This window comes from Novosphingobium oxfordense (assembly GCF_044029435.1).
Taxonomy (GTDB): domain Bacteria; phylum Pseudomonadota; class Alphaproteobacteria; order Sphingomonadales; family Sphingomonadaceae; genus Novosphingobium.
The window spans coordinates 1,659,524-1,716,157 of record NZ_CP147005.1 but is presented as its reverse complement, the minus strand read 5'-3'; the positions used below and the strand labels follow the sequence as shown (position 1 = coordinate 1,716,157).

52 protein-coding genes (2 of these 52 only partly in view) are annotated in these 56,634 nt (G+C 64.3%); 28 read left to right on the top strand and 24 right to left on the bottom strand.

The genetic code is table 11. The annotated features are described in order from the left end of the window. The 6 genes from WBP07_RS07915 to rpsF form a co-directional block, all read right to left on the bottom strand. Positions 1-2,664 carry the 5' portion of a TonB-dependent receptor gene (locus WBP07_RS07915; protein WP_395395343.1) on the bottom strand. Its footprint begins 153 nt before the window's first position, so 2,664 of the gene's 2,817 nt are visible here — the first part of the coding sequence; its start codon is at positions 2,662-2,664; its stop codon lies off the left edge, out of view. 519 nt (positions 2,665-3,183) lie between these two features. Beyond that, on the bottom strand, positions 3,184-4,614 hold the full coding sequence (locus WBP07_RS07910) for an AMP nucleosidase (protein WP_395395341.1): 1,431 nt from the start codon (positions 4,612-4,614) through the stop codon (positions 3,184-3,186). Between the two features lie 37 nt (positions 4,615-4,651). Then, on the bottom strand, positions 4,652-5,158 hold the full coding sequence (locus WBP07_RS07905) for a GNAT family N-acetyltransferase (protein WP_395395339.1): 507 nt from the start codon (positions 5,156-5,158) through the stop codon (positions 4,652-4,654). Positions 5,159-5,244: 86 nt separating this feature from the next. Continuing rightward, the gene (gene rplI / locus WBP07_RS07900; protein ID WP_395395337.1) at positions 5,245-5,841 is read right to left on the bottom strand and encodes a 50S ribosomal protein L9; all 597 of its coding nucleotides are present in this window, start codon (positions 5,839-5,841) and stop codon (positions 5,245-5,247) included. Positions 5,842-5,855: 14 nt separating this feature from the next. Continuing rightward, positions 5,856-6,080: a 30S ribosomal protein S18 gene (rpsR, locus tag WBP07_RS07895; RefSeq protein ID WP_021232952.1), complete on the bottom strand. Its 225-nt coding sequence runs from the start codon at positions 6,078-6,080 to the stop codon at positions 5,856-5,858. A 5-nt stretch (positions 6,081-6,085) separates the two neighbouring features. After that, the gene (gene rpsF, locus WBP07_RS07890; RefSeq protein ID WP_395333951.1) at positions 6,086-6,448 is read right to left on the bottom strand and encodes a 30S ribosomal protein S6; all 363 of its coding nucleotides are present in this window, start codon (positions 6,446-6,448) and stop codon (positions 6,086-6,088) included. Between the two features lie 549 nt (positions 6,449-6,997). Here rpsF and WBP07_RS07885 point away from each other — a divergent pair. Continuing rightward, on the top strand, positions 6,998-7,936 hold the full coding sequence (locus WBP07_RS07885; RefSeq protein ID WP_395395335.1) for a cupin-like domain-containing protein: 939 nt from the start codon (positions 6,998-7,000) through the stop codon (positions 7,934-7,936). A gap of 142 nt (positions 7,937-8,078) precedes the next feature. After that, on the top strand, positions 8,079-9,047 hold the full coding sequence (locus WBP07_RS07880) for a transferrin-binding protein-like solute binding protein (RefSeq protein ID WP_395395333.1): 969 nt from the start codon (positions 8,079-8,081) through the stop codon (positions 9,045-9,047). 15 nt (positions 9,048-9,062) lie between these two features. Here the strand turns inward: WBP07_RS07880 and WBP07_RS07875 are convergent, their stop codons facing one another. Continuing rightward, positions 9,063-10,298 (bottom strand): polyhydroxyalkanoate depolymerase, encoded by a 1,236-nt coding sequence (locus tag WBP07_RS07875; protein ID WP_395395331.1) that lies wholly within the window; start codon positions 10,296-10,298, stop codon positions 9,063-9,065. 122 nt (positions 10,299-10,420) lie between these two features. Between WBP07_RS07875 and WBP07_RS07870 the strand changes: the two genes are divergently transcribed. Continuing rightward, the gene (locus WBP07_RS07870; RefSeq protein ID WP_395395329.1) at positions 10,421-11,110 is read left to right on the top strand and encodes a glutathione S-transferase; all 690 of its coding nucleotides are present in this window, start codon (positions 10,421-10,423) and stop codon (positions 11,108-11,110) included. A gap of 139 nt (positions 11,111-11,249) precedes the next feature. Here WBP07_RS07870 and WBP07_RS07865 read toward each other — a convergent pair whose 3' ends face one another. Further along, positions 11,250-12,074: a flagellin gene (locus tag WBP07_RS07865; RefSeq protein ID WP_395395327.1), complete on the bottom strand. Its 825-nt coding sequence runs from the start codon at positions 12,072-12,074 to the stop codon at positions 11,250-11,252. Positions 12,075-12,324: 250 nt separating this feature from the next. Between WBP07_RS07865 and WBP07_RS07860 the strand changes: the two genes are divergently transcribed. After that, on the top strand, positions 12,325-13,281 hold the full coding sequence (locus WBP07_RS07860; protein ID WP_395395325.1) for a DUF808 domain-containing protein: 957 nt from the start codon (positions 12,325-12,327) through the stop codon (positions 13,279-13,281). Positions 13,282-13,300: 19 nt separating this feature from the next. Here WBP07_RS07860 and WBP07_RS07855 read toward each other — a convergent pair whose 3' ends face one another. Continuing rightward, entirely contained in the window at positions 13,301-14,716 is a 1,416-nt protein-coding gene (locus WBP07_RS07855; protein ID WP_395395323.1) for a glutamate ligase domain-containing protein, read from the bottom strand. A gap of 53 nt (positions 14,717-14,769) precedes the next feature. On the opposite strand from WBP07_RS07855, the gene WBP07_RS07850 reads away from it, so the two are divergent. The 4 genes from WBP07_RS07850 (at position 14,770) to WBP07_RS07835 (ending at position 17,963) form a co-directional block, all read left to right on the top strand. Beyond that, the gene (locus tag WBP07_RS07850; RefSeq protein ID WP_395395321.1) at positions 14,770-15,588 is read left to right on the top strand and encodes an LD-carboxypeptidase; all 819 of its coding nucleotides are present in this window, start codon (positions 14,770-14,772) and stop codon (positions 15,586-15,588) included. 87 nt (positions 15,589-15,675) lie between these two features. After that, positions 15,676-16,611 carry an ACP S-malonyltransferase gene (gene fabD / locus WBP07_RS07845; RefSeq protein WP_395395319.1) on the top strand — a complete coding sequence of 312 codons (936 nt, stop codon included), beginning with the start codon at positions 15,676-15,678 and terminating at the stop codon, positions 16,609-16,611. A gap of 118 nt (positions 16,612-16,729) precedes the next feature. Beyond that, the gene (gene fabG, locus WBP07_RS07840) at positions 16,730-17,494 is read left to right on the top strand and encodes a 3-oxoacyl-[acyl-carrier-protein] reductase (protein ID WP_395395317.1); all 765 of its coding nucleotides are present in this window, start codon (positions 16,730-16,732) and stop codon (positions 17,492-17,494) included. Between the two features lie 25 nt (positions 17,495-17,519). Continuing rightward, positions 17,520-17,963, top strand: coding sequence for a GNAT family N-acetyltransferase (locus tag WBP07_RS07835; RefSeq protein WP_395395315.1), 444 nt, complete (start codon positions 17,520-17,522; stop codon positions 17,961-17,963). Here WBP07_RS07835 and WBP07_RS07830 read toward each other — a convergent pair. Continuing rightward, entirely contained in the window at positions 17,960-18,325 is a 366-nt protein-coding gene (locus WBP07_RS07830) for a hypothetical protein (RefSeq protein ID WP_395395313.1), read from the bottom strand. The two genes, WBP07_RS07835 and WBP07_RS07830, sit on opposite strands and share 4 nt — an antisense overlap. A 300-nt stretch (positions 18,326-18,625) precedes the next feature. On the opposite strand from WBP07_RS07830, the gene dnaN reads away from it, so the two are divergent. Then, complete coding sequence (gene dnaN / locus WBP07_RS07825) at positions 18,626-19,744, top strand: DNA polymerase III subunit beta (protein ID WP_395395311.1); 1,119 nt, start codon at positions 18,626-18,628, stop codon at positions 19,742-19,744. A gap of 332 nt (positions 19,745-20,076) precedes the next feature. Next, positions 20,077-20,847 carry a hypothetical protein gene (locus WBP07_RS07820; protein ID WP_395395309.1) on the top strand — a complete coding sequence of 257 codons (771 nt, stop codon included), beginning with the start codon at positions 20,077-20,079 and terminating at the stop codon, positions 20,845-20,847. Positions 20,848-20,991: 144 nt separating this feature from the next. On the opposite strand, the gene WBP07_RS07815 is transcribed toward WBP07_RS07820, so the two are convergent. From WBP07_RS07815 to WBP07_RS07805, 3 genes are all read right to left on the bottom strand, one after another. After that, complete coding sequence (locus WBP07_RS07815) at positions 20,992-23,055, bottom strand: putative bifunctional diguanylate cyclase/phosphodiesterase (RefSeq protein ID WP_395395307.1); 2,064 nt, start codon at positions 23,053-23,055, stop codon at positions 20,992-20,994. Positions 23,056-23,254: 199 nt separating this feature from the next. After that, entirely contained in the window at positions 23,255-23,806 is a 552-nt protein-coding gene (locus tag WBP07_RS07810) for a TlpA family protein disulfide reductase (RefSeq protein WP_395395305.1), read from the bottom strand. Positions 23,807-23,878: 72 nt separating this feature from the next. Then, positions 23,879-25,201, bottom strand: a complete 1,323-nt coding sequence (locus WBP07_RS07805) for an FAD-dependent oxidoreductase (protein ID WP_395395303.1) — start codon at positions 25,199-25,201, stop codon at positions 23,879-23,881. Between the two features lie 227 nt (positions 25,202-25,428). Between WBP07_RS07805 and WBP07_RS07800 the strand changes: the two genes are divergently transcribed. Beyond that, positions 25,429-28,203 carry an EAL domain-containing protein gene (locus WBP07_RS07800; protein WP_395395301.1) on the top strand — a complete coding sequence of 925 codons (2,775 nt, stop codon included), beginning with the start codon at positions 25,429-25,431 and terminating at the stop codon, positions 28,201-28,203. 65 nt (positions 28,204-28,268) lie between these two features. Then, on the top strand, positions 28,269-30,071 hold the full coding sequence (gene lepA, locus WBP07_RS07795) for a translation elongation factor 4 (protein ID WP_395333911.1): 1,803 nt from the start codon (positions 28,269-28,271) through the stop codon (positions 30,069-30,071). A 405-nt stretch (positions 30,072-30,476) separates the two neighbouring features. On the opposite strand, the gene WBP07_RS07790 is transcribed toward lepA, so the two are convergent. Beyond that, a complete protein-coding gene (locus WBP07_RS07790; RefSeq protein WP_395395299.1) occupies positions 30,477-33,377 on the bottom strand; it encodes a TonB-dependent receptor in 2,901 nt (966 codons plus the stop codon). 343 nt (positions 33,378-33,720) lie between these two features. Here WBP07_RS07790 and WBP07_RS07785 point away from each other — a divergent pair, with 343 nt between their 5' ends. From WBP07_RS07785 to WBP07_RS07750, 8 genes are all read left to right on the top strand, one after another. Further along, positions 33,721-34,275: a helix-turn-helix transcriptional regulator gene (locus WBP07_RS07785; RefSeq protein ID WP_395395297.1), complete on the top strand. Its 555-nt coding sequence runs from the start codon at positions 33,721-33,723 to the stop codon at positions 34,273-34,275. Between the two features lie 66 nt (positions 34,276-34,341). Next, a complete protein-coding gene (locus WBP07_RS07780) occupies positions 34,342-34,680 on the top strand; it encodes a hypothetical protein (RefSeq protein ID WP_395395295.1) in 339 nt (112 codons plus the stop codon). Positions 34,681-34,735: 55 nt separating this feature from the next. Continuing rightward, complete coding sequence (locus WBP07_RS07775; RefSeq protein ID WP_395395293.1) at positions 34,736-35,251, top strand: hypothetical protein; 516 nt, start codon at positions 34,736-34,738, stop codon at positions 35,249-35,251. Positions 35,252-35,328: 77 nt separating this feature from the next. Beyond that, complete coding sequence (locus WBP07_RS07770; protein WP_395395291.1) at positions 35,329-35,787, top strand: JAB domain-containing protein; 459 nt, start codon at positions 35,329-35,331, stop codon at positions 35,785-35,787. Between the two features lie 211 nt (positions 35,788-35,998). Continuing rightward, entirely contained in the window at positions 35,999-37,633 is a 1,635-nt protein-coding gene (locus tag WBP07_RS07765; RefSeq protein WP_395395289.1) for an alpha-D-glucose phosphate-specific phosphoglucomutase, read from the top strand. A 241-nt stretch (positions 37,634-37,874) separates the two neighbouring features. Continuing rightward, entirely contained in the window at positions 37,875-38,741 is an 867-nt protein-coding gene (locus WBP07_RS07760) for an alpha/beta fold hydrolase (protein ID WP_395395287.1), read from the top strand. A gap of 533 nt (positions 38,742-39,274) precedes the next feature. Beyond that, positions 39,275-40,117, top strand: coding sequence for an arylamine N-acetyltransferase (locus WBP07_RS07755; RefSeq protein WP_395395285.1), 843 nt, complete (start codon positions 39,275-39,277; stop codon positions 40,115-40,117). A 9-nt stretch (positions 40,118-40,126) separates the two neighbouring features. Next, positions 40,127-40,723: a hypothetical protein gene (locus tag WBP07_RS07750; RefSeq protein ID WP_395395282.1), complete on the top strand. Its 597-nt coding sequence runs from the start codon at positions 40,127-40,129 to the stop codon at positions 40,721-40,723. A gap of 9 nt (positions 40,724-40,732) precedes the next feature. Here WBP07_RS07750 and moaB read toward each other — a convergent pair whose 3' ends face one another. From moaB to WBP07_RS07735, 3 genes are all read right to left on the bottom strand, one after another. Next, positions 40,733-41,260 carry a molybdenum cofactor biosynthesis protein B gene (moaB, locus tag WBP07_RS07745; protein WP_395395280.1) on the bottom strand — a complete coding sequence of 176 codons (528 nt, stop codon included), beginning with the start codon at positions 41,258-41,260 and terminating at the stop codon, positions 40,733-40,735. Further along, positions 41,250-43,022 (bottom strand): transglycosylase SLT domain-containing protein, encoded by a 1,773-nt coding sequence (locus WBP07_RS07740; RefSeq protein WP_395395278.1) that lies wholly within the window; start codon positions 43,020-43,022, stop codon positions 41,250-41,252. The genes moaB and WBP07_RS07740 overlap by 11 nt, the downstream gene beginning before the upstream one ends. 77 nt (positions 43,023-43,099) lie before the next feature. After that, the gene (locus tag WBP07_RS07735) at positions 43,100-43,849 is read right to left on the bottom strand and encodes a uracil-DNA glycosylase family protein (protein ID WP_395395276.1); all 750 of its coding nucleotides are present in this window, start codon (positions 43,847-43,849) and stop codon (positions 43,100-43,102) included. Between the two features lie 138 nt (positions 43,850-43,987). Between WBP07_RS07735 and WBP07_RS07730 the strand changes: the two genes are divergently transcribed. The 5 genes from WBP07_RS07730 to ilvD all read left to right on the top strand — a co-directional run bounded on the left by WBP07_RS07730 (position 43,988) and on the right by ilvD (position 49,993). Beyond that, entirely contained in the window at positions 43,988-45,637 is a 1,650-nt protein-coding gene (locus tag WBP07_RS07730; RefSeq protein WP_395395274.1) for an electron transfer flavoprotein-ubiquinone oxidoreductase, read from the top strand. A gap of 180 nt (positions 45,638-45,817) precedes the next feature. Next, a complete protein-coding gene (locus WBP07_RS07725) occupies positions 45,818-46,642 on the top strand; it encodes a 4-(cytidine 5'-diphospho)-2-C-methyl-D-erythritol kinase (RefSeq protein ID WP_395395272.1) in 825 nt (274 codons plus the stop codon). After that, positions 46,639-47,379 (top strand): N-formylglutamate amidohydrolase, encoded by a 741-nt coding sequence (locus WBP07_RS07720; RefSeq protein ID WP_395395270.1) that lies wholly within the window; start codon positions 46,639-46,641, stop codon positions 47,377-47,379. Before WBP07_RS07725 ends, WBP07_RS07720 begins: the two co-directional genes overlap by 4 nt. A 54-nt stretch (positions 47,380-47,433) precedes the next feature. Further along, positions 47,434-48,000, top strand: coding sequence for a DUF805 domain-containing protein (locus tag WBP07_RS07715; RefSeq protein ID WP_395395268.1), 567 nt, complete (start codon positions 47,434-47,436; stop codon positions 47,998-48,000). Positions 48,001-48,136: 136 nt separating this feature from the next. Further along, positions 48,137-49,993 carry a dihydroxy-acid dehydratase gene (gene ilvD / locus WBP07_RS07710; RefSeq protein ID WP_395395266.1) on the top strand — a complete coding sequence of 619 codons (1,857 nt, stop codon included), beginning with the start codon at positions 48,137-48,139 and terminating at the stop codon, positions 49,991-49,993. Between the two features lie 162 nt (positions 49,994-50,155). Here the strand turns inward: ilvD and WBP07_RS07705 are convergent, their stop codons facing one another. Next, entirely contained in the window at positions 50,156-50,431 is a 276-nt protein-coding gene (locus WBP07_RS07705) for a hypothetical protein (protein WP_395395264.1), read from the bottom strand. Positions 50,432-50,634: 203 nt separating this feature from the next. Here WBP07_RS07705 and WBP07_RS07700 point away from each other — a divergent pair, with 203 nt between their 5' ends. The 3 genes from WBP07_RS07700 to WBP07_RS07690 are packed head-to-tail and all read left to right on the top strand — an operon-like array spanning position 50,635 to position 53,589. Then, positions 50,635-50,937 carry a hypothetical protein gene (locus WBP07_RS07700; RefSeq protein ID WP_395395262.1) on the top strand — a complete coding sequence of 101 codons (303 nt, stop codon included), beginning with the start codon at positions 50,635-50,637 and terminating at the stop codon, positions 50,935-50,937. Beyond that, positions 50,909-52,321, top strand: a complete 1,413-nt coding sequence (locus WBP07_RS07695; RefSeq protein ID WP_395395260.1) for a bifunctional ADP-dependent NAD(P)H-hydrate dehydratase/NAD(P)H-hydrate epimerase — start codon at positions 50,909-50,911, stop codon at positions 52,319-52,321. The genes WBP07_RS07700 and WBP07_RS07695 overlap by 29 nt, the downstream gene beginning before the upstream one ends. After that, complete coding sequence (locus tag WBP07_RS07690; RefSeq protein ID WP_395395258.1) at positions 52,318-53,589, top strand: class I SAM-dependent RNA methyltransferase; 1,272 nt, start codon at positions 52,318-52,320, stop codon at positions 53,587-53,589. Before WBP07_RS07695 ends, WBP07_RS07690 begins: the two co-directional genes overlap by 4 nt. A gap of 23 nt (positions 53,590-53,612) precedes the next feature. Here the strand turns inward: WBP07_RS07690 and WBP07_RS07685 are convergent, their stop codons facing one another. From WBP07_RS07685 to WBP07_RS07660, 6 genes are all read right to left on the bottom strand, one after another. Further along, on the bottom strand, positions 53,613-53,876 hold the full coding sequence (locus tag WBP07_RS07685; RefSeq protein ID WP_395395256.1) for a hypothetical protein: 264 nt from the start codon (positions 53,874-53,876) through the stop codon (positions 53,613-53,615). A gap of 32 nt (positions 53,877-53,908) precedes the next feature. After that, positions 53,909-54,145, bottom strand: coding sequence for a hypothetical protein (locus WBP07_RS07680; protein ID WP_395395254.1), 237 nt, complete (start codon positions 54,143-54,145; stop codon positions 53,909-53,911). Positions 54,146-54,206: 61 nt separating this feature from the next. After that, a complete protein-coding gene (locus WBP07_RS07675) occupies positions 54,207-54,629 on the bottom strand; it encodes an MAPEG family protein (protein ID WP_395395252.1) in 423 nt (140 codons plus the stop codon). Positions 54,630-54,691: 62 nt separating this feature from the next. After that, a complete protein-coding gene (locus WBP07_RS07670) occupies positions 54,692-55,669 on the bottom strand; it encodes a threonine/serine dehydratase (protein ID WP_395395250.1) in 978 nt (325 codons plus the stop codon). 64 nt (positions 55,670-55,733) lie between these two features. After that, a complete protein-coding gene (locus WBP07_RS07665; protein WP_395395754.1) occupies positions 55,734-56,339 on the bottom strand; it encodes a class I SAM-dependent methyltransferase in 606 nt (201 codons plus the stop codon). 41 nt (positions 56,340-56,380) lie between these two features. Then, positions 56,381-56,634, bottom strand: the final stretch of a protein-coding gene (locus WBP07_RS07660) for a DUF3419 family protein (protein ID WP_395395248.1). 970 nt of this gene lie beyond the right edge of the window; only the last 254 of its 1,224 coding nucleotides appear in the window; its start codon lies beyond the right edge, outside the window; its stop codon occupies positions 56,381-56,383.

Here is a 56,634-nt window from a genome sequence, read left to right as displayed (position 1 = left end):
GATGTCGAAGCTCGCGGTGGCGTCGAAATAATCGTAGGCCTTGATGCGTTCCACGGCATAGGGGGTCGAAGCATCGTCGTCCTTCACCGGGGAGAGGTGACGCCAGGCGAGGGAGAGGGTGACATCCTCGGTCGCCCAGGTGACGCGGCCGTTGATCCGCCACTTCGCATAGACGTTGCTGCACAGCAGGCCGAACTTGCCGGCGCAGTCCACCACGATGTCCGACAGGGCGGCGATCGGCTTGAACGTCCAGTTGATCAGGCGCGTGCCGCTTAGGCGCAAATTGAGCTTGCTGGAATCGTTCTGACCGAATGCCAGCGGGATCGTGTATTGCGCGTCGAAGTCGATACCGTCCGTCTTCACGCCGCCCGAATTGGAGAGGTTGTCGACGGCACCCGTGATCGCATAGCTGTTGCTGTCACGCGGCAGCAGCGAGCAATAGCTGGTGTCATACGGCGTGTAGCCATTGTCCTTGGTGCCATAGCATGCGGAAATGATGTTAGCGGTACCGGCGGCAGTGATGAAGTTGTCGATCTTGATGTGGTAGTAATCGACCGTGAGCGACAGGCCCGGAATCGCCTGCGGCTGGATGATCGCGCCGAAGGTATAGGTGTTGGCCGTCTCTTCGCGCAGCTTGGTGTTGCCACCGTTGGAGCTGTCGATCTGGCTGTCGCTGAAGTCGGACCCGATTGAAGACGCCGGAACACCGGCGGCGACGCAGCTTGCGATCAGGCTGGAGGTGGCGGTGACATCGGGGTCCGAACAGGGATCCGATGCGGCTTCGAAGTTCTGTGCGCTGCCGCTATAGAGATCGTTGACCGTAGGGGCACGCACCGCACGCGAGAACTGGGCGCGCAGGCTGATGTCCTTGATCGGCGCCCAGACGAGGCCGGCCGAGAACGTGCCCACCGACTTGGCCGCCGTCGAATAGTACGAATAACGGGCCGCGCCGTTGAATTCGAGGCGCTCGATGAACGGCTTGTCGGCGATCAGCGGCACGTCGAGTTCTGCGAACAGTTCCTTGACGTTGTAGCCGCCAGAGGTCGGCTCGGAAGCATTGAAGCCGATCACGTCACCCGACGCGAGCGCTTCGTCCGGGTTGAACGAGCCGTGTTCGCTACGGTATTCGCCGCCGATGGCCAGGCCCGCCGGGCCGGCGCCGAGGTCGAACAGGTTGTTGTTGGTGATGGCGCCGCTGACGACCTTTTCGGTGATGGTCGAGCGGTTGACGGTGTCGATGGAGATGAAGTCGGCGGCGGCCTGGCTGATGTTGCCCGCGCCGAAGATGTTCAGCGGGACGCAACCGTTGCTGGTGTCGGAGCAGACCAGGTTGCCGGAGCTGTCGTACGTGGTCAGCAGGGCCTGCTGCACGCGGCTGGCCGAAACGTTGCCGTACTGGTGTTCGACCCGCTTGGTACGGGCGAAGCTGGCGTAGATGTCATAGTTCCAGTCGCCGCTGATCTGTCCACGCGCGCCGACCAGGCCGCGATAGGCCTTGCTGTCGAGCTTGGAGATGCGGTCGCCCACTTCGGTGAGGCGGCGGTAGACGCTGGCCGAGGTATAGCCGTCGCCGTCCGTATCCTTGCCCGCCAGCAGCGCCTGACTGTCTGCGGACAGGAACGAGGAATCGGTGTCGAGCAGATAAGTGCCGGTCAGCGGGGTCGGAGCCAGCTGGTTGGCCACCTTGTTGTGGATGTACTGGCCTTCCGCATAGAGCGTCAGGTGATCGCTGACGTCGAAGTGGGCCTGGCCGAACAGAAGAGCGCGCTTCTGCGGCACCTGGAGGTAGTTCTCGGAGGCGTAGTTGTAGGCATCGGCCGACGAATCGTAGACCGAATAGCTGCCGTCCTGACCGAACTTGTAGGTGTCGCGGTCGTTGATGGCGATGCGGCCGGCGGGAATCGTGTCAGATCCACCTGCGGCAAGATAGCTGGCGCCATCGGCCGTCGTCGCATCTGTCTGGGTAACTGCGGTATAGCCGCGGGCAGACTGCTTGATCGCTTTGCGCTGCGAATAGTCGCCATAGAGCGTGATGTTGCCGCGTCCATCGGCGAAATTCTTGCCGACCAGCAGGCCGCCATTGTACTGGCCGCCATCGCCCCGACCGCTGATGCGGTAGTTGGCGTTGGCCTGAACGCCGTCGAAATCCTGCTTCGTAACGAAGTTGACCACGCCGCTCACCGCGTCGGACCCGTAGACGGCGGACTTGCCGCCGGTCACCACGTCGACGCGCTCGATCAGCGCGGTCGGGATCGTGTTCAGGTCGACGATCTGGTTGGTATCAAACGACACATAGCGGTGGCCGTTGACCAGGATCAGCGTACGCTCGGCACCCAGGCCGCGCAGATCTGCCGTGGCGACGCCGCCGCCCGGATTGTTTGACGCTGAGGTCGTGCCCGGCAGCACCTGCGGCAGGTCCTTCAGGATGTTCTCGACGTTGACCTGGCCAGTCAGCTTCATCTCCTGCGCGGAGACGGCCATGATCGGTGCGGCCTGTTCGAGATTGGCATTGTGCAGGCGTGAGCCGGTGACGACGATGGCGGGTGCGGCCTCGCTGTCGGTATCGCTGCCGGAAGTGGCGGCGGTATCTTGGGCCTGTGCTGCGACCGGCAGACCCATGAGGAGCGTGGACGCCAGGAGAAGGCGCTTCATCTCGGATGTCATTGTTAACTCCCTATTGCGGATCCCGACGCGGGAGAGGGTGTGCGCGTCGAAATCAGGCCGCTGATGTGCGGGGGAGTTCTGCGGTTGTCATGCAGGATTAATAGTAATGTTCGATTGAATCGGGTGGAGTTGTAGAATCGCCACAACTATTACTTATGATGAAAAGTATATGCAAATTTAAGGAAATGTCGTGAAATTCAATTGAAATCGGATTTCATGAATTTTTCAACGGATTCTATTCTCGGAAGTAGCTGTTGCGTATAGCGAAATCAAGCTTGAAAATATCACTTGCAGCGTCTGGGTTGTAATTTGATGCCTTCTGAATGCTTGGTGTCGTAGCGTTAGTTGCGTGGAAGGCGTTGATGCGGTGTTTGCGCGGCGCGGTCGCCGGCCGTCGGCGCCCTGCACCCATGCCAAGGGGGACGGGCGGGGCGGGCAAGAACATAAGAAAAGCCGCCGCCTTCGGCATGAAGGCGGCGGCTTTCTTTCGGATCGACGGGTGGGCCGATCGGCTTGCGATCAGCGGAACGGCGGCTCGTTGAAGGCGCGCAGCTTGCGGCTGTGCAGGCGCTCACCCTCCGCGCGCAGCAGGTCGCAGGCCTGGAGGCCGATCTTCAGGTGGCTGGCGATCGCTTCCTCGTAGAAGCGGTTGGCCTGGCCCGGCAGCTTCAGTTCGCCATGGATCGGCTTATCCGAAACGCAGAGCAGCGTGCCGTAGGGAACGCGGAAGCGGTACCCCTGCGCGCTGATGGTGGCGCTTTCCATGTCGATGCCGATCGCGCGGCTGAGGCTGAAGCGATGCGCGGATTCGGTGTAGCGCAGTTCCCAGTTGCGATCGTCGGTGGTGACGATGGTGCCCGTGCGCATGCGCTTCTTGAGATTGGCGCCGCCTTCGCCGCTGACCGATTCCGCAGCACTGGCCAGAGCCTGCTGCACTTCGGCGATCGCGGGCAGCGGGATTTCCGGCGGCAGCACGTGGTCAAGTACATGGTCGTCGCGCAGGTAAGCGTGGGCGAGCACGTAGTCACCGATGCGCTGACCCTCGCGCAGGCCGCCGCAGTGGCCGATCATCAGCCAGACTTCCGGACGGATCACCGCCAGGTGGTCGGTAATGGTCTTCGCGTTGGAGGGGCCGACGCCGATGTTGACCAGCGTGATGCCCGACTTGTCCGGCCGGATCAGGTGATAGGCCGGCATCTGGTGGCGGCGCCAGGCGGTGTCAGACAGGCGTTCGCGCGCATTGTCGACCGGGGCATCGAGGTAGAGGCCGCCGGCGCCCGAAAGCGCGGTATAGCCATCGGTGCCGATCTGCTTGCCGGCCCAGTCCACGAACTCGTCCACGTAACGGTGGTAGTTGGTGAACAGGATGAAGCGCTGGCAGTGCTCCACGCTGGTGCCGGTATAGTGCTGCAGGCGGGCGAGGCTGAAGTCGGTACGCAACCCGTCGAACAGCGCCAGCGGTATCGGGCCGTCCTGCGGCTGCATGAAGATGCCGTCCGCGATCTCGTCGCCGATCATCGCCAGTTCGGTGGTCGGGAAATGCGCGGCCAGTTCCTGCGGCGTCACGCTGCCCATGCCGATGCCGTCCAGCACGTAGGGGAACGGAATCTCCTGCGTGGAGCGGCTCACCTCGATCGCGATCTCGTAGTCTTCATGGAGAAGGCCGAGCTGTTCCTGCAGATAGTCTGCAAACAGCCGGGGGCGCGTGATCGTGGTGACGTACGTGCCCGCATCGTTCAGGCGTCCGAACGAGCGGCTGTAGAACGAGCCGCGCTCGACGCCGCTGTAGGTGATGCGCAGTTCCGGATAGCTCCAGGCGCGCGTATCGCGGCGATCTGCGGGGGGGAGGGTGCCGTTCTCGACGAAGGCAGCGATGTCGGCCTTCAGAGTGGTGACGGCGGTTTCATATACGCGGACCAGTTCCGCGATTGCGTTTTCTATCGTTTCCATCGCCCACACTTACGCGATTCGTGTTGCAGTGCAATAGTCACTGCCCAAGTGTGCGGGAGAGGTAGGTTACCGTTTTGCCATTCTCCAGCAGCGCCTCGCCAACGGGTTCGAAGCCGAGCGCCCGATGGAACATTTCGCTGACGGGGTTGGGCGGATCGGAGTTTACCTCGCAAACCACGCAGTCGTGACCGGCGAGGCGCGCCTGCTCGAACAAGTGCGTGTAGAGCCTGCGGGCAAGCCCGCGTCCGCGTGCGTGGGGCGCGGTGACAATGCGATCGACATAAACGAAGCGCGGGTATCGCGCGCGAAACCATTGGAAATTGGCGCTGTCGTAGTCGGCATCTTGATCGAAGGCGATCAGGGCTGCGTCCAGATTTCCCAGCCGGGCGGCCACGAAGGCGCGCTCCACCAGCATCGCCATGCGCGCCTCGTCGGCGAGCGAGAGTTCCACGGCGTGGGCATTGTTGAGCGCCAGCAGCGCCGCGCGCAGATCGGCGTCGGCCGTGTAGCCGGCGCGCAGGTCGGTCGGGGTATCGGTCATCATCGGGTCCGCCGGAAAGAGAAAAGCCCCCGCTCCGCGAGGGAGCGAGGGCCTTTCGAAACGCTTGGTCAAGCCAGCGAAAGGGAAGCTCAGGCTTCCTCTTCGCCTTCAACCGCAGCTTCTTCAACCGCGATTTCACCGGGTTCGGCGTTCGGGTCGTAAGCTTCGGTGAAGCCCGAGACGTCCTGTTCGAACATCGCGGCCATGACGTCGACGCCCTGCGACTGCAGGTCGGCTTCGTCGGGCGAGCGAGCGACGTTCACCTTGACGGTGACGGACACTTCGGGGTGCAGGCTGACGCGGACGTCGAACACGCCGATCGTCTTGATCGGGCGTTCGAGAACGATCATCTGCTTGGACACTTCTGCGCCTTCGGCGTTCAGGGCGTCGACGATGTCGCGCACGGAAACCGAACCGTACAGCTGGCCCGAGTTCGACGAGGCGCGGATCAGGACGACCTGCTTGCCTTCGACGTTGCCGGAGTGGGCTTCGGCAGCCGAACGACGCTCAGCGTTGTCCGATTCGATCTTCGCGCGGTTGGCTTCGAAGACCTTCTTGTTCTTCTCGTTGGCGCGCAGCGCCTTCTTGTTGGGCAGCAGGTAGTTACGTGCGTAACCGTCCTTGACGGAAACGACGTCGCCGATTGCGCCCAGCTTTTCGATGCGCTCGAGGAGGATGATATCCATGAGGTTCGTCCTCCTTACTTGACGATATAGGGCAGGAGGCCGATGTGCCGGGCGCGCTTGATCGCCTGGCTCAGCTCACGCTGCTTCTTTGCGGAAACCGCGGTGATGCGGCTGGGGACGATCTTGCCACGCTCGGACATGAAGCCCTGGAGCAGACGAACGTCCTTGTAATCGATGGCCGGAGCGTTCTTGCCCGAGAACGGGCAGGACTTGCGGCGACGGAAGAATGCACGTGCCATGGAAATCAGTTCCCTTCACGTTCGCGACGGCGAGTACGCTCGCGGTCGGTCTTGCGCATCATGACCGAGGGGCCACCTTCATGCTCGTCGACGCGGACGGTCATCCAGCGGATGATGTCTTCGTTGATCGAGGTCTGACGCTCGAGCTCGGCGACGACGTCGCCCGAAGCTTCGATGTTCAGCATCACGAAGTGCGCCTTGCGGTTGCGCTTGATCTTGTAGGCGAGATTCTTGAGGCCCCAGGTCTCGGTCTTGGTGACCTTGCCCTGGTTCGACTCGACGATCTCGGTAGCGGTGGCGGCAAGCGCATCGACTTGCGCCTGGCTGAGGTCCTGGCGCGCCAGGAACACGTGCTCATAAAGAGCCACGGCAGCTTCCTTTTCTCTAATCTAACCGATCGCTGGCTTGTCCGCGGGATTGCGGGGCCCCTCCGGCTTTCGTCCTTTCCGCCACGCTGTACGCGTTGACGGAAGGCGCGCCCTTATGCGGACCGGCCGGGGAATGCAAGGGGATTCGGGGCATTCGGCCGGACTATATGATTGCCGCCAGTTACTATTAGCCGTGACCCGATGGTCTGATCCGTCCGCCATTACAACTACATCGTTGCTCCCGCGAAGGCGGGGGGCGCTTTTCCTCGCTCGGGCTGGGACGCGGGGGCTGGGGAGAGATGTAGGCGCGCTCGCTCCGGCAAGAAAACGGGATCCCCGCCTTCGCGGGATGAGGGAAAGTGGTGGCGCGAAGTGTGTGTATGAACCAGCGGGGTGTGGAGTAGTGCGCCAACGGAAGTCGGAATTTGGCGGAATTTCCTCCAATGCCGGCCGCGTATACATCCGGGCTATTGCCATTCGCCCGCAATAGTGGCCTGCAAGTTGGCAGCGCTTTCAATCCGGCCCGTTCGCGCCGACAGGAGACTTCGAATGGCAGGCGGAAACGACAAGCTCGATGCGGCGCTGAAGGCGATCGGCCTTGGCGGGCTCGACACGCCGCGCCCCTATACCGGCGGTCCGCGCGCCGCAGCGCCGGCGGCGCAATTGCCCGAAGCCACCGTGGCCGCGCGGCGGGACTGGATCATGCAAGTTCAGGAGCGGCAAAGGAGTTTGTCGATGAACGCCAGCGCACTGATGCGATGCCGCGACCTGCCGGGGCAGGCCTTCCTCGATCATTTCTACGCGCCGGGTCGGCCCGTGGTGATAGAAGGTGCCATCGCCGACTGGCCGGCTCTAACGAGGTGGACGCCGGATTATCTGGCGAAGACGGTCGGCACGGCAGAGATCGAATACCAGGGCGGCCGCAATGAAGCCGCCGACTTCGAACTCGCCAAGGATCGCCACAAGCGCCGCATGGCGTTCGACGCTTTCATGGCGATGATCGCGGCGGGGCTGGGCAACGATGCCTATATCACCGCCTATAACAGCGCGACCAATGCGGCCGCCTTCGCGCCGCTGATGACCGACGTTTCGCCGATCTCCGAATATTTGACGCCGGAACCCGGCATGCTATGGGTGGGGCCGGAGGGCACGTTCACGCCGCTGCATTTCGATCTCACCAACAACTTGCTGATCCAGATCGCCGGTCGCAAGCACGTGCGCATGGTGCCGCCCTCGCAAACGCGGCTGCTCTACAACCATCGCCACGTCTTCAGCGCCGTGCATGACCTCGACGATCCGGCAAACCTAGCCGCCCATCCGCTAGCGAAGCAGGTGGCGAGCTACGACGTGACGCTGTCGCCGGGAGACATGCTCTATATTCCGATCGGCTGGTGGCATCAGGTCCGCTCGCTGGACTTCAGCGTGATGATGACCTGCACGAACTTCCGCTGGCCCAACCTGGGGCATGAGGAATTTCCGGAAGGCTAGTTAGTTTGCTTGGTTGGGCTCTGTTGCTTTTGACGGTATGATGCGTTGATCAGGGAATCGAGCCGATACTGGACAAGTAAAATTTAATTTGGATCGAGTCGGCGGCAGGATTAGGAAGACCCCAATTATATTTGGGGGCTGCATGAAGCGTTTGTTTTTTTGTTCGGCCGTTTTGTTTGTAAGCGGCATGGTTTCTGGCTGCGGTGGAGGTGACAGTGTCGCCAGCACAGGAACGCCGCCCACCGTCGCCACCGTACCCGCTCCAACAGGCGCAGTTGTGAACGCTACACTCGATGGGCCGCTGAAGAGCGAAACTTTCAACGCACTTTCAACACGTTATACTGGTGTTAGTACATCCAGCGGCGTGCAGAACACGGTTGTTTCGGGTCCGAGTACAAACGCTACGGTTAGCTATGACGCGGCGACCAACAGCTATCACCTCTCCAGTCCAGGCACTTCCGCCAGCGGACAATCGCCCGATGCGGTGATTGCCGATGTAGTCCAGCCAGATTTCACCGAAGCAAGCTCGTCTCCGTGCACGAGCGGGACCTGCTCGGCGGCTGCAATATCGCGACGGGGAGACGACGGTGTAAGATCGAGTGGTTTCGTATATACATACGTGGCTTATGGTCGGTGGTTCTCCTCGGCACCGACGGGCAGCGGTACGGCCGAGACGATGAACGCCGCGGTCTTTGGTGCGACGACTCCCGCCAATGCAATTCCGACCAGCGGCACCGCGTCATACACGTTGGATGTCAACGGCCAGGAATTGACCGGGCCTCTCGGGACTTCAGGTGGCCACAACATCGTACCCAGTTACTCGGGCAACGGAACTGCTGCCTTTGATTTTGGTGCGGGCACGTTTTCAATGAACGGGTCCATGAATTCGATCCCGAACTATCCGGATAGCGTGACGTTTTCTGCTTCCGGCAAGCTGTCTTCAGGGGCAAATGGATATGCTGGAACATTCAGTTTTAATGATGCCGGCGCGTTCAAGGGATCTGTTGGCGGATGGTTTTTCGGGCCTCAGGCTCAGGAAATGGGGGCTGTATTTTCTGCCAGCGCATCCGACGGACGGGTGGCCGTAGGAACGATAGTCGGCCACAAGTAGGCCTGCCATATAATCTCAGCTGACCGCCAGCACCAGATTGCGGACTTGCGGATAGACCTGCGTTTCCCAGCGCGATCCGGCGAAGAGGCCGTAGTGGCCGACGCCGGGTTGCAGGTGGTGGCGTTTCAGGTGCGGCCGCAGGCTTGAGCAGAGGAAGTGCGCCGCTGCCGTCTGGCCCACCGCGCAGATATCGTCGCGCTCGCCCTCGACCGTGAGGAGGGCGGTCTTGCGGATCGCGCCGCAATCCACCTTGCGGCCGCGATGTTCCAGTTCGCCTTTGGCTAGCAGCGCGCGCTGGAAAACCTTGTCGATGGTTTCCAGATAGAACTCCGCCGTCAGGTCGAGCACGGCGAGATATTCCTCGTAAAACGTCTCGATCTTGTCGGCGTCGGCCTGCCGGTCGTCCGCCAGCGCTTGATAGAGCTTGCGGAACTGGCCGAAGTGCCGGCCCATGTTCATCGACATGAAGGCGGTGAGCTGGATGAAGCCGGGATAGACCTTGCGCCCCGCGCCCTTGTGGCGCCACGGCACTTCCTGGATCATCGTATCCTCGAACCAGCTGAACGGATGCTCGGTGGCGAGTTCGTTGACGCTGGTGGGGCTTTCGCGCGTGTCGATCGGCCCGCCCATCAGCGTCATCGATCGCGGCTGACAGGGATCGTCGTCCTGCGCCATCAGCGCCACCGCGGCCAGCACCGGAACGCAGGGCTGGCAGACGGCAAGCACGTGGGCACCACGCTTTTGGGCGGGATCGCCAAGGTCCTGAAGGAAGTGAATCACGTAATCGACGAAATCGTCGAAACCGAAGTCGCCCTCGCTCAAGGGAATGTCGCGGGCGTTCTTCCAGTCGGTGATGTAGACGTCATGGTCGCTCAGCAGTGTGAACACGGTATCGCGCAGCAACGTGGAGTAGTGGCCGGACAGCGGAGCGACGACCAGCATCTTCGGTTGCGGCACTGCAACATCGTCCTTCGCGAAGTGCAGCAGGTTGCCGAAAGGCATGTCGATCACGACTTCCTCTCGCACGGCCACTTCGCGATTGCCGCTCATCACTGATGTGATGCCGTAGGAGGGGCGCTTGTGGGTGATCGTGGCTTTCTCGAACGTTTCCGCCAGCGCGAAAAACCGGCGCATCCACGGCATTTCGTGGGCACCGCCCAGGTAATCGTCGCGCAGGGCAACCGTGTTTCGTGCGGCCCAGCGCGGCAGTTCGAGCAGGTCCGAATAAGTCTGGTACGCCTGATAGAGCATGCGCGGTCTGTTCCCTGCGACGGTTCGACGCGCGATTCGCCATGGCATGCAATCGGCGCTGGATTCATGCTGCGCTGCATCATAAGTTGATGCAAGCAAAAGCACACCATGCGGAGACGGCAGTGAGCGAGTCGGGTCTAGAGGGTTCCGGTGCGGGTTCGGCAGGGGGGCAACTGTCGATTTCCAGCAAGACCTACTCCGCCTGGTCGCTGCGCGGCTGGCTGATGTGCCGGCTGGCGGGGCTGGAGGTGACTGAGAAGCGCGTTGCCAACGACGCCGCCAATCGCGCCGAACTGCTGCTGCTCTCGCCCTCGGTCCTGGTGCCGCGCCTGGAGCATGAGGGTGCGAGCGTGTGGGACACGCTGGCGATCGCGGAATACCTGAACGAGAAGTATCCCGAGGCGGGCATGTTGCCTGCGGATCCGATCGCCCGCGCGCATTGCCGGTCGATCTCCGGCGAAATCCATTCGGGCTTCACCAACTTGCGGTCGGCCCTGCCGATGAACCTGAAGGTGGAGCACGAAAGCTTCCCGATCTTCTCTGGCGCCAGGCCGGATATAGAGCGGATCGAAGCGATCTGGACAGAGTGCCTCAACCGGTATGGCGGCCCCTACCTCTTCGGGAAGCAGCCGACTGTGGCCGATGCCATGTACGCGCCCGTCACGCGGCGGTTTCTCAGCTATGCCGTGCCGATGAGCGACGAGCTTCGCGCCTATTGCCAGACTATCGCGGCATGGCAGCCAATGGCGGACTGGCTGGCCGACGCCAAGGCGGAGCCTGAGGATTTCGAGGAACTCGACGTCGAGTTTTGAGCGGGGCGGGTTTTCCCCACCCCATTCTATTCTCACGCCACTTTCTTCCCGAGAGCGCCGCTCTTCACACGTAAAACCCGGCGGACATCGCTGCCCGCCGGGTGTTGTCGGGGCCTGGAAGGCCCCTCTGGGGAACCGATCAGCGCAGCAGCGAAAGCACGTTCTGCTGGGCCTGGTTGGCCTGTGCAATCATCGCGGTGGAGGCCTGGCTCAGGATCTGCGACTTCGCCAGCGAGGTCGTTTCAACCGAGTAATCGGTATCCTCGATCCGCGAACGGGCGTCGGACAAGTTGGTCACATTGCTGGTCAGGTTGTTGATCGCCGATTCCAGCCGGTTCTGGCCGGCGCCCAGCGAGGCGCGGCAGGCGTTCACGCCCTTCAGGGCATCGTCGATATTGTCCAGCGTGTCCGAAGCGGCGGTGCTGCTCGAAACATCAAGCGCCGCGGCATCGAGCTTGGTGCCGTCGATGCCGACCGAGGTGAGCGTAACCTTCTCGCCGGAATTCGATCCGGTCTGGATGTCGAAGCTGACGTCGCTGCCGGACGTGGTGGAGAACAGGGTGTTCCCGTTGAAGGTGGTGTTGCTCAGGATATCGCCGATCTGATCGGTCAGCGCGGTCACTTCCTGCTGCATCGCGCTGCGGTCGCTGTCCTGATAGGTGCCCGATGCGGACTGGATCGCCAGTTCACGAACGCGCTGCAGCATGTTCGCCACTTCGTCGAGCGCGCCGTCGGCCGTCTGGGCCAGCGAGATGCCGTCGTTGGCGTTGCGGATGCCCTGACCCATGCCACGGATCTGCGAACTCATCGAGGTGGAGATGGCAAGGCCGGCGGCATCGTCCTTGGCGGAGTTGATGCGCTTGCCGGTGGAGAGGCGTTCCATCGCGGTGCCCAGCGTTTTGTTGGCGGCGATAGAGGCGTTGGCAGCGCGAATGGCGCTGATATTCGTGTTGATAACCGACATGATTTTTCCCCAGTTTCAAGAAGTTGGAAGGTGCTCTCAGTGGCTCCCTCCGGACATGGCTCAGAACGGTTGCGGCCGGCGGGCGTTAAGGGCGGCCGATGGGGAAGGGGGCAAAGTCATGCCCGGACAGGCGCAAGAACTTTCACAAGTTGCTTTGTTTGCAAGGATTTTGCGGGATTTGCTTGATCGCCGAAAAATTCCCCCGCATGGCTTCGCGAATTCGTTTCAATGATCAAGGATTGTTCTTCCGATGCCTTCCGGCCTCGTTGCCCTGCTCGATGACGTCGCGGTGATTGCCCGCGCCGCAGCCGCTTCGCTCGACGACGTGGGGCTGGGGGTTGCCAAGGCCGGCAGCAAGGCGGCGGGCGTGGTGATCGACGATGCGGCGGTGACGCCGGGCTACGTCACCGACTTCACGCCCGAGCGCGAACTGCCGATCATCTGGAAGATCACCAAGGGCAGCTTGCGCAACAAGTTGCTGATCCTGCTGCCGATCGCACTGGTCTTGAGCGCGTTCCTGCCTTGGCTGATCACGCCGATCCTGATGCTGGGCGGCAGCTATCTCGCCTTCGAAGGCGCTGAAAAGGTCATCGAAAAATTCGGCGGCGCGCAGCATGGAGAAACGCTGGAAGGCCCGGTTGGCGACGCCGCCGCGTTCGAGCAGGCGCGTGTTTCGGGCGCGATCCGCACCGACCTGATCCTCTCTGCCGAGATCATGGCCATCGCACTTTCGCAGGTGGCCGATAGCTCGCTGTTCACCCGCGCGGTGGCGCTGGCGCTGGTCGGCATCCTCATCACTGTGGGCGTGTACGGCGCCGTCGCGCTGATCGTGAAGATGGACGATATCGGCCTGCACCTCGCCAAGAAGCAGGGCAAGGGCACGCAGGCGTTCGGCCGGATGCTGGTCAACGGCATGCCCAAAGTGCTGACGGTGCTGGCCTCGGTCGGCACGCTGGCGATGCTCTGGGTTGGCGGTGGGATCATCCTGCACGGCCTTGAAGAGCTTGGCGTTCCTGCGCCGGCGCATGTGGCGCATGCCTTCGAGCACTGGCTGTTCGTGCTTGGCGGCCCGCTTGGCAGCGTGCTGGGCTGGATCGGCTACGCGCTCGCTTCGGCCGTGGTCGGCCTTGTGCTCGGCGCGGTGATTGCCGTCGTCGTGCATGTGATCGGCCACATGCGCGGGAAGGGCGAAGCCGGGGCGCACTGATCGCGCCCCGGACTTTACCTCAGGGTAGACGGGCGAGCAGGTCTTTCGCGAAAACCGTCAGCGTATCGTCGCGGGCGCCCATCACGACCACGCGGTCGCCGGGTTGAGCGATTTGGGCGATGCGGGCGGCGCAGTCCTCGCGAGAGGGGACGTATTCCGCCTTTCCGCCATCGGCTTCGATCAGCCGCACGATGCGCTCGCTGCCTTCGGAACGGTCCACGGTGCCGCCGAAGTAGACCGGATCGCACAGGATCGTCACGTCGTCAGGCCCCAGCTTCGTCGCCAGCACTTGCGCCAGTTCGTGGCCCATCTGCTTGAGTGGGCCGTAGCCGTGCGGCTGGAAGAACGCGATCACGCGGCCCGGATGCGCCTTCAGCGTCGCCAGCGTGGCGGAGACTTTGTCCGGGTTGTGGCCGAAGTCGTCGATCACGGTAATGCCCGAAGCCGAGGTGCCGACGATATCGAAGCGCCGCGCAAGGCCGACGAAACTGCCCAGCGCCTCGACCGCATCGGCCACCGAAACGCCAGCGGCGTTGGCCGCGGCGATGGCGGCCAGCGCGTTATAGAGGTTGTGGCGGCCCGGCACTTTCAGCTTGAGCGCATGCGAGGTGCCGTCGCGCCGATCGAGCACGGTGGCAGTCAGCGAAGTCGGCCCCTCGACCACATCGGTCGCGGCGATCTGAGCTTCGGATGAAGAGATGCCGAAGGTCACAAGAGCCTTGGCATGCGGGGCGAGGGCGGCCGTCTCCGCATCATCGAGGTTGATCGCGGCAACCTCCGCGCGGCCCAGGAAATCGCCGAAAAGCTGGCGCAGTTCCTCAAGGCTCTTGTGGTCGAGGCTGACATTGCCAAGCACCGCTACCTTGGGGCGATAGAGCGCGATGGAGCCGTCGCTCTCGTCCACTTCCGATACGAAGGCGTTGCCCTGACCCACCCGGGCGCTGGCGAAAGGCGCGTCGGGGGTGGCGAAGTTCTTCATCACCGCGCCGTTCATGATCGTGGGATCGCGGCCCGCATGGGTCATGATCCAGCCGGTCATGCCGGTGACGGTGGACTTGCCGGAGGTGCCGCCGATGGCCACGCCGAAGGGCGCTGCATTGAACAGCGTCGCCAGAAGCTGGGCGCGGCTCATGCGCGGGCAGCCGAATTCCTTCGCGCGCACCATTTCCGGCACCGTGTCTTCCACGGCTGCGGAGGCGACCAGCGTCTGCTCCGGTCCGGTCACGCCGCTGCCGTCCTGCGGGTGCAGGTCGAAGCCCAGGCTTTCCAGCCATGCGAACTTTTCCGGCGTGCGGCCCTGATCGCGGCTGCGGTCCGAGCCGGCGACTTGCGCGCCGTGGCCCTTGAGGATCAGCGCGAGCGGCAACATGCCCGATCCGCCGATGCCGCAGAAGAACCAGGGATGTGAAGTGAGATCGTTATGCGCGGAAGTCATGACGCTTCGGTATGCGGCCTTGTTCGTCCTGACAACCTCGATAGGAAGGAGCCATGACCCGTATCGCAGTTTGTGCACCGTCCACCCCGATCACCCGCGAGGATGCGGCGGCCGTCGTCGCGCTGGCGGCCGAGGAGTTCCCCGATGTGGAGCTGGTGATCCACGAACAGTGCTTCGAAGTGGAAGGCCATTTTGCCGGCAGCGACGCCCGGCGGATCGCGGCGCTGGTGGAATGTGCCAACGATCCCTCGGTCGATGCGGTATGGTTCGCGCGCGGCGGCTACGGCGCCTGCCGCGTTGCGGAAGCGGCCATCGCGAAGTTCACGCACGATGCTCAGGCCAAGACTTTCCTTGGCTATTCCGATGCGGGCTATCTGCTGGGCGGCCTCTACCGCGCGCGGATCGGCAAGCCCGTCCACGGACCGATGTTGGCCGATATCCGGCGTGAGGGGGGGGCGGAAGCGGTGCGCCGTGCGTTGCGCTGGCTGACCGGCGATGCCTCGGGCGTCGAACCTACCGGAGACGATCACCCGCGCGTCGCCTTCAATCTGATGACCTTGGCGATGCTCTGCGGCACGCCGTTGATGCCGGGATTGGCCAAGCATGTGGTGCTGGTGGAGGAAGTTTCGGAGTATCTCTACGCCGTGGACCGGTTGTTCTTCCACCTCACCGCGCACCTTGGCGGCGTGGCTGGTCTGCGCCTCGGCCGGGTCAGCGATGTGCCGGAAAACGACCGTCCATTCGGCGTCGAGGCAGAGGAAATCGCCCGTCACTGGTGCGCGCATCATTCCATCGCCTACCTCGGCAGTGCCGATATCGGGCATGATGCTGCCAATCGGATCGTCCCGTTCGGACTTGCCGAGCGGGCATAAGGTCAATAACGCGCCGCGCCACATCAAGAGATTCACACATCGGCAGGGCGCAATCGCAAAGCCCGCCGGACAGAAGGAGCCGCCAAGATGCGTGCATTCGTTTTCCCGGGGCAGGGCAGCCAGAAGGTCGGTATGGGCGCCGAACTCGCCGAAGCCAGCGCCGTCGCGCGCGAAGTCTTCCAGGAAGTGGACGAGGCGCTGGGCCAAAATCTCTTCCGCGTGATGACGCAGGGCCCCGAAGAGGAACTGACCCTTACCGAGAACGCCCAGCCGGCAATCATGGCCAATGCCATTGCCGTCCTGCGCGTGCTGGAGAAGGAAGGCGGCGTAACGCTGGCCGATAAGGCGGACTTCGTCGCCGGCCACTCGTTGGGCGAATATACCGCGCTCTGCGCTGCCGGCGCCTTCAGCCTTGCTGACACCGCGCGCCTGCTGAAGCTGCGCGGCCAGTCGATGCAGGCGGCCGTTCCGGTCGGCCTCGGCGCGATGGCCGCGCTGCTCGGCGCCGATATCGAGAAGGCCAGCGAACTCGCCGCTGCTGCGGCTGAAGGCCAGGTCTGCACCGTCGCCAACGACAACGATCCCACGCAGGTCGTGATCTCGGGCCACAAGGAAGCCATCGAACGCGCCGTTGCGCTGGTGAAGGACTTCGGCATCAAGCGCGGCGTGCTGCTGCCGGTTTCGGCGCCGTTCCACTGCCCGCTGATGCAGCCCGCCGCCGATGCCATGGCGGAGGCTCTGGGCAAGACTCCTCCGGGCAGCCTGCATGTGCCGCTGTTCGCCAACGTCACCGCATCGGTCGTCACCGATCCCGCCGAAGTGCAGCGCTTGCTGGTGGAGCAGGTCACCGGCCGCGTCCGCTGGCGCGAAAGCGCGATCGCCATGCGCGAGGCGGGCGTCGAGACGTTCGTCGAACTCGGCGGCAAAGTGCTCGGCCCGATGATCAAGCGCTCTGCCGGTGAGGTGGAGGTAATCTCCGCCGTGACCATGGCCGAGATCGAGGAACTGGCGAAGGGCCTCTAAGCGGCCGGCCTGCGATCCACGCGCCGGGCTTGACCCCGGCGCCCCAAAGGTTTGAAGAATGGCCCCGTTCAGCGGGCCGTCGCTGCCGTTCGGCAAGCGATTCACGGAGATTTGAAAGATGTTCAACCTCAACGGAATGACCGCCCTCGTGACCGGCGCCTCGGGCGGGATCGGTTCGTCGATCGCGCGCGCGCTTGCAGCACAGGGTGCGCGCCTCGCCATCTCGGGCTCGAACGCCGACAAACTGCGCGCCTTCCGCGACGAGCTGGACGAGCACACCCCGCAGGCCGTCCAGGAAGTCGACCATGTCGCCATCGCCTGCAATCTGGGTGATGCGGAGCAGGTGGAGAAGCTGGTTCCCGCCGCGCTCGAATCGCTCGGCAAGATCGACATCCTGATCAACAACGCGGGCATCACCCGCGACAACCTTGCCATGCGCATGAAGGACGAGGAGTGGGATCAGGTCATCAAGATCAACCTCGAATCGACCTTCCGCCTGATGCGCGCCGTCACCAAGCCGATGATGAAGGCGCGCTTCGGCCGCATCATCAACGTCACCTCGGTCGTCGGCACCACCGGCAATCCCGGCCAGATGAACTACTGCGCGGCCAAGGGCGGCATCACCGCCATGTCGAAGAGCCTTGCCCAGGAACTCGCCAGCCGTAACGTCACCGTCAACTGCGTCGCTCCGGGCTTCATCCGCACCGCGATGACCGATGTGCTGCCCGATGCCCAGAAGGACGCGCTGAACGGCCGCATCCCGATGGGCCGCATGGGCGAGGGCGACGATATCGCCGCTGCCGCCGTATTCCTTGCCTCGAAGGAAGCTGGCTACGTCACCGGCCAGACGATCCACGTCAACGGCGGCATGGTGATGATCTGATAGGGCGCTCGGGATCGTGCGGACAGTGAGGGTTGAGCCCTGCGATCCGCGCGATCCCGAAGCGGTCGCGGTGATGGAGCGTCTTTCCGGGGCGCTCTCCGCGATCACGGGTGACGGGGGCACGTCTTCGTTCAACTCGTCCGATGTTTTGGTATCCCGCGCGTTGTTCGTGATTGCGCGGGATGCGGGCGGCGCTGCCATGGGATGCGGTGCCTATCGGCCGCTTGAAGGCGGCGTGGCCGAGATCAAGCGCATGTATGCCGAGAAGGGCTGTGGTACGGCCATTCTTGCCCATCTCGAAGCTGCGGCCTCTGTCGAAGGCTATCGCGAGGCTTGGCTTTCCACGCGGCGTATCAACGAGCGCGCGGTCGCGTTCTACCGCCGCCACGGCTACGCCGAAGTGGCGCCGTACGGCCGCTATGCGGATCGACCTCAGTCGATTTGTCTTGGGAAAGTCCTGAAGTCCTAGTTGTGAACGGTGCCGTCGGCGCTGACGATCGTCGCACCCAGCCTGCCGGCAAGATCGCGCGCCACGGCCAGAATCGAGTGACCGTCCGGCTCCGGATCGGGTGCGGTGAAGCTGACGGTGCCGTTGGGAGACCACCAGAGCGCGCGCAGCCAGCCGTCATAGCCGTCGCGCCATACTTCGACATCGCCCCCGCGGTTGGGCATCACCACCCATTCGCGGGTGACGGGATTGAGGGCATTGGCATCGCCTTCGGCCAGGCGGACCCCTTCGATGCCGACTACGGCTTCCTTCCATTCGGGCAAGGTGATCGGCTTGATTTCGCCGCTGTCGTCCTTGCGTTCGATACGCAGACCTTGAGACAAGTGGTTCGCCTCCCACGATTTCGGGGGGATTGGAGGGTGCACTGCAGCATGCGCCGCCCCGGCGGCGAGGGCAAGCGGAAGGTGCCGGACGGACGCCATGGAGGCGTGACTTTGTCGCAGGCGGGCCCAGCGGACAGAATTCGCACGAGAAACCCCCGATTTATCCCCAGTTTCGCCTGTCCCACGCCATTACTCGCTTGCCGCAAGCCTTACGTTCGCTAGAGATATTCGTCCTGAAATTCGGGATTGTCCGTGTCAACCGGGCGTCCCAAGCCCGACCAAGGGGGACCTGAGGCTGACATGAAGGCCACGATCGAACGTTCCACGCTCCTGCGCTGCCTCAGCCACGTGCAGTCCGTTGTCGAGCGGCGCAACACCATTCCCATTCTCTCGAATGTGCTGATCGAGGCTTCGGGTACCGGCTCCCTGCGTATCATGGCGACCGACCTTGACCTGCAAGTGGTCGAGACGGTGGGCGCGGTCTCTGTAGAGCAAGCCGGCGCAATTACCGTTTCGGCGCATCTGCTGTTCGACATCGCGCGCAAGCTTCCCGATGGCAGCCAGGTCAGCCTCGACGCATCCGACAACCGCATGGTCGTCAAGGCCGGGCGCAGCCGCTTCCAGCTACCGACGCTGCCGCGTGACGATTTCCCGGTGATCGCCGAGGGTGAGCTGCCGACCAGCTTCGAAATCTCGGCATCGCTGCTGGGCCAGCTGATCGACCGCACGCGCTTCGCGATTTCGACCGAGGAAACGCGTTACTACCTCAACGGCATCTTCCTGCATGTCAGCGATGACGAGCTGAAGGCCGCCGCCACCGACGGCCACCGCCTTGCCCGCTTCACGCTGGCTCGCCCCGAGGGCGCGCAGGGCATGCCGGACGTGATCGTGCCGCGTAAGTGCGTGGGCGAACTGCGCAAGCTGCTGGAAGAAGCGCTGGATACCAACGTGCTGGTGGACCTTTCCGCCAGCAAGATCCGCTTCACGCTGGGCGGCGAGCATGGCGTGGTGCTGACCAGCAAGCTGATCGACGGCACGTTCCCCGACTACACGCGCGTCATCCCGACCGGGAACGACAAGCTGCTGAAGATCGATCCCAAGAGCTTCTTCGAAGGCGTGGACCGCGTGGCGACCATCGCCACCGAAAAGACCCGCGCAGTGAAGATGGCGCTGGATCAGGACCGCGTGACGCTTTCGGTCACCTCGCCCGACAACGGCACGGCGGCTGAAGAAGTTCCGGCGGACTACTCTGCGGACGGCTTCGAGATCGGCTTCAATGCCAACTATCTCAAGGACATCCTCGGCCAGATCGACGGCGACACGGTGGAACTGCACCTTGCCGACGCCGGCGCGCCGACGCTGATCCGTCAGGACGAGAAGAGCCCCGCGCTCTACGTGCTGATGCCGATGCGCGTCTGATCGCAGGCTTCATGGCCGATAAAGAAAAGGCCGGGGCGAAAGCTCCGGCCTTTTTCTATGCACTGGTTCTGAGTGGCAGCTGCGTTCCGACGCGCAGTCCGCCATCAAGATGCGCTGTGGATGCACCCCGCGGCGGAAACGGATGCGCCTAGTCGGAGCGGCGAAGGGATTTTCAGGACTTTCGGCCTGTATTCAAAGATAGAGCGAGTAACGTCTTGCGACGTGTGTTTCGATATTTCCGATTTTTAATTGGCCGAATATCGGCACCAAGCCACGCTTCCGAATGACCGATGGATCGCAATTGCCATCGGCGCTGGGAGGGTTGTCGAATCATGACGCAGCCGAACAAAAATCAATCGGGTCGTTACGCCGACGGGGAGGGGGAACGGCCCGGCAGGCTCACCCGAAGTCCGATGGTCCGGGCGTTGATCCACATCGCGGCGTTGATCGGCGCGCTCTACGCACCGTCTGGTTTCGCCCAACAATCCCATGAGCGCGCGACACATACTCCGCCTTCGGAATCAAGGGTACAGGCATCGGATACCCAAGCCATCACGCGGTTCTGGGATTACGTCATATGCGTCAATGATCGCGATCCAGCGGGCGTGGATGCATTGGTGTCCCGGTTTTTCAAGGGCTCCGACATGAAGCGCGATCTCAAGGCGTTCGCGCAGCGCAACACCGCTTGCATGGGTAAATGGGACGACGAGTTGTCCATGCATCCCGTGGTCTATGCCAGCGGACTGGCAGGCGTGCGTCTGGCCCGAAAATACCAGAGCGGCCCGGTACCCACTTATGCCGAGGTGCCGACGATTTTCACGGCAGACGCAATCGCGAAAGTGAATAACCTGGATCAGCGAAAACAGCTGGTTATGTATTCTTTCGCGGAATGCGTGGTGCGCCGCGACCCGGCCACCGTCTTTGCGCTGATGTTGACCCGCTGGCAGAGCAAGGAAGCCGGTGCCTTGTGGTCCAAGCTGGGCGATCCCATGGGATTATGCGTCCCGGCAAAGGAAGGTGACAAACTGGCCTTCGATAAGTTCCTGCTGCAGTGGAACTTCGCGTATGCCGCGCTGGCGTTGGATAATTCGATAAAGCGATGATGTGGCGGCTCCCCGCCACGCTGATGGTGAGGAAATCGCGCCAGATTTGTGGAAGTGCAGGCTCGGCTGGTTCGCCATCCAGGGCAGATCTTGCCCCGGATGGCGATTGCCGGCTTCCTGCAATTCCTGCGCCTTTGCCTTTGCTCACGCCACCTCGGCCTGCGGGGCCATCGACAGGGTGAAATAGTGGGGCACTTCGTCCGCCTCGATCGGGCGGCTGTAGAAATAGCCTTGCAGGTGCGTGCAGCCGGCGCCCTTGGTGGCGTCGATCAGGTGTTCCTCGCTGATCCCTTCGGCGACGACTTCGGCGCCGACGTGGCGCGCCATCGTCACCGCCGCTTCCAGCACGGCGACCGAGGCCGGGTCCTGGCCCAGATCCATGACGAGGCTGCGGTCCAGCTTCATGCGGTCGAACTTGAAGCTCTTGACCATTGAGAGCGAGGAATAGCCGGTGCCGAAATCGTCCAGCGCGATGCGGAAGCCCATGTTGCGCAGCAGGTTGAGCGTCAGCAGCGCGCGCGTGTTGCGTTCGATGGAGAGCGATTCCGTCACTTCCAGGAACAGCCGGTGCGGCGCGATGCCGTGGCGGCTGCAGGCATCCAGCAGGAAGGCGCTGAAACCGTCGTGCTGAAGCTGGAGCGGGGAGAGATTGATGCTCATCAGCATGTTGTGCGGCCAGTGCGCGAAATCCTGCAGCGCGCGGCGGATGATCCATTCGCCCAGGCGCACCATGAGCCCGCTGCGTTCGGCGGCGGGAATGAAGGTGGACGGCGGCACTTCGCCGAGCACCGGATGCTTCCAGCGGACCAGCGCCTCCACTTCGCGCGCGGTTTCGGAAACCGGGTGGATCGGCTGGTAGACCATGCGCAGTTCGCTCTTTTCGAACGCGGCTTCCAGGTCCTTTTCCAGCGCGCGGTCCACGGCGCGCTCTTCGGCCATCTGCGGGGCGAAGCCGGTGGCGCAGTTGCGGCCGTTCTTCTTGGAGGCATAGAGCGCCATGTCGGCGTTGCGCAGAATCTCGTCGATGTCGGCATCGGGAGAGGCGGCGACTTCGGCAACGCCGATCGAAACGGTGATCGCCACCGAATATTCGCCCAGGCTGAAAGGCGTGCGCATCGAATCCGTGAGGCGCGAGGCGAGGCCGATGGCCGCTTCGCCATCCGACATTTCGATGCAGACCGCGAACTCGTCACCACCCACGCGGGCGACAATGCTGGTATCGCCCAGGTTCGTCTTGAGGCGGCCGCCGATCAGGCGCACCAGATCGTCACCGGCGGCGTGGCCATAATCGTCGTTGATGTGCTTGAACCGGTCGATGTCGATCAGCATGCAGGCGAACCGGCGATCCGGCGCGGCGCTGAACAGCCAGCTGACGTCTTCCTGGAAGGCGCGACGATTGGGCAGGCCGGTCGCGGCATCGCTGAAGGCCAGGTTCTTCACCGCCTTGGCATTGCGGCGGAAGGTTTCCAGCGGGCCGGAAAGGTCCTGAAGCTCCTTCAGGCGGAACGAACCGATCTCGATGTCGAGGTCGCCATTGGCCAGGCTCTGGAGCGAGCGGTGCATGCGGCGCACGGCCGGCAGGATGTTCTTGAGGATGTCGAACAGCACCAGCGAGACGATCAGGATCGTGACGAGCCCGGTGCTGAGCACCAGCATCTGCCAGCGCGCGATCGAGGCGACGAGGCGGCGCTGTGCAGCCTCTCGCTCTGCATGGGCGCGCTCGACGATGCGGGCGGCAAGCGCGGCCATGGCATTGTTGCGCGTCTGGATGCGATTGATCAGCCCGCGCCGGGCGGTGTCCCCCGACTGCACTTTCAGAATGGCGCTGACGTGGCGGTCAAGGTCGGCAAAGGGATCGGAAGCTTCGGGCAGGTCATAGAGCGCCATGCCGCTGTTGCGCAGGCGCCCCAGTTGGTCGCCGATGGCAATGGCGGCGTCGGTCAGCTCGGCGCCCGTATCGTCGCTGGCGACGAGGCCGCGGTTGGTGGCCATGCGCAGCTTGCCGACGGCTTCGGCGAACTGGTCGGCGTTTTCGGCAATGGCGGAGGCATGGACCAGCGCCTCACCATCGCGGCGCAGGCCGAATGCCTCTCGCTGGGTGACGATCTGCAGCAGCCCGGTGGCCGCGACGATAAGGATCAGGGCGCCGACAAGGCGCGTTTCCAGTGAAGAGAGCAGCCGCCCGACTGCCGGTTTCCAAGATGGCATCTGTGCACCCGAATGTCTTTTTCGGACCGGAATTAACCAATGCTTTCCGGTCTCTGAAAGTGATTTCGGGTGACTGCTAGACGGTAAAGGCTAAAAAATCCTAATAATAACAATAATTTATTTCGCTTACCTGTCATCAAGTTGTAATATTGAAAAGGAATAAACTTGTAATTTGGTGCGATTGATTGCTCGCGCGGCGTCAAGCGGGCGCCTTTTCGGCAAGCAACGGCACCAGCACGGCGTTCAGGTCGTCCAAATCGAAGGCGCCGGCCTTGGCGTAACGCACCTTGCCTGCCCTATCGATCACGAAGTTGGTGGGTACGCCGGTCAGCGGGCCGTAGGGGCCCTTGATCTTGCGCGCGGCCGGGATCGCCATGGCCTTGAACAGTGCCTTCAGCATGTAGGGCGGCGCAGAATCCTCCGTCGTGATGGCGAAGACTTTCAGTCCGCGATTGCGTTGCAGCGCGTAATAGGAATCCAGCGTCGGCAGTTCCTTGCGGCAGGGAATGCACCAGGTGGCCCAGAAATTGAGCACCACGACCTGACCGCGAAGCTGGGCGAGCGTGACCTTGCTGCCGTCCATCAAGGTGATCTCGAAGTCCGGCGCTATCTCCCCCACCGTGGGCGTGTGGTCGGCCTTGGCTTCTGCCGTGCCGGCAGGCATCGACAGCATCAACACCGCCGCAATCGCGGCGCGGACATGATTCTTCGACAGCACTGCAACCCCCTGCTCGCCAATGGATTGGCGCATAGCAGGGGGTATATGACGAACCAGTGAAATCGCTGAAAGCGGGCGGGGGCCGGGTTCAGCGCGGGCTATCGATCAGTGCTTGCCCGCAGCCTCGATCATCCGTTCCACCGCGACGAATTTCTCGCGCGGGGCGCCGTTGCGGGCATTGGCGATCTCGGCCTCGTCGATCTTCTGCCAATCGGTGAATTTCACGTAGTCGATTCCGCGCTCCGCCGCGAGCGCGTCGAAACCGGGGCGGCCCGGCTTTCCGGCGCCATCCGCGCGGAAGCCGCCCAGATCTTCCGAAATACGCTCGACGATGGAAAAGCCGTCCGGCCGGTTGGTGCCGATCGTGCCGGTGGGGCCGCGCCGTGCCCAGCCGACGCAATAGAGGCCCGGCGCGATCCGGCCATCTTCGTTGGCGAAGCGGCCTAGCTTGTCGTCATAGGGCACATCCGGGATCGGGGATGTCTGATAGCCGATGCAGGCGATCACCAGGCCGGCGGGGATGCGATAGGTCTCCCCGGTGCCGACCGCCTTGCCATCCTCCAGCCGGGTGCGTTCGACCTCTACGGCTTCCACCCGGTCCTGGCCCAGAATGGCGCGGGGGGCGGCGTAGAAATCGAATTCGATAGAGACTTCATCGACTTGCGGTTCGGCAGGGGCGGCTTTCGCGAAGCTGCGCAAGTGCCCGACGGCCTTGCGCTGGCCGGGATCGAGCGCGGCGTCGCCGGTTTCGGCGGGCAGGTCGGCCGTGTCCACATGCGGGCGCGCGCGGGTGAGCTGGGTAAGCTCGCCCAGTTCCTTCGGCGTCATCGCGATCTGGAACGGCCCGCGCCGGCCAAGGATGACGATGCGCCGCACTTTCGATCCGGTCAGCGCCTCCAGCGCGTGGGTGACGATGTCGGATCCCGCGAACTCCTTCTGCGACTTGGCAAGGATGCGCGCGACGTCGAGCGCGACGTTGCCGTTGCCGATCACCACCGCGGTATCGTGCGACAGCGCGGGGTTCAGGCCGGAGAAGTACGGATGGCCGTTGTACCAGCCGACGAAGGCAGCCGATCCGAAGACATTGGGCAGATCCTCTCCGGGAAGGCCCAGCTTGCGGTCGTTCGGTGCGCCCGTGGCCAGCACCACGGCATCGTAGAGGTCGCGCAGTTCGCCGACCGAGATGTCGCGGCCGATGGAGACATTGCCGATGAAGCGCACATTGTCCGTCAGCGCAGTGGCCTCGTAACGGCGGGAGACGCCCTTGATCGACTGATGGTCGGGCGCAACGCCGCTGCGGATCAGGCCGAAGGGAACGGGCAGGGCGTCGAAGATGTCGACCCGCACGCCGTCGCCCCATTGCCTGAGTGCCGCTTCGGCGGTGTAATAGCCAGCCGGACCCGAACCCACGATCGCGATATGCCGCATGGTTTTGCTCTCCCGTGAAAGGGCGCACCGGGCGCGCGCCCCGTCATTTGGCAAGCAAGCATGGGGCACGGGGCGGAGCAAGCGAAAACGGCCGTTCGCGGCATCCGGCGCGACGGGCTGCGTTATAGGTGTTAGTGCCTGTGATGCGCTGGAATTTCGGATTTTTCGCCTCTCCAGGCGCCGCGAGCTTAACCCTTTTGAAATGGGCCAGACCGCAAGAGCGGGGAATGGCGATCACAGGTTCCCCAAGGAAGCGGCATTCGGCCCGCAAGGGTGTGCCGGGCGCGCGCGCATCGGGGCTCCTGCGCGACCGCGCCGGGGGCGAATCGGATTCGTCCGTCGATGGCCAAGTCGCTGCGATATCGCCGGATCTACCCGTGGTGGTCGAGCCGCTCGGGGCCGCAGGCAACATGGCGGGAAATTTCGCATTCCTGCGTCCCAAGGGCGGCAGCAGCGATCCCCTGTTCTATTTCGTGGCGCGCCGCTGGGAACTGATGGCGCCGGCCATGGTCGCCGTGCTGGTGGCCATGGGCGTGCTTTCGGGCAGCCGGCCAGGCCTTGCGACGGTGCTGCTCTCGCTTCTGGCGATGATGGGCTGCCTTGCCGCGCCGCTACTGGCGCGGACGGAGGAAGGGCGGCGGCATGACAGCTGGATGCGCTATCCGCTGATGCTGGCCGCGATCGCCGCGCCGATGGCGCTGTTCGGCCTTGCCACCTCGCTATGGGTGCCGGTGCTGGAGGCCGGGCTGACGGTGAAGGGGCACGTCCTGCTGATCCTGCTGGCGACGGTGCTGCTGAACGGGCGGATGACGTCGATCGTCGCGGCGACGGTGGCGCTATGGTTCGGCGCATCGCTGCCTTCCGCCTCTGCCTATTCGTTCGGGGTACTGGCGGCCGGTTGCGGGCTCGGCCTTGTCGTCGCCATGCGGCAGGTGCGTGAGGCCGCCGCGGAATCCGCGCACCGGGCCGAGCAGGATATGCGCCAGCATCGTGCCGAGGAACTGCTGGGCGAGTACGAGGACACTGGGCAGGGCTGGTTCTGGGAAAGCGACCGGCGCGGCATGGTCACTTATGTATCGCCGCGCATTGCGCAATTGCTGGGCTGCACGCAGGCGGAAGTGGCCGGGCGGCCTTTCACCAGCCTGTTCCATGTAGAGTCCGACGGGCCGCAGGAGAGCGAGCGCACGCTGGCCTTCCATCTGGCCACGCGATCCTCTTTCCAGGACCTGACGGTACGCGCCGCCACGGCGGAGGCGGACGAGCGCTGGTGGTCGATCTCCGGCCGGCCGGTGTTGGACCAGTTCCACAATTTCCTGGGTTTTCGCGGGTCGGGCACCGATCTGACCGAAACCCGCAAGTCGCAGCAGCATGTGACCCTGCTGGCGCGCTTCGATTCGCTGACGGGGCTGGCCAACCGCTATCAGATGGCGGAATGGCTGGAGAAGATCCTGACCTCTCCCCGGTTGGAAAGTCGCGCCTGCGCGGTGTTCCTGCTCGATCTCGACCGGTTCAAGCAAGTCAACGACACGATGGGCCACCCCGCCGGCGACGCGCTGCTGAAGCAGGTGGCCGAACGGCTGACCAGCACGGTGGGTGCGATGGGCCGCGTCGGGCGACTGGGCGGGGATGAGTTCAAGGTCCTGCTGCCCGGCCATCACCAGCACGAGGGCCTTGCCCACATCGCGCGCCGGATCATCGAGAACCTGTCGCAGCCCTACGAGATAGAGGGCGTGCGGGTGACGATCGGCGCTTCGGTGGGCATCTCGCTCTGTCCGGAGAACGGCAGCACGGCGGAAGAGATCATCCGCAATGCCGACCTTGCGCTCTATGCGGCCAAGGGCAGCGGGCGCGGGCGGCACTATTTCTACGACGACGACCTGCATTCGGACGCCAAGGAGCGCCAGCAGCTTGAGCAGGACTTGCGCGATGCCATCGTGCTGGGGACGCTGGAGCTGCACTACCAGCCGCAGATCCACACCACGACCGAGCGGATCACCGGATTCGAGGCGCTGCTGCGCTGGAACCATCCGCGCCACGGCTATCTCTCGCCTGCCAAGTTCGTGCCGGTGGCGGAAGAGACCGGGCTCGTGGCCCAGATCGGCGAATGGGCGCTGCGCACTGCCTGCCGCGATCTGGCGGCATGGCCTGAGGATGTGCGCGTGGCGGTCAACGTCTCGCCCCTGCAGTTCTCCAACCCGGCGCTGCCGGCGATCGTCACGCGCGCCATTGCCGACGCAGGCATATCGTCGTCGCGGCTGGAGCTTGAGATCACGGAAAGCGTGTTCCTGGGCGAGGACAAATCGACCGAGGCGATGTTCGCGGCGCTGAAGTCGGTGGGTGTGCGTCTGGCGCTGGACGATTTCGGCACCGGCTACTCCTCGCTCGGCTATTTGAAGAAAGCGCCGTTCGACAAGATCAAGATCGACCAGAGCTTCGTGCGCGGCGCCACCATCGAAGGCAGCCGCAACGGGGCGATCATCTCCTCGATCGTCAGTCTGGCCGAAGCCTTGAACATGGAAACCACGGCCGAGGGCGTGGAGACCTTGGACGAGCTGGATCTCGTGCGCCTGCTGGGATGCAGCCATATTCAGGGCTATATCTATGAGCGGCCACTGGACGCGCCGGGCGCTGCGGCGCGGCTGGCGCGCGGGTTGGGGGCGGTGGCGCAAGGGCCGCGTTCGGCCCGCGCACCGCGCCAGACGATGCTGCGCAAGGTCGTGCTGGAGCACGACGGGCACATCTACCACGCCACTATCCGCAACGTTTCGCAGACCGGGGCGCTGGTGGAGGGTCTGTGGAACGTGCCGGTGGAGACGTGCTTCGCGCTGCATCTGGCCGAAGACAACGTGGTGCTGGCCACTGCGCGCTGGTGCCGGGAAGACCACATGGGCGTCGAATTCGGCACGCCGCTGGAGCTGGACGCCCACGGTGCGGTGCTGTTCACGCCTTCGCGAACCCTGTTCGAGCCAAGCGAGAGCGGCCCGCTGCGCAAGGTTGGCTGAACCCGCCGTGAAAATGCGCGCGCGCCGCATTTCCAAACGGGCAAAGCGCTGCTAACGGCGCTTCCATGACCGAACTCGCCCAGATCCGAAATTTCTCGATCATTGCCCATATCGACCACGGCAAGTCGACGCTTGCCGACCGTCTGATCCAGCGCACCGGTGGCCTCTCCGACCGTGAGATGAGCGCCCAGGTGCTCGACAACATGGACATCGAGAAGGAACGCGGCATCACCATCAAGGCGCAGACCGTGCGCCTGAACTACACCGCGTCCGACGGGCTCACTTATGAGCTGAACCTGATGGACACGCCGGGCCACGTCGACTTCGCCTATGAAGTCAGCCGCAGCCTTGCCGCCTGCGAAGGCGCGCTGCTGGTGGTGGACGCCGCGCAGGGCGTGGAAGCGCAGACCCTGGCCAACGTCTATCAGTCGATCGAGCACGATCACGAGATCGTGCCGGTGATCAACAAGATCGACCTGCCTGCGGCCGAACCGGAAAAGGTGCGCAACGAGATCGAGGAAGTGATCGGCATCGACGCTTCCGAAGCGGTGCTGGCCTCCGCCAAGTCGGGCATCGGCATCGACGAGATCCTGGAAGCCGTCGTCGCCAAGATTCCGGCGCCTTCGGGTGATCGCACCGCGCCGCTGAAGGCCATGCTGGTCGATTCCTGGTATGACCCGTACCTGGGCGTCGTCATTCTGGTGCGCGTGATCGACGGCGTCATCAAGAAGGGCCTGAACGTCAAGTTCATGCAGGGCGGCACCGAGCACCTGATCGACCGCGTCGGCTGCTTCACGCCCAAGCGCATCGATCTGCCCGAACTGGGCCCGGGCGAAATCGGCTTCATCACCGCGCAGATCAAGGAAGTGGAACAGGCCAAGGTCGGTGACACCATCACCACCGTGAAGCAGGGCGCCACGCAGGCGCTGCCGGGCTACAAGGAAGTGCAGCCGGTGGTGTTCTGCGGCCTGTTCCCGGTCGACGCCAACGACTTCGAAAAGCTGCGCGAATCGATCGGCAAGCTGCGCCTGAACGACGCCTCTTTCAGCTTCGAGATGGAATCGAGTGCGGCGCTGGGCTTCGGCTTCCGCTGCGGCTTCCTGGGCCTGCTGCATCTGGAAATCATCCAGGAGCGCCTGAGCCGCGAGTACGACCTCGACCTTATCACCACCGCGCCGTCCGTGGTCTATCGCCTGACGATGACCGACGGCACCGTGAAGGAACTGCACAACCCGGCCGACATGCCCGATCCGGTGAAGATCGACTTCATGGAAGAGCCGTGGATCAAGGCGGTGATCTACACGCCGGACGAATACCTCGGCTCGATCCTGAAGCTCTGCCAGGACCGTCGCGGTATCCAGAAGGACCTGACCTACGTCGGCGGCCGCGCGCAGGTGACCTACGAACTGCCGCTGAACGAAGTGGTGTTCGACTTCTATGACCGCCTGAAGTCGATCAGCCGCGGCTATGCCAGCTTCGACTACGAGCAGATCGGCCTTCAGGAGGGTGATCTCGTGATGATGAACATCCTCGTGAACAACGAGCCGGTCGATGCGCTGTCGATGATCGTCCATCGCGGTCAGGCCGAACCGCGCGGCCGTGCGCTGGTGGAGCGTCTGAAGGAACTCATCCCGCGGCACATGTTCAAGATCCCGATCCAGGCCGCCATCGGCGCCAAGGTGATCGCGCGCGAGACGATTTCCGCCATGCGCAAGGACGTTACCGCCAAGTGTTACGGCGGTGACATCACGCGTAAGAAGAAGCTTCTGGAAAAGCAGAAGGAAGGCAAGAAGCGCATGCGCGAGTACGGCAACGTGCAGATCCCGCAGGAAGCCTTCATCGCCGCGCTTCGCATGGGCGAGGAGTGAGGGCGGGCGCTTCCTCTCCCACGGATTGAGAAAAGGCAGGAGAGCGCGGCTCTCCTGCCTTTTTCTTTGCCTGCGGGTGGGTGGAGGTTGTTGCGAGCAAGAAGGAAGCGGGATCCCCGCCTTCGCGGGGATGACGGGGAGGGGAGGCTTGCATCCGCCTCGATCCGGGGTTCGTTGCGGCTTCGGCTTCGGCTTCGGCTTCGGCTTCGGAAGCGGGCGAGAATGGGCGGTTGGTCAAGCGCGGCGCAGCCGGACGGCATAGGCTCCAGCGCACAGGCTAACATGGCATTGCCGACTATTCCGGAGAGTCCGGAAACGGCAAACCTGGCACCACCACTCCTCGTCGTCCCCGCGAAGGCGGGGACCCCGCTTCCTTCTTCCTATGTTCGCGATAACCGCGCGCCCTCAGAAAATCCGCCGAACCGACAGCAGGACGGTCCGCCCCATCGGGTCCAGATAGTCCTTCTGATAGGCATAAGGTGTGGCGCCGGAGGCATCCGTTACCGTCTGACGCGTATCGAACAGGTTCTCGATCGAAAGGCTGACACGCGTGCCGCGCGCCCAGGCCTTGCCGCGGAAGCGGTTCTGCAAGTTCGCGAAAAGCCGCAAGTCCAGCGTGGCCAGCGATGAGAAGTGCAGGTCCCCGGTGGAACCGGCCATGCTGTCGCCCGAAATCTTGGTCGCGCTTTGCCAGTTGCCTTCAAGCCGCATGCCCACGCCATTGTCCACCACGCCCAGGCTGGCCGTGATCTTGTGCTGCGGCGTGGCGCTGCCGGTAACGGTGCCGCCGTGGAGCAGGTCGATCGTATCGCCATCCTCGGTAAGCTGGACGTCCGAACGCAGCACCCAGGTGTGATAGACCGAGGCCAGAAGACGCGCGCCGTTGTCGCTGCCGCCGGAGAAGCCCCTGCCGCCGCGCCCACCGGGGCCGCCGAAACCGCCGGGGCCTCCAGGTCCACCCGGACCGCCGGGGCCACCGCCCGGAGGCGGTCCGAAGCCGTCAGGCGGCGGGCCGTCGCGGAAGCCTTCGGGGGGAGGGCCATCGGGTGGGAAACCGCCCGGGGGCGGGCCGAAGCCGCCGGGGCCGTCCTGCTCGCGCTGGCCGTTGACGGTGATCTCGTTCTCGCTGCCGGGCTGGCCGGGTTGCGCCTCGCTTCCCTGCGGAGGCTGACCCTGCGCCTGACCCGAAGGTCGTTCGCCACCGGTCTGCCCGTTCTGCGCGCCGGCGCGGCGACCCGCCCACTGGCCGTTCTCGCCCTGGCGTGCCCATGGTGGCCGCTCCGGCCGCTTGGGCTTGCGGAGCTGGGTGGAGAAGTTGAAGCCCCAGCGTACCTGCTCGGTGCGCTGCATATAGACGTTCACCGGCCGCGCATCGATGCCGACCAATGTGCCGGTATCGTCACGCATGAAGCGGTCGGGGAAGGCATCCTCCAGTTCCTCGGTCACGCCGCCCACGCTCATGACAGCATTGCGATTGCGGCTGTTGACGTAAGTGGCGCTGAAATTGAGCTTCGGCTCGTTCAGGATCGTGGCGTTCACGCCCAGCTTGAAGCTGTGGCGATCATCCGCCTTCAGGTCGGGATTGCCGCCGGTGACCGTCGTCACCAGCACGGATTGGCCGGTCACATAGTCGTAGACGCGCTGGTTGGTGGTGGTGATGACCGGACCGCTCAGCTGCGACACGGTGGGCGCGCTGCGATCCTCGTTCACGGCTGCGATCACCGTCACGCCTGTAACCGGCGTCCAGTTCAGGCCGTACCCGAAAGTGCCAAGCGTGCCGTAGTCCGAAACCTGCGTGACGCCGCCGTTGAGGTTCAGGCTGAGCGTGCCGATCGCGCCCAGAAACCCCTTGCTGCGGCTGGTCAGCGGAATGTCCACGCTCAGCTTGGCGTTACCGTTGGTGCGGTTGGCGTCGCTGTCGGTGACCGATCCGTTGCGCGTGGTGCTGGACGATTGCGCGGTGAAATCGCCGCCCAGCTTCAGGCTGACGCCCAGATCGCCGGCGGGCAGTTTCAGCAGCTTGCCGAAGATCAGCGCGCTGGCGCTGCCGGTATCGCTGTTGGACTTGGCGCGGTTGGTCAGCATGCTGCCGAGCAGGCTCGACGAGAGCGGGCCATAGGGATCGACCGTGGGATCGTTGGCGTCCAGCGCGGCCTGCAGCGTATCGGTGTCGTAACCGGTTTCGGTACGCGTATCGGATTCGCTGTGTTCGTAGCTGCCGACCACGGACAGCTTCCAGCGGCTGGACAGGTCCATGTTGAAGGTCGATCCGGCCGAGATATCGGCCGAGTTCACCGACTTGTTCAGCGGATCGGTGGAAAGGTAGCGGGTGAACGCCGCCTCGGTCCCGTCCGAATAGGGATTGTCGGCGGGCACGGTCAGATCGCCGGTGGCCAGCCCGTCCAGCGAGCGGCTGGTCTTGTAGGTGCCCTTCAGGTTGAACGAGAGGTTGGCCGATCCGCCCAGATCGTGCGCAAGGCTGGCTGCCAGCGCGTAATTGCGCGTCGATGCCTGCAAGGTGCGGTAGGCGCGATCGTCGGAGATGCCGTTTGCCGGGGTGATCCCGCTGTCCGGATCGGGCACGATGTTACGGTCGCTCTCCAGGATGGCGGCCTGTCCGGAAATCTTGCCCGTGACGTTCAGGCGGTCGTTGTCGTGGATCTTGGTATACGTGAAGGCGCCATCGCCCTGTCCGCCGCCGCCCTTGGTGGACAGGCCGCCGCCCAGATTGGCGACGCGCGACTGGAATCGGCGCTTCAGGATGATGTTCACCACCTTCTGCTGCGCGTCGTAGCCGTACTTGATGGCCACTTCTTCAGGCAGGATATCGACGCGAAGCACCGATTCCACCGGAAGGTCGCCCACTTCGTTGACGCCGGACACGCGCTTGCCGTTGACCAGCACGACTGGCCCACTGGACGAATCACGCCCCGAAATGCTCGTCGTCTGGTCCGCGATCTCGCTGAGCAGGTCGCTGATCGAATCGACGCCGTAGGAGGCGATTTCGCCCGGGCCGATCCGGTTTTCCGGGGGGATGTCGCCGATCACCGCGCCGGGCACGGCCTGACCGGTGACAATGATCTCGTCCGTGCTGCCGCTGTCGTCCGAACTGGCGGTGGAGGCGCTGCCCTTGCCCTTCGTAGCCGCGCCCTTCGCCGTGCTGGCGGAGGACGAAGAGGCCTGCTGCGCCCGCGAATCGACAGGCAGGGTCAGCGCCGTGGAAGCAAGGATCAGACAAAGCGCACCGTGCCGACCCCGCGGCGGACGGGTGGGTGAAAGGGCGGGTGCGGTTTCGGGTTTCCTCATGGTTTGGGGCTAGATTGCGGGCGGCCTTAGGCAAATCCTCGAATGGTAAGAAATTGTAATGGTCGTGGCAGAGTTGTCGCGGGCGGACAAACATGGTTTGCCAGGCTGCCTAAGCCTTTGGGTTTTCAGTCATAGTTAAGAATCGTGCAGGAATTTGCAGGGTGAACCCGCATGCGTTGCGTAACGGGTTGGCAAGAGTCCCCGTTTCATGCGGAGGACAAGCGCCTGGCCGATTATCTGCCCTCCGCTCCCGGTTGATAACGATTTCGTTTCCGACATATATGTATGAAGAGCGACTGGCGGGGTAGGGGATGCTCCGTTGGCACGGGGAAGTACCAGTTCAATGGAAATCGATTGTTGGACGCGCGAGCCGGAATCTGCGCAGTTCCGGCGAATTTTGGAAGTGCTGCCTTCGTTGACCGAGAAACAGCACCAGGTGCTGGGGCTCATCGCCGAGAATCGCACGAGCAAGGAAATCGCCTGGGAACTGGGCATTTCCGAAAGTGCGGTGAACCAGCGGATCGAAGGGGTACGCAATCGCACCGGGGCGCCGCCGCGGGCCGAGCTGGCGCGCGCCTACCGCTATTACCAGCGGCCTGTAGATGCAGCCTGTAATCCTCTACCAGACAAGAATCCTCAGGTTTCCCCGGACCCTGTCACCGCCGAAGAATGGGGGCAGGACGAGCGGGGCGATCGCCTGATGCTTTCGGACGGGGTGGCCTTCAGGATTGAGGCGCCCTGGCAATCCGAAGAGATCGATCGGCTTGTCCCCGAGGTGCTCGATGGTCACGATGCCGGTATCAACCGCATGGCAGCCATGGTCCTCATCGCCGGCGGTCTCTTGCTCGTCGCGGTGTTCGGACTGGATCTTGCCACGGCGCTGAGCCGGTTCTCGTGAACCAGCCTCGATGGTGCACATGCTTGGGCGCTCCGTTCGTGCCGGGGTCGTCGAAGGAGGGTCTTTATGTCGATCTCGATGTCCGCTGCCACCGCCCGTATCGGTCGTCAGCTTCCCGAAGCCGAAGTTTCGCTGGATTCCGCACTTCTTGCCTCGGCGCGCCTGATGGAATCGATGTTGCTCGCACGCCAGGTGGAAGGCGTTGCCAATTTCACCGGCCAGACCGCGCTGCTGCGCCTCGCCAAGTCGCAGCGTTCGCTGCTCGAATGCCAGAACGACATGATTCGCGTTCACCAGGCGCTGCTCGATGCCGGGCGCGAAGTGAAGGCGATCATCGACGAGCCCGAGGCGTGCCCCCCGTCGGCCGCGCTGGTGGGCGAGGAAACCATGGCCCTCTCGGCCTGATCGCACTTTCAAGCCGGGCAACCGGCGCGCTGCCAGGACAGCATGGCGCCGGGGGGTGGCCATGCTGATCCTGGCTGCACGCGCCTATCTGCTGCATGCGGTGCTCACCGTGCTTTTCGTACAGGCCCTGCGAAAGGGCGCCGCGCCAGAACGTATTTTGACGACGACGCTTCTCGGCATGCTGGTGGTCGATCGCATCTACCACTTGGTGACGGCGGGGGATGCCGTGCTGTTCATGGGAGTGAACCTTGGTCACTTTGCGATTGACGCCATCGGCCTCGCCATTTTCATCACCGTCGCGCTCTGCGCCAATCGGAGCTATCCGCTGTGGATAGGGGCAGCCCAATTGATAGCCTTTTCGAGCCATATCTATCCTTTGCTGGTCAGGAATCTGGAAGGGCCGGGCTATCTGGCGATGAGCATCATGCCATCGTACGTCCAGACGACGGCGATGGGTTTGGGCCTTGTCGCTCACATGCGGCGGCAGAAGAAGCCGGGCAGCTATCGCTCCTGGCGCGTGTCCTCGCGCCCTACTCGGCAGAGCATGCGCAAGATGTCGCCCTCCGCCTGATCCGCACGTTCGGCTCGCTGCGGGGCATCCACAGCGCATCGTCCAGCGCGCTGGCAGAGGCTATCGGCGGCGAGGGTGTGAACTGCGAAACGCTGGCGGCGGCGATCACCGTCGCGCGGTCCATCGCCACGCTTGCCGCCCGGGAATCGCTGTTCGGGGAACCGACCGAGCCCGGCAATCCCCGCCTTCGCAGTTACCTCTTGCGCCGCCTCGGCACGCTGCGGGAAGAAAGCGTGGTGGTCCTGTTCCTCACCGCAGAGGGCCTGTTCATCGCGGAAGATTTCTACGCCGGCGCACATAGCAGCGAAGTGACGTTGCCGCTGCGGCGCACGGTGCGGCGCGCATTCGATCTCGATGCACGAAGGCTGGTGATTGCGCACAACCACCCATCCGGAAATCCCGAGCCGAGCGCCGCGGACATCCGCGCGACGCGGCACTTCAGCGATGTGACCGGCGCGCTGGAATTCATGCTCGACGATCACATCGTCGTCGGCGGGAACAGGACCGTCAGTATGCGCGACAGGGGACTGATATAATGGTGAAAATGGCGTAATTGGTCCTAAAGGGAGCACATTTCCGCCGATATGGCCCGTTCGCGCATTTGACTTTGGATGCGGTGCAACCAGACTGCATCTGCCATTACAAAACGGGCGTGGGGGCAGGCGGAATTTCCAGCTACCTGAACCTTTTGCCCCTTCACCGTTTATCCCTCTCCTACCCCCGGGCTTCCTGCATGGAGACACGCGCTTGACCCCGATCGTCATCGTTCCCACCAGTCCTTTCGAAGGGCAGGCGCCCGGCACTTCAGGCCTGCGCAAGAAGGTGCGGGTATTCCAGCAGCCCAATTACGCGGCGAACTTCATCCAGTCGGTCTTCGATGTGGTGAAGCCGGCGCCCGGGGCCATGCTGGTGATCGGCGGCGACGGGCGTTACTACAATCGGGAGGTGATCCAGCTGGCGATCCGCATGGCCGCTGCCGCCGGATACGCCCGCGTCATCGTAGGGCAGGGCGGCATTCTCTCGACCCCGGCGGCCAGCCACGTGATCCGCAAGTATGGCGCCAGCGGCGGGCTGATCCTGTCGGCCAGCCACAATCCGGGTGGGCCGGATGAGGATTTCGGCATCAAGTACAACATTGCCAACGGCGGTCCCGCGCCCGAAAGCGTGACCGGCGCGATCCATGATCGCACCACCATGATCGACCGGTGGCAGACGGTGGAGGCGGAAGACATCGATCTCGACCAGATCGGCGAAGCGGCCGTGGGGGACATGGTGGTCCAGGTGATCGATCCGGTTGCCGACTATGCGGACCTGATGGAAACGCTGTTCGATTTCGACGAGATCCGCCGGATCGTCGCTTCCGGCTTTTCGATGCGCTTCGATGCGATGAGTGCGGTGACCGGCCCTTACGCGCACGAAATCCTGGAAAAGCGCCTTGGCTTTGCGCCGGGCACGGTGGTCAACGGCACACCGCTGGAGGATTTCGGCGGCCATCACCCCGATCCCAACCTGATCCACGCGCGCGATCTCTATGACGTGATGATGGGTGCCGACGCGCCGGACCTTGGCGCTGCGTCGGATGGGGACGGGGACCGCAACCTGATCATCGGCCGGGGGCGTTATGTCACGCCGTCGGATTCGCTGGCGATGCTGGCCGCCAATATCGAGATCGCGCCGGCCTATCGCGGCCGGTTGGCCGGAATCGCGCGCTCGATGCCCACCAGCGGCGCTGCCGACCGCGTGGCGGAGGCTTTCGGCATTCCCTGCTATGAAACTCCCACCGGCTGGAAGTTCTTCGGCAACCTGCTCGATGCCGGTCAGGTTACCATCTGCGGGGAGGAAAGTGCGGGCACCGGATCGGACCATGTGCGGGAGAAGGACGGGCTCTGGGCAGTGCTGCTCTGGCTTAACATTCTGGCCGTGCGCGGGATCAGCGTGGACGATCTAGCCAAAGCTCACTGGGCGCGTTTCGGCCGCAATTACTATGCCCGGCATGACTACGAAGCGATCGACAAGCCGGCCGCAGAGGCATTGATGGCCGAGTTGAAGGCATCGTTGCCGACGCTTGCGGGCAAGGCATTCGGCCCGCTTACCGTCGCCCATGCCGACAGCTTTGCCTATACCGATCCGGTCGACCATTCGGTGAGCGAGAACCAGGGCGTCCGCGTGTTGTTCGAAGATGGCAGCCGTGTCGTCTTCCGGCTTTCGGGAACGGGGACGCAGGGAGCCACCCTGCGCGTCTATCTCGAACGCTACGAGCCGCCTTCAGGGCACATCCTGGCGGATACCGAGGCGATGCTGCAATTGCAGATCGCCGCCGTCGACCCCATCGCCGGCATCGCGCGCCACACCGGCCGCACTCTTCCTGACGTCATAACCTGAGCCGGACATCATAGGCGGAGCCTTCGGGGTGGCAGGATTTCCCCCGTCTTGCCACAGGTTCTGCACGGCCTGCACACAGGATATCCACAGGCTGTCCACGATTTGCCCACTCCGTTGCCGACAGGGGAGGGGCGCGCGCAACGCGGGGGCGGTATCGCCGTGGATGCCTTGCGCGTGAACCACTTGCGGCCGAGCATCGCCGCCACGACGCCCAGCCATGGGTGCATTGGGGAGAACGCGGATGCCTCGGATCGACGTGGGTGGAATCGGCATTGCCTATGAACTTCTCGGCAAGGAGGGCGACCCGGCGGTCGCGCTGACGCCGGGCGGACGCTTCACGATGGACGTGCCGGGGCTGCGCGAAATGGCGGAAGGCTTCGTGCAAGCGGGCCGCCGCGTGTTGATCTACGATCGGCCCAATTGCGGCGCATCCGATGCCTGCCTGCTGGGCGAGAGCGAATCCGAAATGCAGGCGGAGGCGCTGGCCGGCCTGATCCGCAAATTGGACCTTGGCCCCACGGTGATCGCCGGCGGGTCGGGCGGCAGCCGCGTTTCCATGCTGGCGGCGGCACGCGATCCGGAGATCTGCTCGCACCTCGCGCTCTGGTGGATTTCGGGCGATCCGATCGGCCTCATGCAGCTTGCCACCTATTATTGCGGCGAAGCGGGCACGCTCGCCAGCCGTGGTGGTATGGAAGCGGTGATGCAGGCAACAAGTTGGGCCGAGAATTTTGCCAAGAGCCCGCAGGCGCGCGAGTATATCCTGGCGCAGGATCCGGACCGCTTCATCGCCGTGATGCAGAAATGGGCTGCTGCCTACGTACCTTCGCCGGTCAGCCCGGTTCCTGGCATGGCGCAGCGCGATTTTGCACGGCTGACGATGCCGACATTGGTGTTCCGCTCCGGCACCAGCGACCTTTCGCATACGCGTGCGACTTCGGAATGGGTGCATCGCCTGATCCCGCATTCGCGCTTCATCGATCCGCCCTGGGGTAACGATGAATGGAACGACCGCTCCATCGAGACCCATTCGGGCGGGAGTGGGCATACGCTGTTCCGCTCATGGCCGAAGCTGGTGCCGATGATCCTCGATCTTGCGAGCGTTTGAAAGCTCGTCGATCTGAAGCCGGGCGGCTCTCGTCGTCATTTCGAGTGTAGCGAAGAGCGGCTTAAAATCGCCTTTGGATTGCTTCGCTACGCTCGCAATGACGAAGGTAGTACAAAGGCTGCGAAAATCGGGGTGCTATTGTGCGGCCGCCGACGTCGCTCGCTGCTCATTACCGGTACTTCCCGGCAGTGGGGGCTTCGAGGCGGGAGTTGGGCCCGAACCTGCTGATATTCTCGATATCGAGATTGCCGGAAACGACCGAGAAGCTCCAAGGCTCGTCATCCCCGCCAAGGCGGGGATCCCGCTTTCTTTTGCAATTGTCGCGCTGCCGTGCCGGGTATCCGTTCCACAGGTTGCGCACAGCATCCCCACAACCAATCCACCAAAAACCCCCGGAATATCCACAGGGAAGGTGGAAGTTTTCCCGGATTTCCCACCAAATTTCGACAGTCTATCAACTCAATGACAACAGCTTATAGACGAAGTTATCAACAGGCTTGCCCGGTGCCCTGCGGGAGTGCTCTAGAGCGGGAATGGACCTCACGCGCTACCTCGCCCGCATCGGCCTGACCGCCGCGCCCGCCAACGACCCACAGGGCCTTGCCGCGCTGCAAAGTGCGCATCGCCGCGCGATCGGCTTTGAAAATCTGGCCATTCCGCTGGGCGAAGGCATTCGCATCGACAGCGCCAGCGTGTTCGAGAAACTCGTCGCGCGTGGGCGAGGGGGCTATTGCTTCGAACAGAACCGGCTGTTTTCCGATGCGCTCACCGCACTTGGGCTCGTCAACCGGCCGTTGCTGGCGCGCGTGCTGCTGGGCCTGCCCGAACATGCCATTCCTCCGCGCACGCATACGCTGCTGCTCGTCAACATGGACGGCGCCGCATGGATTGCCGACGCCGGTTTCGGCGGCAGTTTCGTGCCGCCGTTACCGCTGGAGGACGGCGCGCAGGCGCAGACCCCTGACGGCGCGTGGCATCGCCTGCTGCGCAGCGGCGAGCGCGGCGCATTGGGCGGCGAATGGCGTCTCGAACGCGCTGGCCCGGCGAATGCGACCGATGGCCGCAGCGCCCCGCATGGCGAATGGCAGCCGCAATATGTCTTCGATCTTGGCGAAGTGGTGCAGGACGATCTGGAGATGGGCAACCACTGGACCTCGACACGGCCCGATACGCGCTTCACCACGCTCTGCATCGCCAGCGTGGTGCTGGAAGATGGCTTTGCGGCCATGACCGACCGTCAGCTTTCGATCTACCGCAACGGCGTCAGCGAAACGCGCGAAATCAGCGACGCGGCCGACTACGCGCAAACGCTGCGTGATCTCATGGGTATCGCGCTGTCGGGTGAGGATGCCGCGCGCCTGCCGTTGTTCGCTTGAGGGGCGGAAATGCCTGATTTGCCGCCACCACCGCCTCCAGCCCAAGAGCAGATCGCCACGGCTCTGGTAGATTGTGGGCTGGCACGTGCTGGTTTCGCTATCGCGTATGACGACGATTTTCGGTCGGATGTGGTGCGCATCAAAGTGACGGCTCAAACAAATCAGAGCCAATTCGCGTGCATACGCGCCGCTGCGGCTGAAGACATTGTTCTCTTCGAGGACGACGCGGTGGAACGGGCCTATCAAACGTACCTCGGGGACGTGATGCGCCTGGAAATGGTTGAATCCGCTCGCAAGGATCTGGCCGAAAAAGGAAAATTGGAGGGGCTGCCACTGCTTGAGCAGTTCTCCGCGCCATCGGATTTCTTTGCCGCGGTTGAGGTTCATTGCGGCTGGAAGGCAGGTTCTGTTTTCGTCGAAACCGCACAGAATACCTGGACGATGGATCCGCACGCGCTGGGCAATGGCAAGAAGTGGTCGATCAAATCGAAGCGATTTGACAATTTGCAATGTCTGTTTGGGAGTCTGATGGCTCAGGATCAGAGCCTTGACGCGCTAGGCCTCAAAATAGGCTTTATCGGCAACGCCGCGCCTGACGCGAACTGATAACTGCTCTCAGACTTCCTTGAGTCTCGGCATCAGTTCCACGAAATTGCAGGGCCGGTTTCGGCTGTCGAGCTGTTCGGCAAGGATGCCGTCCCAGCCGTCCTGCACCGCGCCGTTGGAGCCGGGCAGGGCGAAGATATACGTCCCCCGCGCCACTGCCGCGCAGGCGCGGGACTGGACGGTTGAGGTGCCGATCGTCTTGTAAGAGATCCACCGGAACAGTTCGCCAAACCCCGGAATATCCTTGTCCTTCACCCGGTCGATCGCTTCGGGGGTGACGTCGCGCCCGGTGAGGCCGGTGCCGCCGGTGACGACGATCGCGTCGATCTCGCGGTCGTCGATCCAGTTGTTGAAGCGGCTGGCGAGGCGGCCGGCATCGTCCTTCTCGATCGCGCGGACGACAAGGTTGTGGCCGGCCTTGCGGATGCGACCCTCCAGAATGTCTCCGGAGGTGTCGTTCTCCGCAGTGCGGGTGTCGGAAACTGTCAGCAGGGCAATGTTGATGGGCTTGAATTGACGCTCACGATCAATGGCCACGCACTATTGCTCCATTCGCTGCCATGCGAACGCCCTGCGAACCGCTGAGGCCCGGGAAGGTCGGCCACATGTCCTGTGCAAGCGCCATGCGGCTTTCCGAAGGGCCGCCGGCCTGACGCTCGTACATCCAGTAGTTGCGCAGCACTATGTTCACGTAACCGCGCGTTTCCCAGTAGGGCAGCGATTCCATCCACAGCAGCGGGTCGCCGCCGCAGTTCACTTCGGTGTTCCAGCGCGAGATCGGCACCAGGCCGGCATTGTAGGCGGCCATCACCTTCAGCAGCAGCCCCTGCGTGCCCGACGAATCGCGCAGCGTCTGCAAGTGCTGCTGGCCGAACGCCAGGTTCACTTCGGGCTTGTTGAGGTCCGTGGCGGTGCCGGAAACGCCCAGCAGAGAGGCGTGGTCGCGCGCCGCTGCCGGCATGATCTGCATCAGGCCGCGCGCACCGGCAGGGCTGACCACGCTGGTTTGAAAGATCGATTCCTGCAGCGTGTGGGCATAGACCAGCGCCGGATCGACCTTCCAGCCACCGGCCGGGGTCCACTTGGGCGTGGGGAAGCGGCTTGCCGGTTCCGGGCGTCCACCGGCAGGCGCGTTGTAGGCCATCCAAAGCTGCGTCGAAGGCAGGCCCAGATCGCGGGCAAGGCGGCTGATCGAGGCATATTGCGAGGCACTGCCGATGCGCGCCTGATGGCGCAGCACTTCGTCGGCCAGGCCGTCCTCGCCGATTTCGGAAAGCTCCACGGCGGCGCGAATGTTCGGCGTGTCGCGCAGCGCCTGCCAGTCGGTCGGCGTGAAGTCGGCGGCCGAGTGCTGTTCGGGCAGTTTCATGCCCAGCTGTTCGGCGGCGAGCATACCGTAAAGCGTCTCATCGCGCGCGGCGGCAAGGCGTAGTTCGGTGGCAGCGGCTTCCGGCTTGCGGCAGCGGACCAGTGCGCGGCTGCGCCAGTAATGCGCGGCGCTGGTCAGCTCCGCATTCTCGGAATTCCTGGCGGTCTTGTCGAAAGCGTCGGCAGCGCCGTCGCAGTCACCCAGGCGCCATGCGGCAAGCCCGGCGGTCCACCACGATTCGCCGACCCACGGGCCACCGCCCATCGCGCCGAGCTGGGCCATCTGGTAGGCCGAGGCATCCTGGTTCTCGATATAGAACGCCCAAGCGACCTTCTGGCGCCATTCGGCCTGGGAGGAGGCGCTGAGGCTGGAATCGATGCCGTCCAGCAGCACGCGCGCGCCCATCGGATCGTCGTTCTTGATACGATCGTTGATGCCGGAGGCGATCGCGGCCGGCATCGAGCCATCGTCGATAGAGGCCGGGCGCACGCGCTTCGCCATCGTCGGCAGGCGGGCGAAAGCCTGTTCGCTGGGTACCGAAGGAACCGAGAGCGCGCCGCGCTTCAGTGCCAGGCGGCTGATCTGATCCGCACCGGGAAGCTCCGTGCCCTGCGAGAGCCAGGTCTGCAGGTCGTTCAGCTCGATCTTGGGGGAGCCGGAGGCAAGGTAGTATTCGGCGCGAAGCTGCTGGTGCAGCGGTCCGTCGGGCCGATCCGTCAGCATCTTTTGGACGGTGGCCCAATCTTTCGCGTCGATGGCGGCGAAGGCCTGCTTGTAGTACGAACGATCGTCCTGGCTAAGCAGCGAGGGGACCGCCGTGCTGTCGGCGCGGGTGCGGAAATATTCCACCGCCGCGCTGTTGGCGAATGCCGGCGGTGCGGCCAGCGTGGCGACAGCCAATGCAGCCACCCCCGCGGCGCGCGCTGCCATGGCAAAGTTTTTCACGTTAAAATTCCCCGCATCCTGCGACCTAACCCCGCTTCCTGGTGGCCGTCCGGATGTTCCCTTCAGGGTTTCGTCCAGTCCAGCCAAGCCCTCCAGATGCCTGCCTTCGCGCGCGGATTTTGCAGCAGCGCGGCAAGCCCCCATCCGGCCAACAGAGGTATCCTCACTCCTTCATGATCAAATTGTCTTAAAACGGCAGTGCGTTGCGGTGATTCGTGGCCGATCAGCGGTAAAACGTTGCCGCCGAGCACAATCAGCCGCTCCGGAGCCACCAATTTCACGTGCCGGGCGAGCGCATCGCCCACGCCGCGCGTCGCCGCGGAGCGCCAATCGGGCACCGGATCGGGGCGGGGCAGGGCGCTGGCAAGGTAGATATCCGCACGCATGGTGCCGAAGGCCTTAAGCATCGCGTCGAGCAGTTTGCCTTGCGGTCCGCTGAGCAGGCGGTCGCGGTCGCCGGCCTCGGGCGTTTCCACCACCACCATCAGCTTCGCGCCCGCCTTGCCTTCGGGCGAGAGGCGTCCGTTCGGCCCGCCGTCGCAGAGCAAAGTCTCGGTCATCCACCATGCGTGGAAGGTGTCGAGGTCGGCGGGCAGCAGGCCGGGATCGATGCGCGTCGGCACCACCGGCGCTTCGACCACCACCGGCACGCGGCGCGGCGGCAGGCGCTCGCCGTTCTCGTCCTGCTCATCCTCCGGCACGATCCACTCGCGCGGCTCGTCCAGGAAGTCGCAATCGACACCCGCATCGCGCCACCAGTCGAGCGCGGCAGTGATATCGTCCAGAAATTGCCGATTTAGGGCCTGATCCATCGCGTGGGTCTTGACCTGTCGCATTCCACCAATCAAGGCACAACACGAATTAATCGCGCGCTTAAGTGTGTGAATCGCATTTTTTGGGGCAAAGAAGGCCCAATAGGGTCGTTGACGGGGCCAGGAGTCGGGACTGCCATGATTGAACGTGAAGAGATGCCTTACGACGTTGTGATCGTCGGCGGTGGCCCTGCGGGTCTGTCCACGGCGATCCGGCTCAAGCAGGTCGATCCCGAACTGACAGTCTGTGTGCTGGAGAAGGGCTCGGAAGTGGGCGCGCACATTCTTTCGGGCGCGACGATCGATCCCAAGGCGCTCGACGAACTGCTGCCGACCTGGCGCGAGGATGGCTGCCCGCTGGCGGAAACCCCGGTGACGGACAACCTGCACTGGCACCTGACGAAGAAGAAGAAGTTCGCGCTGCCGCACTTCATCCAGCCGCCTTTCATGTCGAACGACGGCAACTACACCGGATCGCTCGGCAACCTCTGCCGCTGGCTGGCCGAACAGGCCGAGGCGCTGGAGATCGAGATCTTCCCGGGCTTCCCGGCGGCCGAGATTCTCTATGACGATGCCGGTGCCGTGATCGGCGTGCAGACCGGCGACATGGGCGTCGACCGCGAAGGCAATCCCAAGGGCGACTTCCAGCCGGGCATGAACCTGCTCGGTAAGTACACCGTGTTCTGCGAAGGCGCGCGCGGTCACCTGACCAAGCGCCTGAAGGCGAAGTACAATCTGGAAGCCGATTGCCAGCCGCAGATCTACGGCCTGGGCATCAAGGAACTGTGGGACATCGATCCCGCCAAGCACGTTCCCGGCCGCGTGATCCACACGCAGGGCTGGCCGCTCAGCGAGAACAACGCCTGGGGCGGCGGCTTCCTGTATCATCAGGCGAACAACCAGGTCGCGCTCGGCTTCGTGACCGCGCTCGATTACCAGAATCCCTACGTCTATCCGTTCGAGGAATTCCAGCGCTGGAAGCAGCACCCGGAAATCCGCGCGATCCTGGAAGGCGGCAAGCGCGTCGCCTACGGTGCGCGCGCGATCAACGAGGGTGGCTGGCAGTCGGTGCCGCAGCTGGCCTTCCCGGGCGGCGTGCTGGCGGGTTGCTCCGCCGGCTTCGTCAACGTGCCGCGCATCAAGGGCACGCATACCGCGATGAAGAGCGGCATGCTGGCGGCCGAGGCGATTGCCGCCGCGATCAAGGCCGGCCGCGAGCAGGACGCGCTGACCGAATACGATACGGCCGTGCGCGAAAGCTGGATCGCCAAGGAACTGAAGCTCGTCCAGAATGCGGAGCCGATGGTGGCGAAGTGGGGCGGCGAGCTGGGCACGATCCTGGCCGGCGCGGACATGTGGCTGCGCACGCTGTTCGGCTTCGGCCTTGCCAAGCCGATGAAGCATCACACCGATGCCTCGTGCACGCAGCGCGCCGATCTCTACCAGCCGATCGCCTATCCCAAGCCGGACGGGGTGATCAGCTTCGACCGCCTGACCAGCGTGTCCTACTCGTTCACCAACCACGAGGAAGATCAGCCGTGCCACCTGCGGCTCAAGGACCCCACGGTTCCCACCGCGATCAACCTGCCGGTCTATGCCGGGCCCGAGGCGCGGTACTGCCCGGCGGGCGTCTACGAATTCGTCGATCCGGATGGTTCGGGTGCGAAGCTGCAGATCAACGCGCAGAACTGCGTCCACTGCAAGACCTGCGATATCAAGGATCCGACGCAGAACATCGAATGGGTCACCCCAGAAGGCGGCGGCGGACCGAACTACCCGAATATGTGATGTGCCAGTCCTCCCCGGTACGGGGAGGTGGCAGTCCGAAGGACTAACGGAGGGGATTCTCCGCAAACACCGACGTCCGCGCCGTGGCGAGAATCCCCTCCACCATGCTTTGCATGGTCCCCCTCCCCGTGCCGGGGAGGACACTTGCGCCGGCGGCGCTGGCATCGCATGGACGGTGCGATGATTTCGGAAACCGCCTACGCCAAGATCAACCTCGCGCTCCACGTCCGCCGGCGTCGCGAGGATGGCTATCATGAGCTGGAAACGCTGTTCGCCTTCGTTGACGCGGGAGACGAACTGACGGCCACGCCCGCCGAAGCCGACCGCCTGACCACCCACGGTGAGTTCGCCGCGAAGATCGACGACCCGTTCGGCAACATCGTCGCCAAGGCGCTGACGGCGTTGCCGCATGGCCAAGGAGCGAGAGCGGGCTGGTCGGTCGATCTCGAAAAGCGCCTGCCGGTGGCGGCGGGGTTGGGCGGAGGCTCGGCCGACGCAGGTGCCGTGTTCCGCATGGTCGAGCGTATGCATGGCCTGCCCGAAGACTGGCACGCCCGCGCGGCGAAGCTGGGCGCGGACGTTCCGGCCTGCGTGCTCTCACGCCCCTGCATCGGCACCGGCACCGGCACCGATCTGGCCGAAGTGGCCGCAAACGATCTTGCCGGCTGCCCGATACTGCTGGTCAACCCGCGCTTGCCGGTGCCGACCGGGCCGGTGTTCAAGGCATGGGACCAGATCGACCGAGGGCCGATGCCGACCGGCTCCTTGCGCGAAATCGCCCTGAACGGCCGCAACGATCTGGAAGCACCGGCCATCGAAATCTGCCCGACGGTGGCCGATGTTCTGACCGCGCTGCACGACACAGCGCCGTTCCTCGCCCGCATGTCCGGCTCCGGCGCGACCTGCTTTGCGCTCTACGAGAGTCAGGAAGCCTTAAGCCAGGCAGCGGCAAGGATCGCTGCAACCCGCCCCGATTGGTGGCAATTGTCCGGGAACCTGCGTTGATTACCGAAGCATATCGCCTGCTGGGCACTCCGCGCGCCGGTGGCATCCTGATCGTTGCCGACCACGCCTCCAACCGCGTGCCCGAAGGCGTGGACCTGGGCATCGCCGCCGAACTGCTGAACCGCCATATCGCCATCGACATCGGCGTTGCCGGCGTGGCCGAGCGGATGGCCGCGGACAGCGCGAACGGCGATATCGCCGCATGGCTCGCCAACGTCAGCCGCCTCGTCTGCGATTTCAACCGCGATCTCGACGCGCCCGGACTCCTGCCCGAAGTGTCGGACGGTCACGAAATCCCCGGCAACGTGCTCTGCGCCGAAGGGCGCACCGCCCGTCTGGCGCAGTACTTCCACGCCTATCACGACGATCTGGAAGCCCATCTCGTCGCGGCCGAACCGGCGCTGATCCTGTCGCTGCACAGCTTTACGCCTGCACTGGCGACCTGCGACAAGCCGCGCCCCTGGCATGTCGGCGTGCTTTACAACGAGGACGACCGCGCCGCGCGCATCGCCATTCCGCTGCTGGAGGCGGAGGGCCTCGTCGTCGGCGACCAGCTTCCCTATTCGGGCAAGGTCCTGAACGCGACGATGAACCGCCATGCCGAAGCGCACGGCCGCCCCTACCTCGGCATCGAGATCCGGCAGGACCAGATCGCCGATGCCGACGGGCAGGCACTATGGGCTGAACGCATGGCCCGCATCTGCCATCAGGTCGCCGCCGCGCTGCAGGGCGCCTGACTTGTGAAGCGATTGCGGCAAGGATAGTCTCTCGATCACAGATCGGGGGACGTCATGATCGGCTATCATCTTGTACGGCTTGCGAAATTCTCGGGCCGGGAAGTGCGCGCGAAGTTCTGGCCCTGGGTTGGGATCGTGATCGGCCTGAACTTCCTGGCCACTTTCGCGGTCATGCTGCCCAGGGTGTTCGACACGGTGACCCGGATGCAGCAATTCGTGCGCGAGCATCCCGATCAAGCCACGGTCACCTCGGGGCCGGGCCATTACGAGATCGCCATCCAGGGCAATCACCCCGAACTGATGCCCGACATCGGCGGGCTGGCGGCGACGATGGAGGGGCTGATGGCCGTCACCATCGTCCTGCTCGCCGCGGCCGTGGCGCGCCGGCTTCATGACACCGGCCGCGCCGGCACATGGGGGCTGCTGCCGCTGCCGTTCCTGTTCTTCTCCTTCGCGCAGATGCCCAAGCTCTTCACGGCGGCGGAGCCGGACATGAGCCTGTTCGGCCTGCTGTTCGTCAGCAACCTTTGCTATCTCGGCGCGCTGGGCGTCCTGGTGCTGCTGCTTGCCCGGTCCGGAACTGCGGGGGAGAACCGCTACGGACCGCCGCCGGAACTCTGATCTCGCACGATCCGAAAAGCAAAAAGCGTATTTCCGGAAATTTTATGCCTCGCAAAACCCCCGCACATCGCGTAGGGGCGCGGCAAGACGGTCGCCATCGCGCGCCGCCCCCATGACCAATTCCGGAGTTCGCACAATGCCCGCCTATCGTTCACGCACTTCCACCCACGGCCGCAACATGGCGGGCGCGCGTGGCCTCTGGCGCGCGACGGGCATGAAGGATGCGGACTTCGGCAAGCCGATCATCGCGGTGGTGAACTCGTTCACGCAGTTCGTGCCCGGCCACGTCCACCTGAAGGACCTGGGCCAGATGGTCGCGCGCGAGATTGAGGCGGCCGGCGGCGTCGCCAAGGAATTCAACACCATCGCGGTGGATGACGGCATCGCCATGGGCCATGACGGCATGCTCTATTCGCTGCCCAGCCGTGACCTGATCGCGGATAGCGTGGAATACATGGTCAACGCCCACTGCGCGGACGCCATGGTCTGCATCTCCAACTGCGACAAGATCACGCCGGGCATGCTGATGGCCGCGCTGCGCATCAACATTCCGGTTGTCTTCGTTTCGGGCGGACCGATGGAAGCGGGCAAGGTCGTGCTGCGCGGCAAGGAGCAGGCACTCGATCTGGTGGACGCCATGGTTGCCGCCGCCGACGAAAGCTACACGGACGAGGAAGTCCAGGCGATCGAGCGTTCGGCTTGCCCGACTTGCGGTTCCTGCTCGGGCATGTTCACCGCCAACTCGATGAACTGCCTGACCGAAGCGCTGGGCCTCTCGCTGCCGGGCAACGGCTCGACCCTGGCGACCCACTCGGATCGCCAGCGGCTGTTCCTCGAAGCCGGCCGCCTCGCGGTGGACCTGTGCCGCCGCTATTACGAGCAGGAGGACGAAAGCGTCCTGCCGCGCGCCATCGCCAGCTTCGGCGCGTTCGAGAACGCCATGAGCCTGGACATCGCCATGGGCGGTTCTACCAACACCGTGCTCCACCTGCTGGCCGCCGCCGTCGAGGCGGGCGTGGACTTCACGATGGAGGATATCGACCGCCTCAGCCGCAAGGTGCCGTGCCTGTCCAAGGTCGCGCCCGCGAAGAACGACGTCCACATGGAAGACGTTCACCGCGCCGGCGGCATCATGGCGATTCTCGGCCAGCTCGACCGTGCGGGCCTGCTGCACACCGACTTGCCGACCGTCCATGCCAAGACGCTGGGCGACGCGCTGAACCATTGGGACATTTCGCGCACCAACGCGCCTTCGGTGCAGGAATTCTTCAAGGCCGCGCCGGGCGGCGTGCCGACGCAGACCGCCTTCAGCCAGAGCCGCCGCTGGGAAGAACTCGACCTCGACCGTGAGAACGGCGTGATCCGCAGCAAGGAGCACGCGTTCAGCCAGGACGGCGGCCTTGCCGTGCTCTACGGCAATATCGCGCAGGACGGCTGCATCGTGAAGACGGCCGGCGTGGACGATTCGATCCTGAAGTTCACCGGCACCGCGCGTGTCTACGAATCGCAGGACGCGGCGGTCGCGGGCATCCTTGGCGGTCAGGTCGGCGCGGGTGACGTCGTCGTCATTCGCTACGAAGGGCCGCGTGGCGGGCCGGGCATGCAGGAAATGCTCTATCCCACCAGCTACCTGAAGTCGAAGGGCCTCGGCAAAGCCTGCGCGCTGCTGACCGACGGTCGTTTCTCGGGCGGCACGTCGGGCCTGTCGATCGGTCACGCATCGCCGGAAGCGGCTGAGGGCGGCGCCATCGGCCTTGTCGAGAACGGCGACACGATCGAGATCGACATCCCCGGCCGCACCATCAACCTGATGGTTTCGGACGAGATTTTGGCGCATCGCCGCGCTCAACAGGAAGCGCGCGGCGCCGATGCATGGTCGCCGGTCCACCCGCGTCCGCGCAAGGTTTCGGCCGCGCTTCAGGCCTATGCGGCGATGACCACCAGCGCCGCCAAGGGCGCGGTGCGCGATGTGACGCAGCTCAAGCGGAAGTAAGGTTCAAAGGGGGGGGGCATGGGGCGCCGCGCGTATCCATGCTCCCTTTTCCCAAAATTCATCCCAATCTCGTCATTGCAAGCGTGACGAAGCAATCCAGCGGCGGTTCCTCGTCGCACTGGATCGCTTCGCCACGCTCGCAATGACGACTGGAAAGGGAGCCTATCCGTCGCTGACGGGGACCAGCCGGACGGCTTCGTCCACCATGTTCTGCCAGGCGTCATGTACATCGCTGATGCTGACGGTCAGGCCGCGATCCTTTTTCAGCAGGTGTTCGCCGGCAAGGCACATTCCCGGCGTGGGAACCCGCAGCGCCTTCACGACTTCCCGCGCGGTTTCCTTGAATTGCTCGCGATCTTGTGGGGTCAGGGTATTCCAGTCGTCGGTTCCGTGTTCGGCTTTCGCCAGAGCCCGGGCGGCGCGTTCGATAAGCGGCATCGTTATGCTCTCCCTCGACAGAATTCGGGTAGCCTAACATTGGATTGGCCCTTGTGTAAGTGTGCCATTCTCGGGCTGCGGCGGACGGACGCTTGCTGTCGGCCGGAAAGTCCTTGTAGCGAAAGGGGATGGCACGCTCGCTCATCGCTATCGCCCTCGTTATGGCCCTCGCTGCCTGTTCCTCGCCTAAGGAGGCACCAAAGGTGGCGGAGGGGGATGAGCATATTCCCTGCGCCGTCTCCGGTTCCGGCGAACTGAAGCCGATCTGCGCGGTGGAGCGAATCCAGGGCGCGGATGGCCTCACTTTGCTGGTCCGCCATCCGGACGGCGGCTTTCGCCGTTTTACGGTGGTGAACGACGGGCGCGGACTGGTGGTTGCCGATGGGGCGCAAGTGGCGGTAACAAGGCTGGAAGGCGACAGGCTCGACCTCTCCGTCGGGGCCGACCGCTATGTGTTCCCGGCGACGAGGAAATCCCATGCCCCACAGGCTGCTCCCCCAGAATGACCAGATCCTGACCGTCGCGCAGATGCGCGCGGCGGAAAACGCGCTGATCGCGGCGGGTTCCTCGGTAGAGGCGCTGATGCGGATCGCCGGGCTGGGTGCGGCGGAATGGGTCTGGCGGGTTTCGGCGGGACGGTCGGTCACCGTGCTTTGCGGGCTCGGCAACAATGGCGGCGACGGCTATGTGATTGCCGAGGCCATTCGCGAACGGGGCGGGCAGGTGACCGTGGTTGCGGGGGGAGAGCCCCGCACGGATGCCGCGCGCGACGCCCGCTCGCGCTATCACGGCGCGGTCCTGGGGGCGGATGCCGAGGCGCATGGCGATGTCTTCGTCGATTGCCTCTACGGCAGCGGCCTGACGCGTCCGCTCAATCCCGGGGATCTGGCGCTGCTGTTGCGGTTGGCACGGGCGCATCACCATCGCATCGCTCTGGACCTGCCGAGCGGCGTTCAGTCGGACACCGGGATGCTGCTCAATCAGGGTCTGCCCGGCTACGATGCGACACTGGCGCTGGGCGCCTGGAAATTCGCGCATTTTCTGATGCCGGCAACGGCCATGATGGGCAGGTTGCGGCAGGTTCCGATCGGCGTTGCGCCCGTGGATGGGGCGGCGGTTGCATTGGCCAAGCCCCGGATCGGAGTGCCAGCTGTCGATGCGCACAAGTATAGGCGCGGGCTGCTGGCGGTCGTCGGCGGGGCGATGCCGGGCGCGGCGGTGCTGGCCAGCTTGGCCGCGCAGGGGGCAGGGGCGGGCTATGTGAAGCTCTTTGCCGACAGCAAGCGCAATGTGCCGGCCGATCTGGTGGTGGATCAGAGCGCGCTGATCGATGTGCTGACCGATGACCGCAATACGGCGGTGCTGGTCGGGCCGGGCCTTGGCCGCGACACTACCGCGCGGGAGCGGCTGACGATCGCGCTGGCGGACCGGGTTCCGGCGGTGGTCGATGCGGACGGGCTGGTGCTGCTCGGCCCGCGCCACCTCACCGAGCGGGGCGGGGCGACGGTGGTGACTCCGCATGAGGGGGAATTGATGACGCTGGAGCGCGCCTTCGATTGCGAAGGCACCGGCAGCAAGGCCGAGCGCGCTGTTGCACTCGCCAAAGCGGGCGGCATGATCGTCGTCGCCAAGGGGCCGGACACGGTGATCGCCGCGCCGGACGGGCGGATCGCCTGCGCCTCGCGCGCGACTTCGTGGCTTTCGACGGCGGGGACGGGCGATGTGCTGGCCGGGTGCATCGCCAGCCGCCTTGCTGCCGGAGTCGCGGGATTTGCGGCGGCATGCGAGGGTGTCTGGCTGCATGGAGAGGCCGCGCGGCGCTGTCCGCCGGCGTTTACCGCCGGTCAGCTTAGACAAATGGTCCCGGCTGCGCTAGCGGCCTGCCTGTGACCACAGAAACCGAAGAAATTCCCGAAACGATTCTGCGCATCGCCGCCAAGGGCGATGGCGTAACCGCATCCGGCCGCTTCGCGTGGGGCGCGGCGCCGGGCGACCTGCTGCATGAAGACGGCACCCTGGAATGGGGGCCGCATCATATCCAGCCGGTCTGCACCCATTTCGGCCGCTGCGGCGGCTGCCAGCTTCAGCAGCTGGACGAGGAAACGCTGGCGGCCTTCGTGGAAGGGCGCGTGGCTAATGCCTCCGCCTCTCAGGAACTGGGCGCGGAAACGATCGCGCCGCCGTACCTCTCGCCGCCGCATGCGCGCCGCCGCGTGTCGTTGCGCGCCGAAAGCTCCGGCGGGCGCGTGGCCATCGGATTCCGTGAGGCGAAGTCCCACCGATTGGTCGAGTTGGAAGAATGCCCGGTCATGGCGCCGGAGCTGTTCGCGGTGCTGGGCCCGCTGCGCAAGCTGCTGATCACCATGGGCAAGGCCGCTCCGGCGAAGAAGGGCCGCCATGGCAAGCCGGGCAAGCACCAGCAGACCCGCATGGCCGCCGATATCGAGATGACGCTGACCGACCAGGGCGTCGATCTGGGCGTGAAGGGGCTGACCGCAGAGGGGCTTTCGGCGACCGAGGCGATGCTCGATTTTGCGCGCGAACATGGCCTTGCGCGTTTGACCATGGATGGCGGCTACGGTTTCGAGACCGTGTGGGAGCCGGTGCCGGTTACAGTCACGCTAGGTGCCGTTCATGTACCGCTTCCGCCGGGGTCGTTTCTGCAGGCGACCGTCGATGGTGAGGAGGCGCTGGTTGCCGCGACCAAGACGTGGCTGACGGGCGCGGCGACAGTGGCGGACCTGTTTTCGGGCCTCGGCACTTTCGCGTTGGCGCTTGCCGGGCCGGAAACCAAGGTTCTGGCCGCCGAAGCCGCCCGCGACGCGCATCTGGCTTGCAAATCCGCCGCGGACCGCGCGCAACTGCCGGTTTTCAGCGCGCACCGGGACTTGTTCCGCAACCCGCTCCAGCCCGACGAACTCAGCAAGTTCGATGCGGTGGTGCTGGACCCGCCGCGCGCCGGTGCGCGCGAGCAGGTGGATTGCATCGCCGATTCCAGCGTGGGCCGGGTGGTCTATATCTCGTGCAATCCGTCAAGCTGGTCGCGCGATGCGGCACGCTTGATCGAGGCGGGCTTCAGGCTGGTGGAACTGCGCCCGGTGGGTCAGTTCCGCTGGTCCACCCACGTCGAACTGGCAAGCTATTTCGAGCGCGGCTGAGGTCATACCTCAGCCACTTGGCGTCAGTCGCTCTCTTGCGCCTTCGCCATCATGTCCATGAAGTCCCGCGCGGCGTTGCGATCGTCCTCATTGTCGAACGCAACGTCCAGATCGGGCGAGGCGCCGAACATGTAGAGCAGGGACCACAGCGCGAAGCGCCGCGCGCGGTCCTTCTCCATGCCCAGGTCCACGCGCATCCGGTCCAGCCCGGTTTCCAACGTGATGGGCGCGATGGTCGCAAGATCGTCGGTGCCGAAGTAGCGGCGAAGCTGGTCGTCGAAATCCATGAACCCGCCTTAGCAGCGATCAGGCCGAAACGTCACGCGTTCCCGTCGCTCTCGGTCTCATCGGCATTGCAGGACAGCAACTGGTAGATCACCGCGCCCCACGCGCTGCCGATCACGCCGACGAAGAACAGCGACCAACTGAGGTTCCAGCTAGTTTGCATGACCTTGTTGACGAGGACCGCTAAGGTCAGGACAAGAAAACCCACCTCCAGAACGAGGACGGCCCAACATACCGGCGCACTGGCCAATTGCCGACGAACTGTCTTCACGCAGCATCTCCCGAACTACGCGCTCCCACCGGGGAAGCGTACTCCCGTCCGGAAGTTTCGTCTAGAACATCGCAAGCGCTGCGCGAGCGACCAGAAACATCAGGCAGAAGCTGGAAAGCGCATAGAGCGCGAAGCGCGGCACCATCTGGTTGAAGGTGGTCTGCACGATCGAATGCAGCACCCGGAACACGACATAGGCCCAGGCCACTTGCGTGTTCAGCCCGTCCCCCAGCCGCAGGAATGCCAGGGTGAGCGATATCGCATAGAATATCACCGGATCCTGCAGCAAGTGACGGTAATTGTGGGCTTTCCATTCGACCTGCGGCGGCAGCACATGGTCGAGGGAGACGTGGGGATCGTCGATCAACTCTTCCGGATCGACTTTCCCGAACGAGGAAATGCGCGATCCGTAGAGCCAGAACCACATCACCATGGTCCAGGCCGCCAGCGCGACCGCGGGTTGCAGGATTGCCACTCCAGTCATTGGACGCTCCCTTGCTTTCCAAGGGAGCGTCCGCCGCGCTGGCCCTCTTGTCAATCCAGTACTTAGGCGTTTCCGGCCAATACCTTGGCGAAGGCTTCCGCATCGGTATTGCCGCCCGAAAGCACAACGGCGGTGCGGTCGGTCAGTTCCACCTTGCCGGCCAGCACGGCGGCCAGCGCCGCCGCGCCGCCGGGCTCGATCACCAGACGCAGCTTGGCGAAAGCTAGGCGCTGCGCCGCGCGCACTTCGGCGGGTGTGGCGATCAGACCGAAGGGGCAGCGCGCCTTCAGCACTTCGAAATTCACCGGCCACGTCGCGGGCGTTTGCAACGCGTCGCACGCGGTGGGTGGCGCGTCGGCGGCAACGCGCTGGATCTCTCCGCTCGCAAGGCTGCGGCAGACGTCGTCCCACCCCTCGGGCTCCACCGGGATCACGGCCGCGTCGGGCAGGGCGAGCGCAAGGCCCGCCGTCAGCCCGCCGCCACCGCAAGGGGTGACGATCAGGTCGGGGCCATCAAGGCCAAGTTCGGCCATCTGAGCGGCGATCTCGATGGCGACGCTACCCTGACCCTCAATGATCCAGGGGTCGCCAAAGGCATGAACCAGCGTTGCGCCGCGCTCTGCACAGAGGCGCTGCGATACTTCGTCGCGATCCTCGCCGCCGGGGCGGTCGTACAGCACGACTTCGGCGCCCAGTGCGCGGGTATTGGCCAGTTTCACTTCCGGCGCATCGGTCGGCATGACGATGGCGGCGGTGATGCCCAGCCTCTGCGCCGCCCAGGCGACGCCCTGTGCGTGGTTGCCGCTGGAAACGCCGACGACGCCGCGCTGGCGCTCCTCATCGGAAAGCGCGGTCAGGCGGTGCCAGGCGCCGCGGATCTTGAAGGCGCCGACCGGCTGGAGGCTTTCGGCCTTGCACCAGATCGTGCGGCCTTCGACTTCCAGCGGCAGCAGCGGCGTGCGCGGCAGGATTGCCGCGACTTTGGTAGCGGCTTCGATGACCCCTTCGCGGGTCGGGCGGCGGTGTGGAATTGCGTTCATGGCGATCGGCATAGCCGCAACTGTGCCCGCCGGCATAGCCGCAACCATGTTTATCGGCGCAGCCTTAGCGAGCGAGGCGCACCATCTGGTAATAACCGAACGGACCGCGCGTGAATTCCACCGAGAGCCCGCGATCGCCGGCAATTCGCGCGGCCGTGATCGGCAGGTCCAGCCGGGGGGTGACGTGGAATTTTTCCAGCCAGCCCCGCAGGCCCGCCCGCAAGGGGGAAGGCAGGCCCGCGAGGTCGCCGAAATCGACGGCATGAAGCACGCCGCCGGGGGAAAGCGCCGCCACCGCACGCGATAGCGCATCCTGCCAGCCGGGGATCATCGACAGTGTGTAGGATAGAAAAATGCGGTCGAACCCTTCGCGCCCGAACAGCGCCTGGGGATCGAAGCGAGTGGCGTCACCAGGAACTAGCACGGCCTGCTCGCCAAGCCGCTTGCGCGCGTTCTTCAGCATCTCGCTGGAGATGTCGAAGCCGTGCAGGGCCACGCCGGGACATGCTTTGCGGGCGAGTTCCAGATTGCGCCCGGTGCCGCAGCCCACTTCCAGCACCGCCATGCCCGGCGCGGCGTCAAGCTCGCGGATCAGCCGGTCACGACCGAACAGGTAGTACTTGCGCGTCAGGTCGTAGATGTGGCGTTGGCCGCGATAGACGCGGTCCATCAGTGCGGCATGGTCGGCGGGAAGGGCGGTCTCCGACACCGTCAGTCCTTCAACACGTAAAGGTGGACGCCGCCGTAGATCGAGGAGCGATCGCCCTCGGTCGCCGCGCGCGATTCCTCTTCGCGATAGTCCCAGCGCGACAGGATTTCCTCAGGCACGCGGCCCGGCAGCAGCGTGGGTTCGGCGGCAGTGCGGAACAGCACGCGCGAGCCGGGGCGGGCGGTGCGGGTGATCTCGCTCCACAGCTCGGTCAGTTGCGCGTCGCTCATCCAGTCCTGCGCGTCGAGCAGGATAT

What these genes read in the sequence shown, in the direction of transcription:
- WBP07_RS07785 (WP_395395297.1), top strand. Translation starts at nt 33,721, where the DNA reads ATGGAAATCGATTGTTGGACGCGCGAGCCGGAATCTGCGCAGTTCCGG.
- rpsR (WP_021232952.1), bottom strand. Translation starts at nt 6,080, where the DNA reads ATGGCACGTGCATTCTTCCGTCGCCGCAAGTCCTGCCCGTTCTCGGGC.
- lepA (WP_395333911.1), top strand. Translation starts at nt 28,269, where the DNA reads ATGACCGAACTCGCCCAGATCCGAAATTTCTCGATCATTGCCCATATC.
- rplI (WP_395395337.1), bottom strand. Translation starts at nt 5,841, where the DNA reads ATGGATATCATCCTCCTCGAGCGCATCGAAAAGCTGGGCGCAATCGGC.
- WBP07_RS07760 (WP_395395287.1), top strand. Translation starts at nt 37,875, where the DNA reads ATGCCTCGGATCGACGTGGGTGGAATCGGCATTGCCTATGAACTTCTC.
- WBP07_RS07675 (WP_395395252.1), bottom strand. Translation starts at nt 54,629, where the DNA reads ATGACTGGAGTGGCAATCCTGCAACCCGCGGTCGCGCTGGCGGCCTGG.
- ilvD (WP_395395266.1), top strand. Translation starts at nt 48,137, where the DNA reads ATGCCCGCCTATCGTTCACGCACTTCCACCCACGGCCGCAACATGGCG.
- WBP07_RS07735 (WP_395395276.1), bottom strand. Translation starts at nt 43,849, where the DNA reads ATGGATCAGGCCCTAAATCGGCAATTTCTGGACGATATCACTGCCGCG.
- WBP07_RS07800 (WP_395395301.1), top strand. Translation starts at nt 25,429, where the DNA reads ATGGCGATCACAGGTTCCCCAAGGAAGCGGCATTCGGCCCGCAAGGGT.
- WBP07_RS07790 (WP_395395299.1), bottom strand. Translation starts at nt 33,377, where the DNA reads ATGAGGAAACCCGAAACCGCACCCGCCCTTTCACCCACCCGTCCGCCG.
- fabD (WP_395395319.1), top strand. Translation starts at nt 15,676, where the DNA reads ATGCGTGCATTCGTTTTCCCGGGGCAGGGCAGCCAGAAGGTCGGTATG.
- WBP07_RS07815 (WP_395395307.1), bottom strand. Translation starts at nt 23,055, where the DNA reads ATGCCATCTTGGAAACCGGCAGTCGGGCGGCTGCTCTCTTCACTGGAA.
- fabG (WP_395395317.1), top strand. Translation starts at nt 16,730, where the DNA reads ATGTTCAACCTCAACGGAATGACCGCCCTCGTGACCGGCGCCTCGGGC.
- WBP07_RS07910 (WP_395395341.1), bottom strand. Translation starts at nt 4,614, where the DNA reads ATGGAAACGATAGAAAACGCAATCGCGGAACTGGTCCGCGTATATGAA.
- WBP07_RS07810 (WP_395395305.1), bottom strand. Translation starts at nt 23,806, where the DNA reads ATGCGCCAATCCATTGGCGAGCAGGGGGTTGCAGTGCTGTCGAAGAAT.
- WBP07_RS07705 (WP_395395264.1), bottom strand. Translation starts at nt 50,431, where the DNA reads ATGCCGCTTATCGAACGCGCCGCCCGGGCTCTGGCGAAAGCCGAACAC.
- WBP07_RS07860 (WP_395395325.1), top strand. Translation starts at nt 12,325, where the DNA reads ATGCCTTCCGGCCTCGTTGCCCTGCTCGATGACGTCGCGGTGATTGCC.
- WBP07_RS07725 (WP_395395272.1), top strand. Translation starts at nt 45,818, where the DNA reads ATGATTTCGGAAACCGCCTACGCCAAGATCAACCTCGCGCTCCACGTC.
- WBP07_RS07855 (WP_395395323.1), bottom strand. Translation starts at nt 14,716, where the DNA reads ATGACTTCCGCGCATAACGATCTCACTTCACATCCCTGGTTCTTCTGC.
- WBP07_RS07715 (WP_395395268.1), top strand. Translation starts at nt 47,434, where the DNA reads ATGATCGGCTATCATCTTGTACGGCTTGCGAAATTCTCGGGCCGGGAA.
- WBP07_RS07780 (WP_395395295.1), top strand. Translation starts at nt 34,342, where the DNA reads ATGTCGATCTCGATGTCCGCTGCCACCGCCCGTATCGGTCGTCAGCTT.
- WBP07_RS07740 (WP_395395278.1), bottom strand. Translation starts at nt 43,022, where the DNA reads ATGGCAGCGCGCGCCGCGGGGGTGGCTGCATTGGCTGTCGCCACGCTG.
- WBP07_RS07865 (WP_395395327.1), bottom strand. Translation starts at nt 12,074, where the DNA reads ATGTCGGTTATCAACACGAATATCAGCGCCATTCGCGCTGCCAACGCC.
- WBP07_RS07880 (WP_395395333.1), top strand. Translation starts at nt 8,079, where the DNA reads ATGAAGCGTTTGTTTTTTTGTTCGGCCGTTTTGTTTGTAAGCGGCATG.
- WBP07_RS07805 (WP_395395303.1), bottom strand. Translation starts at nt 25,201, where the DNA reads ATGCGGCATATCGCGATCGTGGGTTCGGGTCCGGCTGGCTATTACACC.
- WBP07_RS07695 (WP_395395260.1), top strand. Translation starts at nt 50,909, where the DNA reads ATGCCCCACAGGCTGCTCCCCCAGAATGACCAGATCCTGACCGTCGCG.
- WBP07_RS07885 (WP_395395335.1), top strand. Translation starts at nt 6,998, where the DNA reads ATGGCAGGCGGAAACGACAAGCTCGATGCGGCGCTGAAGGCGATCGGC.
- WBP07_RS07905 (WP_395395339.1), bottom strand. Translation starts at nt 5,158, where the DNA reads ATGATGACCGATACCCCGACCGACCTGCGCGCCGGCTACACGGCCGAC.
- dnaN (WP_395395311.1), top strand. Translation starts at nt 18,626, where the DNA reads ATGAAGGCCACGATCGAACGTTCCACGCTCCTGCGCTGCCTCAGCCAC.
- WBP07_RS07755 (WP_395395285.1), top strand. Translation starts at nt 39,275, where the DNA reads ATGGACCTCACGCGCTACCTCGCCCGCATCGGCCTGACCGCCGCGCCC.
- WBP07_RS07665 (WP_395395754.1), bottom strand. Translation starts at nt 56,339, where the DNA reads ATGGACCGCGTCTATCGCGGCCAACGCCACATCTACGACCTGACGCGC.
- WBP07_RS07730 (WP_395395274.1), top strand. Translation starts at nt 43,988, where the DNA reads ATGATTGAACGTGAAGAGATGCCTTACGACGTTGTGATCGTCGGCGGT.
- WBP07_RS07685 (WP_395395256.1), bottom strand. Translation starts at nt 53,876, where the DNA reads ATGGATTTCGACGACCAGCTTCGCCGCTACTTCGGCACCGACGATCTT.
- WBP07_RS07750 (WP_395395282.1), top strand. Translation starts at nt 40,127, where the DNA reads ATGCCTGATTTGCCGCCACCACCGCCTCCAGCCCAAGAGCAGATCGCC.
- WBP07_RS07875 (WP_395395331.1), bottom strand. Translation starts at nt 10,298, where the DNA reads ATGCTCTATCAGGCGTACCAGACTTATTCGGACCTGCTCGAACTGCCG.
- WBP07_RS07850 (WP_395395321.1), top strand. Translation starts at nt 14,770, where the DNA reads ATGACCCGTATCGCAGTTTGTGCACCGTCCACCCCGATCACCCGCGAG.
- WBP07_RS07670 (WP_395395250.1), bottom strand. Translation starts at nt 55,669, where the DNA reads ATGAACGCAATTCCACACCGCCGCCCGACCCGCGAAGGGGTCATCGAA.
- WBP07_RS07820 (WP_395395309.1), top strand. Translation starts at nt 20,077, where the DNA reads ATGACGCAGCCGAACAAAAATCAATCGGGTCGTTACGCCGACGGGGAG.